Raw genomic sequence first — 57,671 nt, forward strand, 5'->3', positions numbered from 1 at the left:
AGACCACTCCCGCCCACGCAGCCACCTGCCCGGCGCGGAAGAACGCGGTCCCTGCGTTGAGGAACCTCATCCTTGCGCGCTGTTCATCATCGTCAGGGCTCACCACTTGCCTCCACGTCCCCTAGGGGCCGAATCGCCTGCTCAACCGATGTGTCAGAAGCCTGTTCGTGCCCGTTCATGCTCCCTCGCTTGCCCGGCCGCTGGGACTGAATGGCATACGCCAGCGTCCCCGTGCTTCCGCCATCCCGTCTGCCGTCGACCCATACACCGTGGAGCGGGCCTGCCTCAGGGCGGCAAGGTGGAGCGCCCTACGTCCGAACGACCTTGCCGCCCTGAGGCAGGTCTGCTCGGCTCCGCCTGGGTCGACGGTGGGCGGGGTGGCTCCACCATCCCAGAGCTCCGAGTGCCCCCGCCGGAGGCGTCTGACCATGGAACCCGAATCCTGCGCCGCCGCGCCGGCCGATGCCGACCGGAGGTCGCCAGCAGGCCGAGCGCAGCGGCGCTCGGCCAATCTCGTCGTCGCCCTGGTCCTCGATGCCGATCCGCAGCTGCCCGATGGTCAACCTCGGATCATCGTCCCCTGATGGTGCGGGCGCGGGTACCGGTGCCGGGGCTTGCCCGGCCGCCGTCGCCGAAGGCGTAAGGCGGACCGGGCCGCGCAGCGGCCCCGAGCGACCGGCCTGCGCGCCACGGTGCGCCGCGTCAGCGGCGCCTTGATACTGAAAGGGCGAAATCGGCAGTACTGGCATCAACCTTCTTGTCCTTCGCCGGGTGATGTGCGAAAGTCATGCGCCCAGTGAACCTGCGACTCGAAGGCATCAGTGCAGGCGCATAGTCCAGGTCTGTGCGCCGTGTTGTCTGATCGGATGCCTAGCATGAATCACTCAGCCGAGCCTGACTGTGACGCTCAGGAAGTGACGCTGGCACGCTGACGGAGGTGGCAATGAGAGCTCGTCACGCGCTATTCGGCATCCTGATGGTCGTTGTTGTGTAGGCAGCCGCGGCGGCAGCGACCACCTCCGCTGAGGCGAACGGCGAGAAGCACGGCGACCGTAAGGAAAACCCGATTCCTGAGAATCAGCGACGGACGTGGATCGGAGGCAACCTCCGGTCAGGTGGGGAACCGGAACCGTCTGCGCCTGAGTTCGGCGGCCCGATTTCGCAAGAGGAGATGGACGCCGCAATCGAAGAGACCCGACGCAACTCGAGCGTCTCTCATTACTACACCGGAACCGACGGCAGCTCAGCCCCCGAGAGCATCAAGCGACCCATCACTCCCAAGAGTTCCTAGCCGATCGTCGACCAATCCCTCGTGTTCCAGTGCTGCTCGCGTCCCACCAGTGCTTGGCGATCACCTGGCAGCCTTACGACGGTTCTTGGGGCCGATACCAACTTTGGCGCTCCATCCACGCCTGGTGGACAGCCTTTACCGACAAAGCTCCTCCGCCGCTTTCGCGCTCCGCGACGAACTGATTCAACAGCCTGAAAAGAGCCACGACCACGGCCTTGTCTTGAACCTCGTCGAGCGGCAAATACCCCGGTTCCCAGTCGGGCAGAGCGAGCCGATGGACGAGCCCCTGCCACCCCAGGTTGTTGCCGCCGTCGAGTTGGACGACCAACCACTCCCGCCATCCCTCTAACGCGCGGCCTTCAGCCGTCCCGTATCCCTCAAGGAACGCGGCGTATTGCCCGAACGAGCCGTCGAGCCCCCACATCCCCGGGCGCCGCTGAAGATGGTCAAGGAACTCCCAAAGTTCCACCGCCGTCCTCCGCCCTCCACTCGAGCTCGCGGCTTGTGGAGCCATGCCACAGATCAATCCTAGATCCACTGTCAGGCATCAGTCGGGAAGCATGGGAACAGGGAATACGGACGAGCCAGCGCAATCGGGCCTACCGGGTTGGTGGGGTGACTTCCTCAGCAAGGAGGTGCACTCCGTCATGGAGGCGGACGGCGACGTCGGTGGTGTCGAGGGCGTCGAGGACCCGGATGGCGAAGGTTTCGCCCATGCGTTCGGCGACGTCGTCGGCGCTCCACCAGTCGACGGCGGCGCTCTCCTCGGTGGGCCGGGGTTGGCCGCTGAGGATGCGGGCTCGGAAGACTAGGGCGACGACGCCCAGGCGGAGGTTCTTGTAGACGCCGGTGAGGCGTTCGGGTTCGGCGATGACGCCGGTTTCCTCTTCGACCTCGCGGCGCATCCCGGCGTGGATGGATTCGCCGAGTTCGAGGATGCCGCCCGGGATCTCCCACTTGCCGTTGTCACGGCGTTGGACGACCAGGACCCGGCCGCCCTCGTCGGTGATGACGGCGGCGACGCTGACGGAATGACGGGGGCGTTCCGGCGGGGTCATGCGGGTTTCCCTTCGTCGAAGAGGCAGAGGACGGCGGTGGCATCGTCGTGGCGTTTGTAGCGCGGCTGGGCACGTCCGTCGCGGTCGGCGTGCTCGGCGGTGCGGATCTGGCGGATCAGCTCGGCGGGACCTGCGGTGGTGAGGACGTCGAGCAGGCCGGTCCAGTCGTAAAGGGCGAATTGCTCGACGGCCGCGGAGGCACCGTCGGTCAGGAGGGCCGCGCGGCGCACCCGTCCAGGCCCGTGCAGCGGTGCCGTGCCGGTGACCGCCTCGTACGCCGCCCGGGGGTCCGCCGCGGCGATCCAGTAGCCGTGCGGCTGGTTGGTGTACTCCCATTTGCGAGTGGCCGCGGTCTTCATGCGTTCGGCGTGCTGGGCGGTACCGACCGCGCCGGGCACCAGGGCCGCCTGCCGCACGTCGGCGATGACCTGGTCGAAGCGCAGGTCGTTGACGACCTCGGTCCTGTCACCGAGGTCGAGAACCAACGGACTGTCACAGAGCACCAGGTATTCGACCTGATCGTCACCAGCGCGAAGGAGGCACGCGGTCGCCGCCGGCGTGCCGGGATGCCCCAGGTCGCAGGTGCCCCGGTGCTCCCCCGCGACCGCGTCGATGGCGCGGGCGAGCAGGTAGGGCAGAGCCGCGTCGGGTTCCTCGCCACACGCTGCGCCGAGCTTCCCGGCCAGGCACTGCACGTACCAGGCAGGGGTGTGCGCGCACCCGTTGCGGAGATCGGCGGGTTGCGTGACCCCGTCGAACACTGCGACCAGGTCACCGACCACCAGAGCGCCGTCCTCGTTGGCCGCCCGGCCGGGGGCGGCTTCGGTGCCGAGCCGGACTTCCATCATTTCCGCTTCCCCGCGCGGGCCGCATCGTCCCAGTCGTAGCGAAGCGACCATAGGTGACCGGGCATCACGTGAATGCACACCTCGACGGGCCGGTCCTTCGCGTCGTACGCCACGTGCCAGATTTCGAACACCGGCAGCGTCGCCTCGATGTCGAGCAGTCGCTGCTCGGCGTCGTCGGGTACCCGCACGGTCACGTCCTCGGTGAAGCGCACCGGGCCGTGGCCGAGGTCAGCGAGGCGGGAGTATGAACCGCCCTTGCCGACCTCGGCCTTCATCAGCGCGTCGTCGCCACCGACGATCGACCAGGGGTAGTACGAGTCGGCCATCTGCGTGGGCTCGTCGTTGGCGTAGAGCACCCGGCGCCGGACGAGCGTGTCTTCGCCGCTATCGAGTTGCAGGAGCTGCGCGACCGCCACCGGAGGTGGCACGCGGCGGATCTCCCGGTAGTCGGTACTCGACTGCAGGTCCAGCGAGGCGACCTCGACCTGCCCGGCGCCAGTGCCCTGCTCGCGTGCTGCATAGCGGCGTTTGGCGTCTCGGGTGATACGCGGCAAGCTGCGCACGTAGGTGCCTGAGCCGCGCCGGACCTTCACGTCACCGGACGATCGCAGCAGGGTGACTGCCTTGTTGACCGTGACGCGGGATACGCCGAGCTCGTCGGCGAGCCGCTGCTCGCTGGGCAGCAGACTCCCGGGCTGGTAGGTGCCGTCCTGGATACGGTCCCGCAGCTCGTCCGCGATCTGCGCGTACTGGGACCTCGGCGTTTCGATCGGCACTGGCGCTCCCCGGTAGGACGTCTTACGAGACACACGCTACGGGTCTGCCTGCAACTTTGCGATCCGAGGATAGACGTAATACGTCTTGTGTCTCATGCATCGCCGCGTTATCGTAGACGTACGACGTCTTACGTCTGCGGCCGGGAGGCCCGAGCCGCGCAACCCAGGGGGGTGTGAGCCTGATGGCAGTTCCCAACTCGGTGAAGGTGCCGGTCCCGTTCGACTTCGTGTTCCCGCACGGCTGCCTGTGCCTGGGCGTGGAACCCGCGACGGACTTCGACCGGCGTAACCAGCCCGACGACCAAGCGCGGGACAAGGACACCGGCGAAAGGGTTTGGCTCGCCACGGTGGTGGACCTGGACCCGGAGGCGGGCAAGTTCGGCCGGCCGAAGGAGGTCAAGGTCAAGGTCGTCGCGCCGGTGCAGCCCGTGCCGCCACCGTCGGCGATGCCCGGCTATCCGCCGCTGGTGGAGTTCACCGACGTGACGATCTCGCCCTGGTCGGACTCGCAGCGGTGCAAGGCACCGGAGCCGGGCAAGCCGCACAAGTGCAAGGCCCGCCTGGGCTGGACGATCCGCGCGACAGGCATCAGCGAGCCGCGCTCGGCCGCGAAACCGAAGGCCGCTTGAGTTCTACCCGCGCGTCGGGGGTGGGGCCACATCCGCCAAGAAGTTTCCCCGCCCCCGCGCACTCAACCTGATCCGCTCTGAACGGAAGGGGCTGTAATGCCCAAGGTAGTCGACGCTGCCCGCGTCACGACGTCACCGTCCGCTGTGTGGCGGACCTGCACCACCTGTGACCAGCTCGTGCCGCTGGCCCCGGACACCGACCGGTGCCCGCGCTGCCAGACCTCGTCCGCCGGTCCGGCATTCACCGATCGGGAGCTGGCCGAGGCCCGCGCGGACCTGGCCGAGGCGTGCGCGCACTGCCGCACCCGGCTGGACCGCATCGACGCGGTGAACGCGTTCCTGACCGGCTACCTCGGCACCGTCGTGACCGCCGTACTCGGCGGCAGGAACGACGGCGGAGCCTCGCTGCGCCGTGCGGCCGCGCGGTACGCGGTCCGCAAGCAGGTGATCGCGTGAAGACCCACCGCCGCACCGTCGCCCTGCTCGCCGCTCCCGGTGTCACCGCCGCCCGCCAGGTCTACACGTCGGTGCCCTCCGATGCGGTCCGGGTCGCTGCTTTGGTCGAGATCGCGGCCGCTGCCGCGTCCCTGGCTCGCACCGTGGTCAGGCTGCGGTGCCTGGACCCGGACCTGATCGCCCCGCACGTCTGCGACACCACCGACCTGCGGGCCGTGCTCGGCCGGGGCCGCTGGCTGCCGACCATGTGCCGGCACATCCCCGCTCCACCGACCGGTCCGGTCTCGGTCGCGGATCTGTTCCCCGCCGTTGTGCCGGTGCCGCGGTCGGTGCGGCGCCGGGCTACCCGCCGCCCTGCCACCGGGCAAGGCTCCCTGTTCGCCCTCGCTGGAAGGGAGGTGTGCTGACCATGCCCCTGGTCAACGTGATCCGCGGCGAGCAGGTCCCCACCTCCTCGCTCAACGTCCGTACCCCGGTCCTGCGAGTTCCGCTGTGGGCAGTCATCGCCTGGCAGCTCGTCAAAGCGCTCGCCTGGGCAGTCAGGGCGTACGTCCGGTTCTGGTACGTCACCCTGCCCACCACGTTCCTGACCTGGCTGTATGTGCGGTATGGGTGGCAGGGCCTCACCATCCTGTTCGGATCAGCCGCGGCCATTGGCACGGGGTGGTGGTTCGGGCACCAGACATCGTGTCTGCGGTTCGGGTGGTGGCCGATCCTCGCCCGCTGGCGCCGCCTCGTGTATCGGCGTCGCTGGCAGGCCGCCATGGTCACCGCGAAACTCGCCGTCTCGTACGACCGGCACACCGTCATCCCCGCCCTCAAGCGCGTCCGCTGCCGGGCCGGGTCGGACCTGGTGCTGGTGCGGATGGTGACCGGACAGATCCCCGACGACTTCGCCCGCGCCTCCGAACGCCTCGCGCACACCTTCGGCGTCCGCCAGGTCAAGGCCATCCCCGGCCCGGTGTTCGGGACCGTGGTCCTGGTCCTGCTGCGCGGCGACACCCTCTGCGCCACGGTCGCGCCGCTGTCGATCCCGGCCGTGCCGGACTTCACCGCCCTGCCCATGGGCCTGTGCGAGGACGGCACCCCCTACTGCCTGCGCCTGTTCGGCACCCAAGTCCTCGTGGTCGGGGCGACCGGCTCGGGCAAGGGCTCGGTGATCTGGTCGTTCATCCGCGCCCTCGCCGGCGGCGTGGCGTCGGGGCTGGTGGAGCTGTGGGGCATCGACCCCAAGGGCGGCATGGAACTCGGCATGGGACGACCCATGTTCACCCGCTTCGCCACCCGCGACTTCGCCGCCATGGCCGCACTCCTGGAAGAAGCCGCCAAAGTAGCGCAGGACCGGGCCGAACGCCTGGCATCGAAGACCCGCCAACACGAACCCAGCACCGCCGAGCCGCTGATCGTCCTCGTCATCGACGAACTGGCGAACCTGACCCACTACCTCACCGACCGCCAACTGAAAGACCGGATCAAAGCCGCCATGGGCATCGTCCTCTCCCAGGGCCGCGCCGTCGGCGTCCACGTCATCGCCGCGATCCAGGACCCCCGCAAAGAAGTCCTTCCCGCCCGCGGACTGTTCCCCACCCGGATCGCGCTGCGCCTCTCGGAACCGCCCGAGGTGGACCTCGTCCTCGGTGACGGGATGCGTGACCGCGGCGCCCTGTGCGACCGCATCCCGCAGTCGCAGCCCGGCGTCGGATACGTCGCGCTGGAAGGCGACCCGACCCCGATGCGGGTCCGGTTCTCCTACCTCACCGACCAGCAGATCAAAGAGATGGCCCGGACCTATGGCCGGTTCCGGGTCATCGAGGGCGAGGCCACCGAAGGCGGTGCAGCATGACCGCTCCCACCATCACCCGCCCCGCCCCGCTGATGTGCGAGCACTGCCACCACGAGATCACCACGCCCCTGGCCGACGACCTGGGATTCGGCTACTCCCGCGACACCGACACCGACACCGACACCACCACCGCCATCCCGGTGCCGGATGGCGTCGAACTGATCGCCCTTCCCGGCCGCACCCGACCGGAGGTCAACCGATGACCACCGCAACCGCGACCGGCATGGGTCGGGCGGATCGTGTCGAGACGTTCACCCTGGCCGCCATCCTCACCGTCGTGGCGGTGGCGGCCGGGTGGGCGTCGTTCACCCACGTCCACGACTGGACCATGCGCCACACCCCACCCGGAACCCCCGACGCGTTCGGCTGGGTCAATGCCGTCATCAGCGAACTCGTCCCCGTCGCCGCGTTCCTCACCATCAAACGACGCCGCCGCGCCGGCGCTTCGATCGGCTACCCGCTGGCCCTGCTCATCGCCGCCGCCGCGCTGTCTCTAGCCGCCCAGCTCGCCGTCGCCCAACCCAGCCCGTCCGGCTGGCTGCTGTCCGCCGTCCCCGCCCTCGCCTTCATGGCCCTGGTCAAGCTCGTCTTCACCACCCCGTCCGGGACCAACCCGGCCAGCGTGATCGAGCCCGCGCCACCAAAGGCGGCACCCGCCCCGGCCGAGCACCATGCCCCGGCCCCACTCGCACCGTCGCTGCCTGCGACCCCAGCCCGGGCCGCGGCCCCGGTGTCGGGTGTGGTCCCGGCACCCGCCGAGGCGTTCACCCGCCTCAACGGCACCCCCGTCATCGGGCCGGTGACCCGATGAAGATCCGCCTCGTCGGCACCCCCACCGAATGCGCCGCCGTGCTCCAGGCCCTCACCGAGTCGCGGCTTATCGACATCACCGCCGTCTCCCGCGCCTATCCGGCCGGTCAGGAAACCGCGCGGACCCGCCTGTACCTGAACGTCCGACCCGCCCCGCCCACCGGCCCCGCAGAGGAGGAACCACGCCCGTGACCGCACCCACCCTGCCCATCACCCCGGCCGAGGCGCCCGCCCCCCGACCGCAGGTCCGGCCGGGCTCGCGGGCCGCCCGGCTCGCCCTGCCCCGCGCCGTCGACGCGCTCAAGCAGCTCGCCGCCGAGCACGGCGTCTGCATTCGCCCGATCGCCTTGCGCCGCACCGACCTGACCACCGGACAGACCGAGCTAATCGACCTGCCCTGCGGGGCGACCCTGGAAGCCAAGTGCCCGCCCTGCGCCAAACGCGCCCGGCATTACCGGCAGGTCCAGATCCGTGAGGGCTGGCACCGCACCGATGAACCCCTACCCCCACCCGCGCCGGCCACCGACGACCAGAAGGCGCTCATCAGCCTGCGCGCGCACTTCGAGTTCTACCGCGTCCAGGCCGAACGCAACGCCGAGTGGGATCAGGTCACCGAGCTGGACGAGGCCATCGCCGAGGTAGAGGACGCCATCGCCGCCGAGGGGCTCCGTGGCCGGATCGCACCCCCGCACAGCAACCCCGACGACGACCAGGGCCACGACGGCGCGGACCGGCCCCGCCGGAAGCGATCCACGAAGCGGCGTCAGGACGTGCCCGACCTGCCCCGCCAGAAGGTCCAAGCCCGCACGGTCGGCAGGACCTACACCGGCACGGACGGGTCGGTGCACCAGCCGTCCATGTGGCTCACCCTCACCCTCGACACCTACGGCCCCGTCCACTCCATCCACCCAGGACGCCCCTGCGCCTGCCGCCGCCGGCACACCCAAGACGACCCACAGCTCGGCACGCCCGTCGACCCAGGCACCTACGACTACCGACGCGCGGCGTGGGACGCGGTGCACTTCCCCCGCCTGCTCGACCGCTTCATGCAGAACCTGCGCCGTGCGGTTGGCTGGAACGTCCAGTACGCCGGGTGCGTGGAACCGCAGCGGCGCCTGGCTCCGCACGCCCACTTCGCGATCCGGGGAACCATCCCTCGCGCCATGTTGGAACGGGTGGCCGCCGCGACCTACCACCAGGTGTGGTGGCCGGTCGCTGATCGACTGCAATATCCGCTCGACCGCCCGCCCGTGTGGGACGCCACCGCGTTCGCGTGGGTCGACCCGGACACCCGCACCCCGCTGCCCACCTGGGACCAGGCCCTCGACGCCATCGACGCCGACCCCGACAGCGTCCCGGCACACGTCGCCACGTTCGGGCCGCAGGTCAAAGCCAAAGGCGTCGAACCCGGCGCCAACGATGTGGAGAAGACCATCGGCTACATCACCAAGTACGTCACCAAAGCCGCCGCCGACTGCCACACCACCACCTCCGACCCGCAGCGCGACCACCTCGACCGGCTCTGGCACCAGCTGCGCGTCACGCCCTGCTCGGAGCGGTGCGCGAACTGGCTGCTTTATGGCGTCCAGCCGAAGAAGGCCCACGGCCGGCTGCGCCCCGGCAACTGCAAGGGCCGGGTCCACCAGAAGACCACCCTCGGCATCGGCGGCCGCCGCGTCCTGGTGTCACGGGACTGGTCCGGCAAGACCCTCGCCGACCACCGCGCCGACGCCCACGCCTGGGTCAAAGCCCTCCTCGGCGTCACCGACGACGCGGCCACCGCCCCGGCCGCCGACCCCAGCACGGCCGCGCCGGCACCCGTCGCGTGGGAGATGGCCCGGCCCGACGACCCGGACCTCCCACCGCTGGAACACCGCCTGCTGCGTGCGATCAGCCAACGCATCCAACGCCGCGCCCAGCTCAACTCCGCTCGGCAACACGCCAGCGGCGACCCACCCACTCCCGATGTCTCGGCAACCCGTCCCGCACCCATGTCCAAGGAGGAACCGCGATGAAGAGGAGGAGCGTCCGTCCCGCCGAGGCGGCGGAGCTGCTGGGCGTGTGCCGGGACACTGTGTACGTTCTGCTGCGCTCGGGTCAGCTTCGGTCGATCAAGGCTGGGCGTGCACGGTTGATCCCGCTAGCAGCGATCGACGAGCTTCTTTCGGCGACCGATGAGGTGTTGCGGTGACGGGGAAGGGACGTCGCGCTCACGGCGAGGGTTCGGTGTATGAGCAGCGGCCGGGAGTATGGGCAGCGGTGGTCGACCTGGGCTGGGTCGACGGCAAGCGGAAGCGGAAGTACGTCTACGCCAAGACCGAAGCCGCGGCGGTGCTCAAGCGGGACGACCTGCGGCGGCAACTCCAGCTCGGTGTGGACCTCGCCGCCCCGCCGCGCACCCTGGCGGCGTGGCTTGAGGAGTGGCTTCGTGACGTGAAGTCCCACGACGGCACCCGGCCGTCAACGCTTGCCCGCTACCGGCAGGTGGTCCGGACACATCTGGTGCCCGCGCTTGGGCGGGTGAAGCTGGACAAGCTGACGGCCCGAGACGTGCAGCGGTTCCTGACGGCGCTGCGCTCGGCAGTGGCCCCAGCCACGGTGGTCAAGGTGCATGGTGTCCTGCGGGTCGCGCTGAGTGATGCGGAACGGCTGGACCTGGTACCCCGCAACGTGGCGAAGGCGGCTAAGCCTCCGAGCCTCGGCCGGGCCGAGCGTCGAGCGCTCGATCCCGAGGAGGCTAGGCGGCTACTGAACGCGTTGGCGGGTGACCGGCTTGAGTCCCTGTTCGTGCTGGCCCTGGCGACCGGGCTGCGGCGTGGAGAGCTTCTCGGACTGCGCTGGTCGGACGTCGACCTTCCGGACCGCGTCCTGACCGTTCGGCAGACGTTGCAGCGGACCGACCAGGGCCTGCGGTTCGTCCCGCCCAAGACTCACCGGTCGGCCCGGCCGCTTCCGCTGTCGGAGCTGGCGGTGCGGGCGCTGGAGCGGCAGCGGGTACGGCAGGCGCGGGAGCGGTTGGCTGCCGGGGAGGTGTGGGAGGACCTCAACCTCGTGTTCGCCAGCTCCATCGGCACGGCGAGTGAGCCGCGCAACGTCAACAGAAGGTTCGAGCAGCTGCGCGACGCCGCTGGTCTGCCGTGGTTGCACCTGCACGACCTTAGGCACGCGTTTGCCACGTACCTGCTCGATCAGGGCGAGGAGCTACGGACGGTGATGGAGCTGCTGGGTCACTCCACGATTCGGCTGACGGCGGACACCTACGGGCATGTCCTGTCGGCGCGGGCACGGCAGGCCACCTCGGCCATTGATCGGGTCCTCGGCGAGGGGCTGGCGTGAGCCCTTGGCTGTACGGGTGGCTGTACTCGGGCCTGGGCGGAAACCCTGTTTGTACTGGTGGAGCCCACGAGACTCGAACTCGTAACCCCCGCCTTGCAAAGGCGGTGCTCTGCCAGTTGAGCTAGGGCCCCGGGACTGATGTCAGCGCAGGTCAGTGGCCGTGGTGGCCTCGTGCCAGAGGGCACGTTCGTCACTGGACGCCTTGACCCGCTTGACGATCAGCGCAGCCGCGCCAACCACGCCGACGATGATCAGGAGCTTCTTCAGCATGGCTGGACCTCTCGATCTGCGACTGCCGGGCACGATGGTGGGGCTAGCTGGAATCGAACCAGCGACCTCAGAGTTATCAGCTCTGCGCTCTAACCGACTGAGCTATAGCCCCGTAAGTGCGACACGAAGGTTACCGTACCCCGACTTGGACCCCCAAACCGGGACCCCCGCCGCGCGAACGGACCGGGAAGGGACCGCCGCACGGCAGGCGGCAGGCCCCTTCCGCACCGTTCAGTCGCGCTCTGCCAGGGTGAGCTCGATGCCACCCACCAGGTCCGCGCAGACGTTGTAGATGAACGCCCCGAGCGTGGCGAGAGCGGTGAAGAGCACCACGTTCACCGCGCCGATGAGCATCGACGTACCGATGACGCCCCACGCGGTGACCCGGAAGCCCGAGTTGGTCGAGCCGGCACCACCGCTGGCGCTCACCAGGTCGCCCAGGCCCTTGTTGATCTCCTTCCAGACGCCCATGGCGTCCAGCGCGAGATACAGGACCGAGGTCGCGACGACGACGACGATGAAGATCACCACGGAGACGGCGAACGCGAACTTCATCACGGACCACGGATCGATCCGCTTGAGGTTCAGGCGGGCGCGGCGCGGGCCACGCGCGGCGGCCGACGAGACCGTGGACCGGGCGGCGCGCACCGTCTCCGACACCCGGGCCGCGCCGACCGCTGCCGCACCGGTGGCGGTGGCGCCGGGGCGCTTGCCGTCCGGGGCCGCCACGCCGGGCCGCTGCGGCGCGGCGCCGGGCGAGACGGGAGGCAGGACACCGGTACGCGCAGCCGCCCCGTTGGGGGTCGCGCCCTTGGTGCCGCCCTTGGTGACGACCGGCACTGCTGCCGAACCCTTCGCGATCCCCGCGGCCTGCGCGCCTGCCGGCCGGTCCGCCTTCGCCGGGGCGTCCCCATCGGCGGGCGGCTCATTCGGCGGCGGGGCCATGCCCGGCGCACGCGTGAACTTCGGCGGGGACGGTGAGTCGGTGGCGGGGACTGTCGCGCGGCCGGCGGCCTCGCGTCCGGCCGGCGCGGAACCGTCCTTCTTCGGCTCCGCATCGACCGGGGTTGTCGAGGTCCCCGAACTCCCCGACTTCGCCGTGGTCTCCGTCATCAACTAGTCCTGTTCGTCAGGCTCGTCGGCATTGCGAGCAAGCGCCACGATGGTTACACCTTCTGGGAGGTCCATCAGCTTGACCCCCATTGTGTTCCGATCCCGCGTGCGCCGTACAGGCTTCACGGGAGTCCGGATGACTCCACCATTGCTGGTGATGGCAAATAGCTCGTCCTCCGGGCTGATTACCAACGCACCGACCAGGCCACCACGACGCTCCGTGATCTTCGCGGTCAGTACGCCCTTGCCACCCCGCCCCTGGACGGGGTACTCCTCGATCGGCGTCCGCTTGGCATACCCGCCGTTCGTGGCGACCAAAACGTCCAGCCCTTCGCGGACCACCTCCATCGCCAGCAGTTCGTCCTCGCCGGTGAACCGCATGCCGATGACACCTGAGGTCGCCCGGCCCATCGGCCGCAGCGCCTCGTCCGACGCGTTGAACCGGATGGCCTGGGCGTGCTTGGAGACCAGCAGCAGGTCCTCCTCCGCACTGGCCAGCGCCGCCCCCACCAACTCGTCGTCCTCCCGCAGGTTGATGGCGATGATGCCACCGCTCCGGTTGGAGTCAAATTCCTCCAGCCGGGTCTTCTTCACCAGGCCATTCTTCGTTGCCAGCACAAGATACGGTGCGACCTGGTAATTCGCGATCTGGATGACCTGGGCGATGTGCTCGTCGGGCTGGAACGCCAGCAGGTTCGCGACGTGTTGGCCCTTGGCGGTTCGGCCCGCTTCTGGTAGCTCGTACGCCTTGGCCCGGTACACCCGGCCCTTGTTCGTGAAGAACAGGATCCACGCGTGGGTCGAGATCACGAAGAAGTGGCTCACGATGTCGTCCTGGCGCAGCGACGCGCCGCTCACGCCCTTGCCACCGCGCTTCTGCGACCGGTACATGTCGATCTTGGTGCGCTTCGCGTACCCCGTACGTGTGATCGTCACCACGACGTCTTCGCGGGCGATGAGGTCCTCCATCGAGACCTCACCGTCGAACGGGATGATCTGGGTGAGCCGTTCGTCACCCCACCGGTCGACGATCTCCTTCAGTTCCTGGGAGATGATCGACCGCTGCCGCTCGGGCTTGTCCAGAATGTCCTTAAGGTCGGCGATCTCCACCTCGATCTTCGCCAACTCATCGATGATCTTCTGGCGCTCCAGAGCCGCCAGCCGCCGCAGCTGCATGTCCAGGATCGCGGTGGCCTGCACCTCGTCCACGTCCAGCAGCTGCATCAGGCCCTGGCGCGAGTCCTCGACCGTCGGCGAACGCCGGATCAGAGCGATCACCTCGTCCAGCATGTCCAGCGCCTTCACCAGGCCGCGCAGGATGTGCGCCCGCTCCTCGGCCTTGCGCAACCGGAACGCCGTCCGCCGGCGGATGACGTCGATCTGGTGCGCCACGTAGTTGCGCAGGAACTGCGCCAGGTTCAGCGTGCGCGGCACCCCGTCGACCAGCGCCAGCATGTTCGCGCCGAACGTGTCCTGCAACTGGGTGTGCTTGTACAGGTTGTTCAGCACGACCTTGGCGACCGCGTCGCGTTTCAGAACCAGGATCAGGCGCAGACCGGTACGCCCGGACGACTCGTCCCGGATATCCGCGATCCCGGTGAGCTTGCCCTCCTTGACCAGCTCCGCGATCCGCTCGGCGAGATTGTCCGGGTTGACCTGGTACGGCAGCTCGGTCACCACGAGGCTGGTACGCCCCCGGGCGTCCTCCTCCACCTCGACGACCGCGCGCATCCGGATCGAGCCGCGCCCGGTCCGGTACGCGTCCTGAATGGCCGACTTGCCCACGATCAGGCCCCTGGTCGGGAAGTCCGGACCCTGGACGATGTCGATGAGGGCGTCCAGTGTGGTCGCCTCGTCCGCCTCGAAGTTGTCCAGGCACCATTGCACCGCCGCGGCGATCTCGCGCAGGTTGTGGGGCGGAATCTTGGTGGCCATTCCGACCGCGATGCCCTCGGACCCGTTGACGAGCAGGTTCGGGAACCGCGCCGGCAGGATCGTGGGCTCCTTCGCCCGCCCGTCGTAGTTGTCCTGCATGTCGACGGTGTCTTCGTCGATGTCGCGCAGCATCTCCATCGCGAGCGGCGCGAGCCTCGACTCCGTGTTGTGGCTGACGAAACCGTTCGTCACGAACGCGTGGTCGTCGGTGTCGACCCGGATGCTGAAAACCGGGCGTACGCCGCCGTCCGTGACGCTGGCCACGTCGGCGTAGTAGAAGCGGCCGTCCACCAGCGGCTCGACGACGTCCAGGACACCGGGTTCGGTGATCCGCGCGGCGATCTCGGCGCCGTCACGCTCCCAGCGCTCGATGCGGTCGATGTTGTGCTTGACCAGCCAGTCACGCTCGGTCCACCGACGAGCACCGTACGTCCGGATGAAGTCGCCGACGAACGGCACGTGGTCGCCGGACATCGCCGTGCTGGTCGCCGGGATCGAGCCCAGTTCCGACTGCAGCTTGGCCTGCTTGCGGCCGAGGAAGCCGACGTGGAGCGCAAACTGGCGAGCGTCCCGCCGGTTCGTGATGACGACCTTGATCTCACCGTTGTCGTCACGGCACTGCCGGGCGACCACGCCGAACTCCAGCAGCAACTGCTGGACCTCCGCCGCTAGACGCGCGCTGCGGGTCGAGTACGAGATCTGGATGGTGTTGCGCGGCAGCAGCGACGAGGAGCCGTCACCCTCGAAGAGGGACTGCAGGAACGCCCGTTTCACCGTGGCCGGGCCCGCCCACACGAACGATGGGACGAACTTGGCCGCGCTACGCGTCCCGATCAGCTCACCGAGCACGCTGCGGCGCAGCGCTTCTAGGTTCTGGATGTCGAGTTCGTGCAGCAGGCTGCCCGACGCGATCGGGCGGCGCTGGAGGTAACGCGGCCCACCGACGGCGATGTCGTATGCGGACACCACGCGAGCGAAGAAGCTGGCGTCGATGTTGTTGAAGCCCGCACGGGTCTCCGACGCCCAGCCCTCGCTGACGAACGCACCGGCCAGCACCGCCGCCTCGACGTGCTCCAGCATCGGCACACCGATCTCGTCGGGCACGACCCGCTGCATGACGACGCGATCGCCTGGCTGGATCTCCTCCAGAAGTTTCCACAGCAGCGTCGGCACGCCGCCGACGCTGACCAGGCACAACACTGGGTGGTTGTGCGTACCCGTCAGCTCGAAGCCCTCGCGGGTGCGCAGCGTGAGGGTCGGGTGCTCGCCCGAGTGGAAGAACTTCGTGGCCCGGACCGGGTCTCCGTTGCGGTCGAAGACCTTGAGGTCGATGTCGGTCTCGGAGTTCGGCGCCGCGTCCGGGACGATGTCGCCGATCCGCACCGTGCCAAGCGATGTTCGTACCAAAGTGTCCGAAATAACACAATATCTCATCGCGGCCGGCGGGTCGTTGCCGGGCGAGCCGAAATTGCCGTTGCCGTCGATCAGCGGGTAGCGCAACGACCACGGCTGCGCCATGCGCACCAGCGCGTCGTAGATCGAGGAGTCACCATGCGGGTGGTAGTTGCCCATGACGTCGCCGACGACGCGGGCGCACTTGACATAGCCCCGGTCCGGGCGGAAACCGGAGTCGTACATCGCGTACAGAATCTTGCGGTGCACCGGCTTGAGGCCGTCGCGCACGTCGGGCAGGGCGCGGCCCACGATGACGCTCATGGCGTAGTCGAGGTACGAGCGCTGCATCTCGACCTCGAGGCCGACCGGCTCGATGCGCTGGGTCACGCCGCCGCCGACGTCGTCCTGGGGCTCGTCGCCCGGGGTCTCGGGAGTGTCCGTCACAGTTAACCCTTACTTGCAGTAGAACCCGACATCAAGGGCCGAGCTACGCATTTCGCTGTGGATAACGTTGTGGAAAGTAGTGGGGGACTGTGTATAACCACAGGTCGGCGGCGTTTCGATGACCGCCGAACTGCCGTCAGATGTCCAGGAAGCGCACGTCCTTGGCGTTGCGCTGGATGAACGTCCGGCGCGCCTCGACGTCCTCGCCCATGAGCACGCTGAACAACTCGTCGGCGACCGCGGCGTCATCCAGTGTCACTTGACGAAGCGTCCGGGTGGCCGGGTTCATCGTGGTGTCCCACAGCTCCTGGAAGTTCATCTCGCCGAGACCCTTGAACCGCTGGATGTCGTCCGGCTTGGCGTTCGGCTTCTTCTGCTGGCGCAACGCGATCAGACCGTCGCGCTCCCGGTCGGAGTACGCGTACTGGGCGTCATCGCCCTTCTTGTTCCATTTGAGCTTGTACAGCGGCGGGGCGGCCAGGTAGACGTGACCGACCTCGACCAGCGGGCGCATGAAGCGGAACAGCAGCGTCAGCAGCAGCGTCTGGATGTGCTGGCCGTCGACGTCCGCGTCCGCCATCAGCACGATCTTGTGATAGCGGAGCTTGGCGATGTCGAACTCGTCGTGGATGCCGGTGCCCAGCGCGGTGATCAGCGCCTGGACCTCGTTGTTCTTCAGCACCCGGTCGATCCGGGCCTTCTCCACGTTCAGGATCTTGCCCCGGATCGGCAGGATGGCCTGGGTGATGCTGTCGCGGCCGGACTTGGCCGAGCCACCGGCCGAGTCGCCCTCGACGATGAACAGTTCGGTCAGGCGCGGGTCGGTGGACTGGCAGTCGGCCAGCTTGCCCGGCATCGATCCGGACTCCAGCAGCGACTTGCGCCGGGCCAGCTTGCGCGCCTGCTGAGCGGCGATCCGGGCCCGGGCGGCCTGGGAGGCCTTGGTGACGATCATCTTGGCCTCGGCCGGGTTGCGCTCGAACCAGTCCGCGAGCTGGTCGTTGGCAACCTTCTGCACGAAGCCCTTCATGTCGGTGTTGCCCAGCTTTGTCTTGGTCTGACCCTCGAACTGCGGATTGGCCAGTTTGACCGAGATGATCGCGGCCAGCCCCTCGCGGATGTCCTCGCCGGACAGCTTCTCGTCGCTCTTGAGCAGCTTCTTCTCCGCGCCGTAGCGGTTGACCATGCTGGTCAGCGCGGCCCTGAAGCCCTCCTCGTGTGTGCCGCCCTCGTGCGTGTTGATCGTGTTGGCGAAGGTGTACACCGACTCGCCGTACGACTCGTTCCACTGCATGGCGACCTCGACCGCCATGCCCTCCTCGTTCGCTTCGGCGCCGAACTCGATCACCGACTTGTGGATGGCGGTCTTGGTGGCGTTGAGGTGGCGCACGAAGTCGGCGATGCCACCCGCGTACATGAAGGTGACCTCGCGGGCCTTGCCGTTCTCGTCTTCCTGGCCGGGACGCTGGTCGAGCAGGTTGATCGTCAGGCCGCGGTTGAGGAACGCCATCTCCTGGAGCCGGCGGTAGATGGTCTGGAAGTCGAAGTCGACCGTCTCGAAGACCGTCGGGTCGGGCCAGAACTGGACCGTGGAGCCGGTCGTCGTGGTGGCCTCACCCTTCTCCAGCGGGCCGGGCTTGGAGGCCGAGTACTGCTGGCGCCACACGAAACCGGACTTGTGGATCTCCACGGCCATCCGGGTCGACAGCGCGTTGACCACGGAGACACCGACACCGTGCAGGCCGCCGGAGACCTTGTACACCGTGCCCTCGAACTTGCCGCCCGCGTGCAGCACGGTCAGCGCCACCTCGACGCCCGGCTTCTTCAGCTTCGGGTGCAGGTCGACCGGGAAGCCGCGGCCGTTGTCGGTGACGGAGACGCCGCCATCGGCCAGCAGAACGACGTCGACGGTGTCACAGAAGCCCGCCATGGCCTCGTCGACGGCGTTGTCCACGACCTCCCAGACCAGGTGGTGCAGGCCGCGCTCGCCGGTGGAGCCGATGTACATGCCGGGACGCTTGCGCACCGCTTCGAGGCCCTCGAGCACGGTGATGGACTCGGCACCGTATTCGTGCTTCTTCTCTGCCACGTCGGCCACTTTCTCCTGCCCGGCCCGCGTGCGGGCCGGACCCGGGGTCGGCGGGCGGCTGCTGGCGGCCGACGCGCACGGTGCACCACAGATGACAACCCGCGGGAAGGGGCGGACCACCGGTGGAGCAGAGCCGCGCCGGTCGCCGCGGTCACCCGCGGATCGTGATCGGCTGGAAAAATCGCGCAGCGTGACGGATCATCGTCATGCTGGCGTTTTCCCGGTCTTCGGCGATTCTACTCCGCTGGAGCGAGTTCACGGGGGTCCGGCACCCTTTCCGGGCGGCTCAGATTGCCGTAGCGGCTCGCAGGCCGCCTCCCACGTCTCCCCCTACACGGAAGAGGTGCCCGACCGCAATGGCCGCGGAATCGGGCGCCGCCCGGTGGGGCGCGCCTGCCGCACCCGAGGGCCACGCGCTGCGACACTGCCTCACGGCCACCGGTGGCGGTGTCGTAACCTCCCCGCGCGGGCCGGTGTACGGCCGGACGGCCGCAAGGGTAGGTCGAGGAGGTGGCCCCCCATGGCGCACGACAAGGGCCTGGACAACGTCGCGGTGCGCTGGCCGCGGACGAACCAGTTCTATGACCCGGTGGCGCCCGCCGAGTTCGTCGACTTCGGGGGCATCGCGGAGGCGCCCGACATCGCGGCGCCGACCGGCGCGCTCGCGCTGCACATAGCCAAGACGGGTACGGTGCGCGCCACCGCGTACACCGAGCTGGTCGATCTGCTGCTGGGTCTGGACGGCGTGCTCTACGCGACGGACGCGGCCGCGGAGGACGAGGACCCGGTGATCGACCCCGACGGCTGCGCGTGGATCGCGGGCGGGCTGGAACGCTTCGTCGAGGGCCACCATGAGTACGGCGACCTGGTCACGTTCGACAGTGTGGCCGCAGTGATGCGCGCGGCGGTGGCCGGTGGACGGCTCGCGGAGCAGCAGTTGCGGTGGCTGGACCACCGGCTCGCGGCACTGCGCGACGACGCCGGGAACGCGCCGCACTGGAGTTTCGCCCGTACCGAGCTCGCGGTGCTGGCCGGCTTCTACCGCCGCTGCGCCGAACGCGGCTTCGCCGTCTTCGCCGACTACTGACCGCTCCCAGCCCATCGACGTGCCGGCCGCCCGCGCGGCGGGTGGCGCAGGCGCGGGCGGTGGCGACCGCCGCGTCCCGGCCGACCGCCTACGGGCGCGACAGCGAGTGTCAGCCGTAGGTGTCTCGAGGGCCGCGGCCCTGGACGCGGCGCGGGCCCCGGCTCCACGAGGGCGCGGCCGGGCCGTGGATGTTGAGCCGGGTGACCACGTTGTTGCCGACCTCGGCCGCGATCCGTTTGAGCAGGTTCCCGGCGAGCAGGCGCAGCTGGGTGGCCCAGGCTGTGGATTCGGCCTCGACCGTGAGCACCCCTGCGTCGAGCTTCACCGGGCGGCTGTGCGCCGCGATGTCCGACCCGACGACCTTCTCCCAGTCGCCGAACACCTTGGCCTCGGCGGCGGGTTTCTGCCACCCGCGCTGCTTCATCAGCCGCTCCAGGACGGCACCGAACAGTTGCGGGTCACGTGGATCGGGTCCGGGCCCGGAATAGCCGCGTAGCCGCCGACCGCCGCCCTCGCCCCCGGCGCCGGAGCGGCGGGGGGCTCGCTGCGCGGCGCGGCGCTTGGCCAGCGCCGCGTCCAGCACCGCCCGGGCGAGTTCGGGCCCGGCCGCCCCCGCCGTGCCCTGCCCGTCGCCGGAGCCACCCGCCCGGTCGGTGCTGGGCCCGCCGGCTTTCGGCCCGCCAGCTTCCGGCCCGCCGGTGGAGGGCCCGCCGGTAGAGGCGGGCGGGCGGCCGGGCTGGGTGGGCTCGTCCGGCCTCTCGGAGCCGAACGACCCCGCCGGGCCGCGGTCAGCCGGCACGGGTCACCGTCCCGGGGGCGACGTCGAAGCGCGCGCCGCGCAGGGTCGCGGGTACGTCCTGCGGCACCGCACAGGTCACCAGCAGCTGGCCGGCATCACCTACCAGCGAGGCCAGCCGGTCCCGGCGTCCGGTGTCCAGCTCGGCGAAGACGTCGTCGAGCACGAGCACCGGCTCGATGCCCTCGGCCCGCAGCAGGTCGTACGCGGCCAGCCGCAGCGCCAGCGCGAACGACCACGACTCGCCGTGGCTCGCGTACCCCTTCGCGGGCAGGTCGCCCAGGGTCAGCGCGACGTCGTCGCGGTGTGGGCCGACCAGGGTGACGCCCCGCTCGGTCTCGGCGGCCCGCTGCTCTACCAGCGCCTCCAGCAGGGCCTGTTCCAGTGCCGCGCGATCCGGCGCGAGGACGTCGCCCAGGCGGGAGGTGTACGCGATGGACGCCGCCGACCGTCCCGCCGCGACCGCGTCGTACGCCTTGGTCAGGTGCGGTGCCAGCGCGGTGACCAGCTCCAGCCGCCCGGCCAGCAGCTCCGCCCCGTGGTGGGCGAGATGCTGGTCCCAGACGGCCAGGGTGGACAGGTCCTGCCCGCGGGTGCCGCCGACCTTGCGGGTCAGGTACGCGGTGCGCAGCAGGGCGTTGCGCTGCTTGACCACCCGGTCGTAGTCGGCGCGCACCCCGGCGAACCGGGGCATCCGTGCCACCAGCAGGTCATCGAGGTAGCGGCGGCGCTCGGACGGGTCACCGCGGACGAGTTCCAGGTCCTCCGGGGCGAACAGGACCATGCGCAGTGCGCCGATGACCTCGCGGGACCGGCGCACCGGGGAGCGGTTGAGGCGGGCCCGGTTCGCCTTGCCGGGGACGATCTCCAGCTCGACGAGCAGTTCGCGTCCCTCGTGGACGATCGCGCAGCGGACGATCGCCGCGGCCGCTCCCGCGCGGACCAGCGGCGCGTCCGTGGCGACCCGGTGACTGTCCAGGGTGGCCACGTACCCGAGGGCTTCGATGAGGTTGGTCTTGCCGGTGCCGTTGGGGCCGACCAGCACGGTGACGCCGGGTTCGAGGTCGACCGACGCCCGCTCGTACGAGCGGAAGTCGGTCAGCTCGACCCGGCGCACGTACACGGCTGACTCAGCGCTTGACGGCGTGGCCGCCGAACTGGTTGCGCAGCGCGGCCACCGCCTTGATGGCCGGCGAGTCCTCCTGGCGGGAGGTGAACCGGGCGAACAGCGAGGCGGCGATCACGTTGGCCGGCACGCCGAGCCGGACGGCCTCGTCCACGGTCCACCGGCCCTCGCCGGTGTCCTCGGCGTAGCCGCGGATCCCGGCCAGCTGCGGGTCCTCGTCCAGGGCCCGGTCCAGCAGGTCGAGCAGCCAGGACTTGACCACGCTGCCCTCGCGCCAGCTCTTGATCACGGCGGGGACGTTCTGCACCAGCTCGGAGGCGTCGAGGATCTCGTACCCCTCGGCGTAGGCGTGCATGAGGCCGTACTCGATGCCGTTGTGGATCATCTTTGCGTAGTGGCCGGCGCCGTGCGGTCCGGCGTGCGCGAAGCCGAACTCACCGGCCGGCTTGAGGGCGTCGAAGATCGGGCGGCAGTGTGCGACGATCTCGGCGTCGCCGCCGACCATCAGCGCGTACCCGTTGGTCTTGCCCCAGATGCCGCCGGAGACGCCGCAGTCGAGGTAGTGGATGCCCTTGGCCTCGAGCCGCTCCGCGCGCGGGGCGTCGTCGGTGAACTTGGAGTTTCCGCCGTCGATCACGATGTCGCCGGGGAACAGCAGCTCGGCCAGCTTGTTGATGGTGCCCTCGGTGATCTCGCCGGACGGGACCATGGTCCACACCACGCGCGGCGCGGCGAGCTTCTGGACCAGCTCGGCGAGGCTGGCGACGTCGCTGGTCTCCTTGTGGTGGTCGTACCCGATGACCTCGAGACCGGCGGCGCGCATCCGGTCCCGCATGTTGCCGCCCATCCGGCCGAGACCGACAAGGCCGAGCTGCATGATGTCCCCCTACGGTGTGCGTACTTCAGCTCAGTATCAGCGCGTTACCCGGATCGGCATGATCAGATAGCGGTATCCGGGCACGATTTCGCCGTCCTCACCGGCGGGCGAGATCACCGCGGGCTTGAACGCGTCGACGAAGGACAGCACCGCGGTGGGGGCGTTCAGGTTCTGCAGGCCGTCGATCAGGTACTGCGGGTTGAAGCCGATGGTCAGGTCCTCACCGGTGAAGGTGGCCTCCATCGCCTCGCTGGCGCGCGCCTCCTCGGTGCCGCCCGCCTCGACCACCAGGCCGTCGGCGCTGAAGCTCAGCAGCACGGGGGTGGTGCGTTCGGCCACCAGGGCGACGCGGCGGACCACCTCGACCAGCGCCCCGACCGGCACCCGCGCCTCCGCGTTGTGGCTGGCGGGGAACAGCGAACGCACCGGCGGGTAGTTCGCGCCGTCGAGGAGCCGGCTGGTGGTTCGCCGGGTGCCACCGGCGAACCCGATCATGCCTTCACCCGCGGCGCCCTGGGCCAGTGCGATGGTGACCTCGCCGCCGACCGGGCCGAGCGCCTTGGCGGTGTCGTTGAGGGTCTTGGCGGGCACCAGCGCGTTGAGGCTGATCTCCGGGTCCCCGGGGTTCCACTCCATCTCCCGCATGGCGAGGCGGTAGCGGTCGGTGGCCAGCATGGCGAGGCTCGTACCGTTCAGCTCCACCCGGACGCCGGTCATCATCGGCAGGGTCTCGTCACGGCCCGCGGCGATCGCGACCTGGGCCACCGCGGCGGCGAACGCCTGCGCGTCGACCGTGCCGGTGGACGACGGCATCTCCGGCAGCGTCGGGTAGTCCTCCACCGGCATGGTGGGCAGGGTGAACCGGGCACTGCCGCAGACCAGTTCGAGATGCGCGCCGACCGCGGCGATGTCCACCGGCTTGGCGGGCAGCGCCTTGGTGATCTCGGCGAGAAGGCGGCCGGAGACCAGTGCTGCCCCGTCGGCGTCGGCCTGCACCTCCACGCTCACCTGGCTGGAGACCTCGTAGTCGAAACCGGAGACGTGCAGCCGCCCGTCCGCCGCCCGCAGCATGACGCCGGCGAGCACCGGCACCGAGGGACGGCTGGGCAGGCTCTTGGCCGTCCAAGCCACGGCGTCGGCGAGCGCGTCTCGCTCCACCCGGAACTTCATGCTGTCCTCCGCAACGCTTCCTCTATAGGGGCGGACCACCGAACTCTAGGGCGCGTACGGTCCCGCCCCGCGCCCGACCCCGGTGCTGAGAACTGAGCCTGACATGGGCGGGCCAGTTGCGACCCATCCACACCTTCCCCAACGCTGATGATTGGTTTTTGTTGTCTTAGAAGAGATAACTAGTCGTCTTCATCGGCCCTGTGCACAGTGTGGAGAACTGCCGTTCGCCCTGGTCAGGGGGTTATCCACCGGTGTTTCACATGTGGGTAACCCGGGTCGGAACCGTGGTCCGCGTCCACAGTCGCCGACCCGGCGGCGGTTGTCCACCGTTGTCCACCGGCTGTCCACCGGAAATCCACGGGGGTTGTCCCCGGCCCTGGGGATAACGCCGCGACGACACCGACTCGTCGTCCCCAGAACCTTCAACAGGCCATCCACACTCCTCCACAAGCAGTGGACAGAGTCGTCACTGTGAGTGTCTGTCCACATCGATTTCCCCATGGGTAATCCACATCTGTGGGGAACGCCCGCGGCGGTTGTCCACGGCTGGGGACAACCGTTGGGGACAGCCGGTGGATAACGTTGGCACGACACAGTCGGGTTGCGGCGCTGTGTGGACAAGGCGTTGTGGGGATAACCGCCCGGACGTGCGGCTGCCGGCCGCGGCCGTCCCCGGGCTGTGCACCCGTCCCCCAGGCGGTCGCCCGCCGGCAGGCGTCTGGGCGTACGAAATCGGGTCGGTGCCCTCAAGGGCTCCGACCCGTGCAGGCAGCGTGACGCCGTCAGGTGTTCTGCTTGATCCGGTTGGTCAGCTCGGCGATCTGGTTGTAGAGCGAGCGACGCTCCGCCATGTGCTGGCGGATCTTGCGGTCGGCGTGCATGACCGTGGTGTGATCACGGCCACCGAATGCCTGCCCGATCCGCGGCAGGGACAGCTCGGTCAGTTCCCGGCAGAGGTACATGGCGACCTGACGGGCGTTGACCAGGACCCGGGACCGCGAGTGGCCGCGCAGGTCCTCCAGGCTGACGCCGAAGTAGTCCGCAGTGGAGACCATGATCTGGTCGGCGGTGATCTCGGGCCCGGCCCCGTCCGGCATGAAGTCCCGCAGGACCTCCTCGGCCAGCGACAGCTGCACCGGCGAGCGGGTCAGGCTGGCGAACGCGGTCACCCGGATCAGGGCGCCCTCCAGCTCCCGGATCGAGTTCGACACCCGGGACGCGATGAACTCGAGTACGTCGTCCGGGGCGTACATCCGCTCCTGGGTCGCCTTCTTCTGCAGAATGGCGATACGGGTCTCCAGATCCGGCGGCTGGATGTCGGCCAGCAGGCCCCACTCGAACCGGGTCCGCATCCGGTCCTCCAGCGTGGCCAGCTGCCGTGGCGAACGGTCGGAGCTGATCACGATCTGCTTGTTCGCGTTGTGCAGCGTGTTGAAGGTGTGGAAGAACTCCTCCTGCGTGCGCTCCCGGTTCTCCAGGAACTGGATGTCGTCGATCAGCAGGATGTCGACGTCGCGGTAGCGCCGCTGGAACGCCTGGGTCTTGTCGTCGCGCAGGCTGTTGATGAAGTCGTTGGTGAATTCCTCGGTGGAGACGTAGCGCACACTGCGGGCGTGCCCGAGCGTGGTGGCGTAGTGCCCGATCGCATGCAGCAGGTGGGTCTTGCCCAGCCCGGAGCTGCCATAGATGAACAGCGGGTTGTACGCCTTCGCGGGTGACTCGGCCACGGCCACCGACGCGGCATGCGCGAAGCGGTTGGAGGACCCGATGACGAACGTCTCGAACATGTACTTCGGGTTGAGCCGGTTGCCGCCGTCCCCGCCCGGGCGCGGATTGCCGCCCGCCCGCATGTCCACCGGGCTGCGGCCGGGACCGTTGTCGCCCGCATGGCCCATCCGCGGCGCCTCGTCGCGCCCCGGCGGGCGCTCGTCGCGCCGCTGGCTGTCGTGCCGGTGCCCCGGGTCGGCGACCATCCGGCGCCCGGCGGACTCGCGCGGCGGCTCGGCGTACTGCGGCTCGGCGTAGGTGGGCTCCGGGTAGTGCGGCGACTGCCGGGGCGGGGCCTCCGGCTCGGAGTGGCCCGGTCCCGGGTGGGGCGCGGCGGGGTGGGCGGGCAGCGGGGCCGGCATCTGGGCCTGCTGCGGCACGGGCGCGGCGAACAGTGCGTCCTGGGCGTCGCGGGCGTCGCGGGCGGCCGGCACGGCCCGCGGCGGCGGCGACGAGTGCTGCGCGGACCCGGTCGGGGCCGCGGCGTAGCGCTGCGGGTCGTACTCCTCTGATGGGTACGGGAGGTGCTCTGCGCCGTACCCGGGTGGGGGGGTGCCGGGGTCGCGGTCGTCGGTGTAGTGGTCGGGTCGGTCCCCGGGTTCGGACGCGGCGGCGCCGTAGCCCTCGGGCGGGGGCGTGCCGTACACCGTGCCGGGGCGGCCGGAGCCGTCCTCCGGTGGGCGCACCGTGACCGCGACCTGGATCGGACGGCCCAGCCGGCGCGACAGTGCGTCCGTGATCGCCGGACGCAGCCGCGACTCGATCACGTCGCGGGTGAAGGCGTCCGGGACGGACAGCAGGGCCGTGTCCTCGACGATGGCGCGCAGGTGGGTGAGTCGCAGGTACGCCCGCTGCTGGCCCGACACGATCTCGTCGGCCAGCTCGTTCGTCGCCGCAGTCCAGACCTTGCTCAGGTCGACCGAATCGGCCACCGCCGCGCCACCCCCATCGCCACCGGACGTCCCGGTGCCTTGTCCGGCTATCCGCCTCTGCCCGTCGTCACCCACACGGGCGGCCGACCGGCTCCCCCAACCCAGCACATTCATACGTGCTGTACGTGCACGGCGCCGCCGGCTGTCCACAGGTTATCCACAACCTGTGCACACCTTGGCGGTCGCTCCCCGGCCGGATGGTCGGCAGATTCCCCGGAGCCTGTGCTGGCGCGGGAAAACAGGCTCACCGTGCCGAACGATTCACCGCCTTGTCCGGTTTTGGTCCCCTCTATGCGGTATGCGATCAGCGCTCGGAGACCAGCAAACGGGCACGCTAACAGCGCGGCGGCACCGGGTTCAACCGGTGTCCGCCCGTGCGAGGTGCCAACGTTCATCGACCGTACGGAATGAACGGCAGGTGGGACGCCTGGCCTGCGCTCCCTGGCACGTCGCTCCCGCAGTCGATTGACCAGCGGATCCAGCTTGCGTAGGGTCGAACGGTTGCTCCGCCGCGCTCTGCTAAAGTGGCGTCTTGCAGCCGATCCCCTTTGCACGTAGCACGAAGACGGAGTTCTGACGTGAGCAAGCGCACCTACCAGCCGAACAACCGCCGGCGCGCGAAGACCCACGGCTTCCGGCTGCGCATGCGCACCCGGGCCGGCCGTGCGATCCTCGCCGCCCGCCGCACCAAGGGCCGCGACAAGCTGTCGGCCTGAGCCGACGCCTGTCGGGCCGGAATGCCCAGGTAATCGTGCTGGCCGCGGCGCAACGACTGCGGCGTAGCACCGACTTCGCCGCAGCGGTTCGCGGTGGCCGCCGAGCCGGACGAGGCACCTTGGTCGTCCACCTGAGTGTTCCACCGATCTCTGACGAGCCGGCGCCTGCCGGGAGTTCCGACTTCCCGGCGCGCGCCGGCTTCGTCGTGTCCAAGGCGGTCGGCAATGCGGTGGTTCGCAACCGGGTCCGGCGCCGACTGCGCCACCTCGTCCGGCCCCGGCTCGACGCCCTGCCGCCAGGCACCCTGATGGTGGTTCGCGCGCTGCCGTCAGCCGCCGCGGCGTCCAGTCAAACGCTCGATGCCGATCTCGCCGGGGCGCTGGCCGCCGCGCGGGCACCGCGCCGAGGGCGGGGCCGATGAGCACGGACTCGCCAGATCCCACGCCGGGCGGGTGCCCGCCGGAAGTGGGGCCGGGCACGACGCGGCGCGCCTCGCTGGTCGCCCGGCTGATGATCGGTGCAGTCGTCGCGTACCGTCGGTATTTGAGCCCGGCACTGCCGGCCCGCTGTCGGTTCTACCCCTCGTGCAGTGCCTACGCCCAGGAGGCGTTGGCGCGGCACGGTGCTTTGCACGGGACCGGACTGGCGATCTGGCGGCTGTTGCGCTGCCAACCCTTCCACCCCGGCGGGTACGACCCGGTGCCTGATCCGCAGCGTCGCCGTCCTGCCGATGTGACTGGAGCATGAATTGAGTCTCGACTGGATCTACTACGCGATCTCGTGGATCCTCCTGCGCTGGCACGACCTGTGGGCAGCCATCGGCATCCCCGAGTCCCGGGTCCTGGGGACCAACTGGACCTGGGTCCTGGCCATCGTGTTCCTGGTGGTGACAGTCCGGGTCATCCTGTTCCCGGTCTTCGTCAAGCAGATCAAGTCCCAGCGGGCCATGCAGGCCCTGCAGCCCAAGGTCAAGGAGCTGCAGGAGAAGCACAAGGGTGACCGGGAGACGCTCCAGAAGGAAATGATGGAGCTGTACCGGACGGAGAAGGCCAACCCGCTGATGGGCTGCCTTCCGATGTTCCTGCAAATCCCGGTCTTCCTGGGCCTGTTCCACGTGCTGCGCCGCCTGAGCCCGACCAACACCCAGCCGGAACTGTACGGCTGGACGAAGGACGAGTTCTACGCTGCGGCCAAGGCGGCGCTGTTCAACGCGCCCCTGCCGTCGAAGTTCGGCTCCACCGCCGAGGAGCTGGCCGCCCTCGGTGCGCACAGCGCCACGGTCAAGGTCGTGGCGGGCATCCTGGTCCTGGTCATGATGACCACCACGTATCTGACCAGCCGCCAGATGATCCTCAAGACCGGCTGGGCCGAGGACCCGCAGCAGAAGATGATCCAGCGCCTGATGCTGTACGGCATCCCGCTGTCCCTGCTGGTTTCGGGCTCGCTGTTCCCGATCGGTGTCATCATCTACTGGGTCACGAACAACATGTTCACCCTCGCCCAGCAGCAGTGGGTGCTGCGGAAGTTCCCGCCGCCGCAGATGGCCGGCACACGTGGCTCGGGCGCCCGTCCCGCCGGTGGCTCCGGCGCCGGCAAGGGCGGCTCCCCGAAGAGCCCGGTCCAGCCGGCTCGCACGGGTGGACTGTTCGGTCGCGGCAAGGCGAACGCGGAGACCGAGGCCACCAACCCCGTGGCGGACACCAAGGCCCTCGCCCCCAAGCCGGGTGCCAAGCCGACGAACCCCAAGAAGGGCGCCAGACCGGCGAACAAGCCCCAGGGGTAAGCCAGCGCGCGGGCCCACGTTCCGCAGCGCGGCCCCTGCCCGGACAGACCTGCCCGTGCCGGCGTACGGACACCGCCGACCCGGGAAACAGCGGACCGGCAGGTCCGGCACGAGAGTACGGAGATGACACCGTGACCGACACCAGCACGCCCAGCGCCGCCGAGTCGAGCGAGGCAGTCGATTCGGAGGCGGGCGGCGTTACTGCCGAGAACGGCAGCGCACCGGAGGCCGGGGACCAGCCGGACCAGAAGTCGGAGGGTGGCTCCTCCGACAGCGACCTGTTCCGGCAGAGCGAGATCGCCGCCGACTACGTCGAGGGTTTGCTCGACATCCTCGACTACGACGGCGACATCGACGAACTGGTCTCCAGCGGACGCCCGATGGTCGAGGTCGTCGGCGGCCGTCTGCAGCCGCTCGTCGGCCAGCGCGGCGCGACCCTGGAGGCGCTTCAGGAACTGACCCGACTGGCGATCTTCCGGGCGACCGGTTCACCGAGCCGCCTGCTGCTCGACATCGGCGGCTACCGGGCGACGCGGCGCAAGGAACTTGCGGCGGTCGCGCGTAACGCGGTCGAGAAGGTCAAGGAGCACGGCGACGCGGTACGGCTCGATCCGATGTCGGCGTTCGAACGCAAGTGCGTGCACGACGTCGTCAACGCGATCGCGGGCGTGCAGAGCGAGTCGGAAGGTGTCGAGCCGAACCGGCGCATCGTGGTCCGGCCGGCTGACTGACGCGATGACCACACCACGCTCCGGCGTGGGCGACGGCGGCCCGGGTGCTGAACGGCCCGGGCCGCCGTCGTCTGCGCACTCGCCCGCCACCTCGGTGGGAACGCCATTCCCGTCCGCCGCCGCCGAGCCTCCCGCGGAACTCGCCGAGGCCGCGCAGCGGGTGTTCGGGGATCGTCTTCCGTTAGCCACCGCCTATGCGCGCCTGCTCGTCACGGACGGCGTGATCCGCGGCCTGATCGGCCCGCGCGAGGCTCCGCGGATCTGGGAACGGCACCTGATCAACTGCGCGGTCTTGGCTGATCTGATCCCTAAAGGCGCTTATGTGGTGGATGTCGGATCCGGTGCTGGTTTGCCCGGTATCGTGCTGGCTGTGGCCCGGCCGGACCTCACCATCACCCTGGTCGAGCCACTGGCACGGCGTACCGCCTTCCTGTCCGAGGCGGTGACAGCGCTCGGCCTCGATGCGACCGTCACGGTCGTCCGCGGCCGGGCGGAAGAGGTTGCCGGCGGGCCCCCCGTCGCCGCTGACGTCGTCACCGCCCGAGCGGTCGCTCCATTGGACCGACTGGCCGGCTGGTGCCTACCGCTTGCCGCGGTGGGCGGCAGGCTGCTGGCGCTCAAGGGAGCCTCGGCCTCGGAGGAGGTGGCGGAGCACCGCGAGGCGATCAACCGCCTCGGTGGCTCCGACCCGGTCGTCCGGTCCTGCGGGACCGGGGTGATCGATCCCCCCAGCACGGTCGTCGAGGTCGTGCGGGAACGGGACGTCGTGCCGCCACGGTCAAGGTCGTCCGCGCGGGCGGCCGGTACGGGGCGGCGCCCGCGCGGCGGCGAAGGACGTGGCTCTGGACGAGGGAGAACGCGGAGGGGATAGATGGGCAGACGGGGCGCACGCAAGCGAGCCGGACGAGTCCCACGTGCTGTCGCTGAGCCGGCGCATCCGGCAGCGTCGCGCGCCCCAGCGGCCGACCCTTCCACGGTTCCGTCGCCTGGCGGTCCGGCCGTGGCGGTCTCGTCGCCTGGCGGTTCGTCCGTGGCGGTCTCGTCGCCTGGTGGTTCGTCTGCGGCGGTCTCGTCCCCTGGTGGTTCGTCTGCGGCGGTCTCGTCGCTCAGTGGGGCTGCCACTGCCAAGTCTGCCGTCGTGGCGCTGGAGGCGCCCCCGACGTCTGCGGCTCCCGCCATTCAACCTATGACAATGGGCGGTGCGCCGGACGTCGCCGAGAGGCCCGTTCCGGTCGCTGGTGTCCGCCATCCCCAGATAGCCACGACCCGGGAAGGTTCGGATGGCGTCCGGGAGAAGGGCGTTCGGGACCCGTGGCCGCCGCAAGCCGGACCGCCGCCGGGGGCGGTCGCGTTGCGATTCGTGGCGGGATTCATGGTTTTCGAAGCCGAGCCGGGGTCGCCCTCAGGGGCCTATCAGGCGGAGAATCGTGGCGAGCCTCGCCCCGCGGCCGTAGGCTGGCCGCGCGTCGATAGTGTGGAGCAGTCGGTGGGCGGAAGCGTCACTCCACCGCCTTCTGCCGGACCGCACGCATCGCCACACGGTGCCACGGTGAGTGCTCGCGGTGCCGACCCATTCCGACCAGGCAGGGATACGACGGTGCAGGAGCACGGCAGAGGTGTCGACGGTGGCCGCAGGACGTGGAACGGTGTTTCACGTGAAACCGATCCATCCACTGTCTCCGATCAGCCCGGGTTGGGGTTCGACAAGGGGGAACACGGCGTGCCGCAGCCACGCGTAGCAAACGGACACGGAGGCCAGGCATCGGGTCAGGTGTACGGCACGCCGACCACGGTCCCGGATGACTCGGCCGAGAGCGGTGCCTCGGAAGCGAGGCGGCCCGCGCCCGCACCACGTACGGGGCCGCCGACAGGCTCTGCCGCGGTACAGGTGTCGCCAGCTGGCTCAGCCGGTTCGGCGTCGTCGGACGAGGATGTTTCACGTGAAACAGCGGGTGGCGACGAGGCTGATCCCCCCCTGGCCATGGAGGCGCTGCGCGCCGTGCAGATCCTCAACCCGAGCGGTGAGATCACCATGCCGCGCCCGGACCACCCCCGCATCCTGTGCGTGGCGAACCAGAAGGGCGGCGTCGGAAAAACCACGACGACCGTGAACCTCGCGGTGGCGCTCGCATTGCACGGCAACCGCGTCCTCGTGGTTGACCTGGACCCGCAGGGCAACGCGTCGACCGGGCTCAACGTGCCACATCACGCCGGCGTCCCGGACGTGTACGACTGCCTGATCGACAATGTTCCGCTGGCTGAGGTGGCCCAATCGGTCGAGGGCATCCCGAACCTGTGGTGCGTGCCCGCGACCATAGACCTCGCTGGTGCTGAGATCGAGCTGGTCTCCGTGGTTGCCCGCGAGTCGCGCCTCGCCCGTGCCATCGCCGCGCACCCCGAGACGTTCGACTACGTCTTCATCGACTGCCCGCCGTCGCTGGGCCTTCTGACGGTCAACGCGCTCGTGGCGGCGCAGGAAGTGCTGATCCCGATCCAGTGCGAGTACTACGCACTGGAAGGTCTGAATCAGCTCATCAACAACATCAACCTCGTGCGTCAGCACCTGAACCCGGCGCTGGACGTCTCGACCATCTTGCTGACCATGTACGACCGCCGTACCCGGTTGGCGGACGCGGTCGAGCAAGACGTACGTAACCACTTCGGCGCCAAAGTGCTCGAGGCGGTGATCCCGCGCAACGTGCGGGTGTCGGAGGCACCGAGCTACGGCCAGTCTGTGATGACCTACGATCCGGGTTCGCGGGGCGCGACCAGCTACTTCGAGGCAGCGCTGGAGCTTGCGATGCGCGGGGTCAACACGGGAGGCACGGCATGAAGAACCGTCCACGGGGAGGTCTCGGGCGGGGCCTGGGCGCGCTGATCCCCACGGCGCCGCCGTCGGGTGCGGCCGTTGCCACCGAAGAGGCGCCTCCGGAGGTGGCGGCGGCACCCCCGGCGCCGCCGGTCGACCCTCCCGCTGCCGCTCCTCCGGTTTCCGCTCCTCCGGTCTCCGCTCCTCCGGCGCAGTTCACTCCGCCCAGCGAGCCCGACCGTGCGGTCGAATCGCTCGACGAGTCACCAGTCGTCGACGAGGAGCTGGCACCCGTGCCGGGTGCGCACTTCGCGGACCTTCCGGTATCCGCGATCGAGCCGAACCCGAGACAGCCCCGGCATGTCTTCGAGGAAGAGGCGCTTGAGGAACTCAAGTTCTCCATCCAAGAGGTCGGCTTCCTGCAGCCGATCGTGGTGCGGGAGATTGGCGAAGGCAAGTACGAGCTGGTCATGGGCGAACGGCGGTGGCGTGCTGCGCAGGCCATCGGCCGGGAGACCATTCCCGCAATCATCAGGGACACCCGCGACGACGCCATGCTCCGTGACGCCCTGTTGGAGAACATCCACCGGGCGAACCTGAACCCCCTCGAAGAAGCGGCCGCGTACCAGCAACTGCTCGACGAGTTCGGCGCCACTCACGAGGAGCTCGCACGTCGGATCGGCCGGAGCCGTCCGCAGATCTCCAACACGATTCGTCTGCTCAACCTGCCAGCCCCGGTGCAGCGCCGGGTGGCGGTCGGTGTGCTGTCCGCCGGGCATGCTCGCGCGCTGCTTAGCCTCGAGGACGGCGAGGCTCAGGAGAAGCTGGCGTTGCGGATCGTTGCCGAGGGTCTCTCCGTGCGCGCCACCGAGGAACTCGTGTCGCTCGCCCTCGCTGACGGTCCGGCGAAGAAGGCCGCGCCGACTCGCCGGGCGAAGGTGCATGCGCCAGCCCTCAACGACTTGGCAGAGCGGCTGTCGGATCGCTTCGACACCCGCGTCAAGGTCGACATCGGCCGCAACAAGGGGAAGATCACCATCGAGTTCGCCACGGTCGATGACCTGGAGCGCATCGTCGGCATGATCGGCGTCGACCAGGAGGGTGGCGAAGGCGAGTAGTGCTCTCGCCATCGAGGTAGGCGGGTAATCCCACCCAGAACGGAAGACCGGCACGCGATCCTGAGGTCGCGTGCCGCCTTTTCATCTGGTCTCGGATCAGCGTGCCGGCCTGGCGACCACACCCTGGCGCTCTTCTCCAGGGTGTGGTGCACGATCTACCCAGCAGCTCCACCGCGCCTGCGAAGAACCCTGTTTCGAAGGTGGCTGAAAGCTACTCCGCACGCCTTCAGCCTTGGCTGAGGCTTGTCTCCGGTCTGTGGATGCGGTTCTCCCAGAACGATTCTCCTGAGATTTGGATGACCTGGCTTTTGTGGCCGCATTCAATCCGACCTCGCGGAAATGTGCATTTGGCGGCCGCGTTTGAACTATTGCGAGCCGGGCTCGCCTATCCGCTCTGGCCGTGGCCGCCATTCATGTGAGTCGGTGCTGCGAATCGGACATGCCCTGCCTGCCAACCATGGGCCGGCTGGGAACGCGCGCTGCTGTGTGCCGAATGTGCTTCTCGTAGAACTTGCCGCCTTCATTGACTTCCCCACCCCTGCATTCCTGCCGCAGGCGAAGGATGCCACGGTCAGCGAGATGCTGGCCGGTGAGCTTGGCGCGACCGGCGACGACGAGAGTCTCCTCCGGTCAGCGGATGGGGCCGGGCTTTCCTCGCTCGCGCGGTTGAGAGCCGATAGCCTGCGCCCTCATGCGACGACTGGAGGATCATCACCCCGCGCAACTACGAGGCAGCTCTGGCGCTGTCCGTTCGCTCCGATCAGGAGGATCTGGTTGAGCCGGTGGTCAAGTCGCTGGCCGAAGCCTATGTCTTCGCGGACTACGCCTGGCCGAGGCTGATCTACGACGGCGATCAGCTCGTGGGCTTCCTGATGGGATTCCTCGACATTCCATGGGCGCCCGAGCGTGATCCCGGCGACCGGCGCTCGGGACTGTGGCGCCTGAACATCGCGGCTGATTTCAAGGGCGTGGTCACGGGCGCTTCGTCGTTGATGCGGTGTGCCAAGAGATCCGTGAACGTGGGGGCACCCGTGCATACGTCACTTGGGAGCCTGGTCTTGGTGGGCCCGAACAGTTCTATCTGAAGCTGGGATTCCGACCGACCGGCGAGCAGAGCGGGAGGTCAGACTGTCGGCATGCTTGAACTCTGAGCGTCCCTGGATCGAGGCAGGAGATAGCGCAACGCCCTACGGCCCTACCAAGCCGACGCTTCGCATCTCGGTGCCTAGGTCGCGCGCACTGGTGCTGACGTAGCGAACCTCATCCGGCGTTCTTGTTTCACGTGAAACGAGGACCTCCCCCGAGGCCTTGTGCATCGGGCTCTCTGTGACTGACAGGATCGGTGATTCAGGTGGTGGCCGTTCTGATCGGTGGTTCTTTCCAGCGTCAACGGCCGACCCGGCGAGTCGAATGCCCTGACGAATCATCGACTTGCTGGGCATCTCCGTAGCCGAGGGAGCCGATGTGGTTGGGGGTTCGGTGCCGTGCCATACAGCCCCGTGGGCGGGCAGTGTGTGAGGCCCTCGGGTGGCCATGAGGCGCTCGCGCGGGTCCACATTCCGTAGACCTCGTTGGCCATTGGAACTGGGGAATCGATTCCGGCGCCTGCCCGTCGCTGCCCCTGCTGTGACGCGGATGTCCCCATGGTGTTCGGGCCCCGGATGCAGTGTGGGCCGAGCTGGCTCTCCGGGCTGCCCCTTGTTGCCTTGGGTCAAACCCGCGACCCCGTTCCCTTCCATCGGGCCCGTGTGGGACCCCGGCTGGTCTCACGCTGCTGAGTGGCACGCCCCGCAGCGCGTCAAAGTGGCTTGGCCATCTGGCGAGTTGCCGGGGTCCCAACCCACCCGGAGGCGGTCGGCTGAAGGCTGCGTGCTGGTTTCACGTGAAACACCGGGAAGTGCGGTTCGCCTGGGCAGCATGGCGATTGCCAACTCGGCAGGGCTGACCATGTTCGGGAGGTGCGAGATCACTTGGCCAAAGACGCCAGGTTTGAACCGACGCCTCAAGATGCCGGGCTGGCTCGACGCCAGGCATCGGGTCACGCCCTCCGGTGCAGCGGATGGCTTGGGCTCATGTCATGGGTACGGACCAACCTCAGGGGCGAGGGACCTCGATGGAGGGGGCTTGCGCAACGCAATGCGCACACGGACGCCTTGCCTTGAGCCTGACGACGCGGATGCGGCGCCACGCTGGCATAGAAGGGGTGTGCGGGAAGCAGGCGACGGTCACGGCGGATTCACATCCTGCGGCGAACCCCGCGGTCTAATGGCACCCCGGAATCGCTCGAGTCTTCCACCAGAAGGTCGGGTAGCGACGCCAGTTCCCGACGGCGCTGCCCGCGACCGTTCACCGGTGAATGGGAAGCCCTTGGGGCTTCGCGGGGACCGTGGGGGCGTTGTTTCACGTGAAACGCCCGGACACAATCTGCCCGGTGCCCGGTGCCCGGTGCCCGGTGCCCGGTGCCCGGTGCCCGGTGCCCGGTGCCCGGTGCCCGGTGCCCGGTGCCCGGTGCCCGGTGCCCGGTGCCCGGTGCCCGGTGCCCGGTGCCCGGTGCCCGGTGCCCGGTGCCCGGTGCCCGGTGCCCGGTGCCCGGTGCCCGGTGCCCGGTGCCCGGTGCCCGGTGCCCGGTGCCCGGTGCCCGGTGCCCGGTGCCCGGTGCCCGGTGCCCGGTGCCCGGTTTCACGTGAAACAGAACGCGCGACGTTGGCCGTCCTGGCGAGGCCGCGGGTCGGCGTCGTCCCCCACCGAGGGCGCCGCAGAGATCTCACTGCCGGGCAGTTCAGTTGGTGCCAGCCGAGCGGGTGACGAGGTCCATGCCTCGCGAGTGCGGTCGACGATCTCGGATCGGCCGACCTCCGAGTCCGGAGTTCACTCAACTTTTCGACTCTGACGACTTGGCGAAGCCACGCGCCTGATGAATATCCACAGCCTGTGCGTAAGTCTTGTTGAGACCCCCAAGGCCCACCGTTTCACGTGAAACGTGGCCGATGCCTCGCCGCGGATGCACGGGTGTATCCACAGGCGCGCCCTGGCTTCTACGTGGTGTTTCACGGGAAACCATCGGGCCTGTGGATAACTCCTGTGGACAACTGGGCCGACGGGTCGACCGTCCACACATGGTGATCCCGATCGAAGTCCTGGGCGCCCCCTGAACGGCTGACCCGGGGAAGGGAGTTCACTCAAATTGAGCCGGGACAGTGCTCGCCAGCTCGACTAGGGTCAGCCACGTGCCCGACAAGAATCCCCCGCTCCCCGACTTCACGCGCTGGCCCTCGTTCCCCTTCGAGGGGGACATGAGGGTCAAGGCTCTCGCCGATCCGGTCGCCGTCGAACCACCGCGCAGCGGCGAGGACGCCACGGACTGCGTGGCCTGCAACACGCCGGATGATGCGTACATCTGGGTCAGTGACCGGTGGCGTGTCCGCGCGATGGACCGACCTACCGGACTACCGGTGGTTCTCATCCTCGAATGCCGATCTCACCTCGACCTCGGTGACCTGCCGAATCTGCTGGCTGCCGAGCTGGGCGTCATGACGGTACGGCTGGAACGCGCGATCCGCTCGCTCGACGGCGTTGCTCGTGTCCACGTGAACCGCTGGGGCGACGGCTCCGCACACCTGCACATGTGGTTCCTCGCCCGCCCTTACGGCCGACTCCAGCTCCGCGGCACGTTCCTCTCTCTCTGGGACGACATCCTTCCGGTCGTGCCGGAGCAGCAATGGCGCGAAAGTCTGGCACTGGTGGCCGCGTGGCTCGGTGAGTTCGGGGGACGCGCGATCGCTGAACCGCCCCACATCGCCTGGCAGGCCCCTTCGACGATCAGCGACTCACCCACCGCGTCGTCGGGGAGTCTCGGCGCGATGCCCACCCGCGCAGCATCGGACCCGCAGACGGTCCGCGCCGACACCGCCGACACCGCGGCAGCCGACACCGAAACCGGCGCGCAGCCGGCCAACATGCAGCCGGACATCACGCAGGCCGCCGACGCGCTGGCGACTGACACGGAAAACGCCGACCGGCAGGCGGTCCAGACAGAGACCGGCGGCACTCAAACGAGCACGACGGAAGGCAGCACTTCGCCGGCGGTCAACGCGAAGACCGGCGCCGGACGAACTGCCAACGCGGAACCCACCAACGGACGGACCGCGCCCTCCACGGACGGCGGGCCCACGGACGGCGGGCCCACGGTCGGCGGGCCCACGGACGGCGGGCCCACGGACGGCGCGTCCGCATACGCCGGTGATGCGGAGGCGGCTGAGCGCCAGCCGAGCGATGCACGAACGGACGGCGCCAAGCCCGCCTCCGTGCAGGCGACGGGCACGGGAACCAACGAAGCCGATCGCGACGACGGGAAACCACGCGCCGGCTCAGGTGCGGATCGCGCCGACGCGCTTCGCACCGACGAACACAAGGCCGAACCCACCATCGGTGCGAGCGCCGCCGCCAAGGGCGCGGGCGACCCGGAACCGCCGAGGCCCGACTCTGGAGAAGACGCCGGAGACGCCGACGTGACCGAGGCACCGGCCTAACTTTGCTGTCCCGGGACACCTGACTGAGGCACCCGGCCCGAGCGGTACGCCGGGCCGGGTGCGGTTAGCGGTAGCGGCTAGCCACGCGCGACTGCGCGGCCGACCAGCGCGGCCATCACCTTCCCGAAATCCAGACCGGCGGCCTGCACGGCAAGCGGCAGCAGCGACGTCTCCGTCATACCCGGCGAGACATTGACTTCGAGCACGTGCGGCTCACCCTCGGCGTCGACGATCAGATCCACCCGGGATAGGTCCCGTAGACCCAGGGCCTCGTGCGCGGCGAGCGCGGTCGACGCCACCCGGGCGGCGACGGCCGGGTCCAGGCGCGCCGGGGTGTGCCACGTGGTCAGCCCGGCGGTATAGCGGGCGGCGTAGTCGTACACGCCGTTGCGCGGGACGATCTCGACGACGGGCAGCGGCTGTGGGCCGTCGCCGAGGTCGACCACGGAGACCGCCACGTCCATGCCGGGCACGTACCGCTCGACCAGCGCCGTGGAGTCGTACGCGAAGCAGCCGACCATCGCCGCAGGCAGGTCGGCTTCGTCGCGGACGACCGCGGCGCCGAGGCCGGACCCGCCCTGCGCGGGCTTGACCATCAGCGGCAGGCCGAGCCGGTCGGTGATGCGGTCGAGCACCGCGACCGCGCCCAGTTCGGAGAAGCGGTCGTGCGGCAGCGCCACCCAGTCCGGCGTGGGGATGCCGGCCTCGCGGAGCATGGCCTTCGCGGACGGCTTGTCCCACGCCAGGCGGGAGGCGCGGGCGTCACATCCGAGGTACGGCACGCCGCACAGGTCCAGCACCCCGCGCAGCGAACCGTCCTCCCCGGTGGCGCCGTGCAGCGCGATGACCACGGCGTCCGGCGGATCCTCCTGCAGCAGGGGCAGCAGCGCCACGTCGGCGTCGGCCATCTCCGCCTGCAGACCGGCGGCCCGAAGCGCGTCCAGCACCCGCCGGCCCGAACGCAGCGACACGTCCCGCTCGTACGACAGGCCGCCGGCCAGGACCAGAACACGCACATCTTCCTCCGTACCCATGAACTTGATCATGCCAAGTCGGGGCCGGGCGTGTCCGCGCCGGCGTGCCCACGACGGCGGTGCCGGGTCGGGGCGCCGAAGACCGCGCGCATCGCCAGCTCCTGTTCCATGACCCCGGCCAGCCGGCGGACCCCTTCGCGGATGCGCTCGGGCGCGGGGAAGGAGAAGTTGAGCCGCATGTGGCCGGCGCCGGAGCCGTCGGCGAAGAATCCCGTGCCGGGAACGTAGGCGACGCGGGCGGCGATGGCCCGCGGCATCATCGCCTTGGAATCCAGGCCCTCGGGCAGGGTCGCCCACACGAACAGGCCACCCTCGGGTCGGGTCCAGGTCGTGCCGGCGGGCATCAGGTCCTCGAGTGCGTCCAGCAGGGCGTCGCGGCGTTCCCGGTAGATCTCCCGATACGACTTGATCTGCTCGCGCCACGGCATGGTGGCGAGGTACCGGGCGACCGCGGCCTGCGCGAACGCGCTCGGGCAGAGGATCTGCGCCTCGCTGGCCATGACCAGCTTCTCCCGGACGGCATGCGGCGCGAGGATCCAGCCGACCCGCAGGCCCGGCGCGAAGGTCTTGGAGAACGTGCTGAGGTAGAACACCCCGTCGCGGCGCCGCGCCCGCAGCGGTCGCGGCGCGTCGCCCGCGAAGCTCAGGGTCCCGTACGGGTCGTCCTCGACCACCAGCAGCCCGGCCCGTTCGCAGATGTCCAGCACCTGTTCGCGCCGCTCGTCGGTCAGCGTGACGCCGGCCGGGTTCTGGTACGTCGGGATGGTGTACAGGAACTTGGCACGCCCGGCGGTCTCGGCGATGGCTGCCTCCAACGCTGCCGGGATCAGCCCGTCGGCGTCCATGGCGACGTGGCGTACCTGTGCCTGGGCGGTCTGGAATGCGCCGAGTGCGCCGACGTACGTCGGCCCCTCGGCGAGCACCACATCGCCCGGGTCCAGGAACAGTCGTGCCACCAGGTCGAGCGCCTGCTGCCCGCCGACCGTGACCACCACGTCGTCCGGCGACGCTCCGGTCGAGGCGTCGATGCCGGACAGCGACATGACCTCGCAGATGCCCTCGCGCAGCTCGGCGGTGCCCTGGCCGATGCCGTACTGCAGCGTGGTCGTGCCCTCCTCGGCGGCAAGCCGGCCGAGCATCTCCCCCACCGCGTCCAGCGGCAGCGCCGCGATGTACGGCGATCCGCCCGCCAGCGACACCACCTCGGGGCGGCTGGCGACGGCGAACAACGCGCGGATCTCCGACGCGGTCATCCCGCGCACCCGCCGCGCATATCGGTCCGTGTAGTCGTCCTGGGTCGTACCGGTCATGCCGTTCACCCCTTCTGAAACTGGCGACAATGGCATTCATGCTAGTCGTCGCCGAGCGGAGGGCCGCCTGCCAACCGGCCGGTGGTGGCCTGTCACCGAGGTCCGATCGGTGCCGTTCAAGGCCGTTACGGCGTAGTATCCGACGGGGGCGCGGACGGGCACGTGAACAGGACCGTGCTTCGTCAACCGGACATTCCGTGATGCTGAGGGGTCCGCCGATGTCGCGACGCCTGGTCAACCTGACTCTCGACACCCTCGAGGATCTGCCCCGGCCCTGCCGTCAGTGCGTCTACTGGGAACTCGACCCCGTCTCCGCGGAGCGCGCGTGCGCCTCCGGCGACCCCGGTCTGGAGAAGGAAGCGTGGGTGTCGCAGACCCTGCTGGAGTGGGGTTCGTGCGGCAAGCTCGCGTACGTGGACGGGATGCCGGCCGGCTACGTCATGTACGCCCCGCCGGCCTACGTGCCGCGATCGATGGCGTTCCCGACCTCCCCGGTGTCCGCCGACGCGGTGCTGTTGACCACCGCGCATGTGGTTGCGGCGTTCGCCGGAGGCGGGCTGGGCCGGATGCTTGTGCAGGGTGTGGCCCGCGATCTCACCAAGCGCGGGATCAAGGCGATCGAGGCGTTCGGCGACGCGAAGTTCGGCGAGACCGGCGAGGAAGGTGCGGGCAGCTGCGTCGCCCCGGTCGACTTCTTCCTGTCGGTGGGGTTCAAGACGGTACGCCCGCACCCCCGCTACCCGCGGCTGCGGCTGGAACTGCGCACCGCGCTGTCCTGGAAGTCCGACGTCGAGTACGCCCTGGAGAAGCTGCTCGGCTCGATGAGCCCGGACACCCTGCTGCGCCCGGTACGCCCGGCCGCGGCGACCCGCTCCTCGCAGTCCTGAGTCAGGCCAGTCCTGAGTCAGGCCTGCTGGGCGAGGACCATGCGCAGCTTCCGCACGTCGATCGAGCCGGTCGGCACGTCCTGCTCGACGGGGTAGTACATCCGCTGCACCGCGGCGAGGATCGCCTCGACGAGCTGCTCGCGGAACAGCGGGTCGACGATTCGCTCGCGCTCGACCGGCGAGGTGAGGTAGCCGAAGTCGACGCGGACCGCCGGCATCCGGGTCAGCCGGAGCAGCTCCCAGGTCTTGGCGTGGATGCGGCAGTCGCGCATCCCGGTGCGCACGACGATCTCCCGCTGCACCAGGTTCGCCAGCCGTTCGCCGACCGTGGAGGTCAGGCCGTTGCCGGTGCCGAAGTGGTAGGTGGCGACACCGTCCGCGGCCGGGTTGTCGTGCCCGTCCAGGTGCAGGGAGATGAGCAGGTCGGCGCCGAGGCTGTTGGCCAGCTCGGCGCGCTGGGCGCCGGTCATGGCCTCGGCGGGCGACGGCCCGCGGGTGAGGTGTACCCGCATGCCGGCGGCGGCCATCCGGCCCTCCAGACGGGCGGCCAGGTCGAAGGCCAGATCGGCCTCGGTCCAGCGCAGCGGGCCGTCGGGCACCACCACGCCGCGGTCGCCGCCGCCGCCGTGGCCCGGGTCGATGACGATCGTCTTGCCCATCAGGTTGGGGCCGGACTGGCGGAACGCCTCGGCCTCGCGCAGCCACTGGGGGCGGCCGCCGACGACCTTGCGGCCGAGCCGCCGCAGCGCGTGCATCGTCTGCGGACCGCATGAGCCGTCGGACGTCAGGCCGACCTCACGCTGGAACTGGGCCACCGCCCGGGCGGTGCGCGCGCCGTAGATCGCGTCGGCGCGGCCGGTGTCGTAGCCCATCTCCATGAGCCGTTCCTGCAGGGCGCGGACGTCCTCGCCGGTCAGCGCGGCCGGAATGGATTGGAACAGGGTGCGGTCGCCGAGGGTCCAGCGGGCGCCGTCCAGCGCCTGCCAGGTTTCCGCGTCGACGACCCCGTCGACGCCGATGCCGCGGCTCTGCTGGAACGCCCGCACGGCGGTCTCGGTCGCGTCGTCGTAGACGTCGGACCGAAGCTCGAGCAGGTCGAGCCCTACGAGGATGGACCGGATCTCCTCGACGGCCGGTCCGGAATCTCCACGTCGGATCGCACGCACGCGCGGCTCCCTTGGGCTCGGGGGTAGGCGGAAGGGCAACCTCCGGAGCGTACCGCGCACAATCCGGCGGGGCCGGGCATCGATCGACGATCCGTGCGGGGGATCACGATATGGTGACGCCCCCGCGTCCCACCGGACGCGGGGGCGTTGTGGTCGGGCGTCAGAGCGCCGATTCGATCAGGTTGATCAGGGCGCCCTTCGGCTTCGCGCCGGCCACCGAGCTGACCGGCTCGCCGCCCTTGAACATGGTCAGGGTCGGCACGGACATCACCCGGTAGGCGCGGGCGGTCTCGGGGTTCTCGTCGATGTTGACCTTGACGATCTCCACCTTGTCGCCCATCTCGGTGGCGATCTCGGCCAGCAGCGGCTCGACCTTGCGGCAGGGCGCACACCACTCGGCCCAGAAGTCCACCAGCACCGGCTTCTGGGACTGCAGCACGTCGCTGGCGAACGTGGCGTCGGTGACCGCCTTGGTAGCTCCCACCAGGTACCTCCGGGATTTCTGTCGGTTGCTCAGAGTTCGATGAACGAGGCGATGAAGCGCTCGGCGTCCAGGGCCGCGGCGCAGCCCGTTCCGGAGGCGGTGATGGCCTGCCGGTACGTGTGGTCGACCAGGTCACCGGCCGCGAACACGCCGGGGATGTTCGTCCTGGTGCTCGGGCTCTCCACCGTGACGTAGCCGTCGGCGTCGAGCTCGACCTGGCCCTTGAACAGCTCGCTGCGCGGGTCGTGCCCGATGGCCACGAAGACGCCGGTGACATCGAGGACCTTCGTCGCCCCGGTCTGCGTGTCGCGCAGCCGTACGCCGACGACCTTGCCCTCGGCGCCGAGGATCTCCTCGATCTCGCTGTTCCACTCGATCTTGATCTTGGGGTTGTTCAGCGCCCGGACCTGCATCACCTTGCTGGCTCGGAAGGTGTCGCGCCGGTGCACGATGGTCACGGTCTCCGCGAACTTGGTCAGGAACGTGGCCTCCTCCATGGCGGAGTCGCCGCCGCCGACCACGACGATGTGCTGCCCGCGGAAGAAGAAGCCGTCACAGGTGGCGCACGACGAGACGCCGTGACCCAGCAGCTCCTGCTCCCCAGGCACCCCGAGGGGGCGCCACGCGGAGCCGGTGGCGAGGATGACCGCGCGGGCGAAGTAGGTGGTGTCGCCCACCCACACCGTCTTGAGGCCCTCGCTGCCCGCTTCGGTCGGGCGGTCGCACAGCTCGACGCGGGTCACGTCGTCGGTGATGAACTCGGCGCCGAAACGCTCCGCCTGCTTACGCATGTTGTCCATCAGTTCGGGACCCATGACGGCCTCGGGGAAGCCCGGGAAGTTCTCCACCTCGGTGGTGGTCATCAGCGAGCCGCCGGACTGCACGCCCTCGATGACCAGCGGATTCAGGTTGGCCCGGGCCGCGTACAGCGCCGCCGTGTAGCCGGCTGGTCCCGAGCCGATGATGATCAGGTTTCGGACCTCGTCCACTGCCGACTCCTCCGATCGATGTCACCGGGCGTCCGGCGACTCCGCACGCTAGAACCTCATGGTAAGGACGCGTCATTCCCGCGCGGCAGAGGCCCGTGGTCGAGCTCACCCGACGGGATTCGCGGTGCGGGTCAGCCTACCTTCACCCGGAATCGGGTGGCCGCCCCGGCACCGGGCACCCCGCAGTCCGGGCCGCTCACCCAGACCCACGTGCCGTCCGGCCCGGTGAACCGCACGATCAGCGACGGAGCCTGCTCGAAGCGGGCGTAGTCGATGCTCTGCGCCGTGACCGGCCGGGCACCGTACTCCTGGACGATCGCGTCGAGGCATGCCTGCAGCGCGTCGCGCGCGCGGAGCCGCTGCAGCGGCGCGGCGACGTCACCCGCGAAGGCCTCGACGCTGGGCGCGGCGCCCTTCGTGGCAGGCTCGGCGCGGTCCTCTGCGGGGTTGGGTGCGAAGGGCGCCCGGGCATCGTCGGGGCGCAAGGTGTCCGGGGCGTAGTTGGTGCCGGTGGTGGCGATGTGGTCGGCGTCCGGCAGAGTGGCCACGTCGGCCTCGCCCTGCGCCAGCATGGCGGGGGCGCCGGCGGTGTCGGCCTTCTCGGAAGCGGGGCCGACGAGATGGTTGACGCCGAAGCCCGCGAACGCGAGCACACCGGCCGCGACCCCGATCGGCGCGGCCCAGCGCCACCGCCGCCGGGCCGTGCCCACCCGGGCACCCCCGGAGGGTACGGCCACCAGATGCCGCCCGCGTCCCGGCGCGGGCGCCGGATCCGTGCCGGTGCCCTTCGCCTTCCCGGCGAGGGCGGCGTCGCCGGTGTCCTCTGCCTGCTCGGCGAGGGCGGCGTCGCCGGTGTCCCTTGCCTGCTCGGCGAGGGCGGCGTCGATCCGGGCGGCCACGTCCGCGGGCATCGGCGCCGGGGCGGCGCCCATCGCGCGCAGCTCGGTGCCGACCGCGGCCATGCCCGCCAGCATCGCCTCGTGCGCGTCGCGCCACTGCGGGTCGGCGTCGATGCGGGCGGCCACCTCCACCGCCTCCGGGGTGCCGTCCAGGAGCCCGCCGACATAGTCGGCCAGCAGGTCGATGTCGACGTCGCTGAAGTCGGCCCCGGTCACTGGTCGCGCCTCCCCTCGGGTGCGGGTGGGAGTGGCCCTGTCACTCCCGACCCCGATGGGACGCGGTGGGCGCCCGTACGGTTCCCGCCGGTGTCGTGACCGTCGTCTCGGTCGCCGCGGCGCAGGTGGGCCAGGGCCAGCGCCATCCGGGCCCGGCCCCGCGCGCACCGGCTCTTGACCGTGCCCTCGGCGACCCCGAGGATCGTGGCGGCCTCCGCCACCGCGTACCCCTGGACGTCGACCAGGACGATCGCGGCGCGCTGATCGACGGGAAGATCGGCCAGGGCCGCGCGGACGATCAGGGCGGTGTCGTGGTCCGGGGCGGGTGCGGCGGGCTCGGGTGCGGAGGGGGTGTCGTCGGCGCGGTTGCCGTCCGGCAGCGGCACGGTCGGGTGGGACTGGCGGCGGCGCAACCGGTCCAGGCTGGCGTTCACCACGATCCGGTGCAGCCAGGTGGTGACCGCCGACTCGCCGCGGAACCGCGCGGCGGCGCGGTGCGCCGACAGCAGCGCGTCCTGCACCGCGTCGGCGGCCTCCTCGCGGTCGCCGACCGTGCGCAGCGCGACCGCCCACAACCGGTCGCGGTGGCGGCGGACCAGCTCACCGAACGCGTCCGGGTCGCCGTCGACGTGCGCGCGCAGCAGTTCGGCGTCGCTCGGGGTGAGCGGCTCCGTCCCGGGGTGCGCGTCACGCTGCTGGGTCACGCCAGCAATGTAGCGGAGACGGGCGGCCGGGTCAGTTGCCGTACACCTCGATCTTGTTGACGTTGACCCGGTAGTTGCCGTCGTCGCCGCGCGGCAGCTCGGTGAGGAAGACGAGGATGTACTGGTACTTCTGGTTCTCGTCGAAGCCGGTGAAGACCTTGTCCGTACCCGTCGTCTTCTCGATGTCGTCGTCGCTGATCCGCTTGTAGCCCTTGACGATCTTGTCGTCACCCGCGGAGTTGTCGCCGGGGTCGCTGTCACCCGTGCGGATGTCCATGGCCACACCGGGCGCCGAGGTCTCGACGCGGACGTCGCTGACCGACCGCGCCTGGCCCAGGTTGATCAAGACGCCCATGCCGGCCTTGCGGTTGCCGAACTTGGGCGAGAAGTAGCCCTGCGTCTCCCAGGCGGTGGAGTCGTCCCCGTCGACCGTCTTCGCGGCCTCCCCGGCGTCGTCGCGGGTGCCGGGCGGCGGGTCGACGATCCGGACCATGTCTGCGGTCAGCGGGATCTTCTGCGGCGGCGCCGCGGGGGTGTTGGCGCCGTCGCCGTTGGCGCCGCCGGCGGGACCGGTCTGGTTCGTGCCCGCCTGGGGCGTGCCGGCCGGCTTGCCCTTGTCGGAGTTCGAAATGGCGTTGATGCCGAAGATCAGGCCGAGCAGGGCGATGACCACCAGCGCCGCGATCCCCAGCGCGATCTTGCGGGTGCTGCGGACCGGCTCGACCGAGGTGCCCTGGGTGAACCGCAGCGGGCCCGCGTCCTCGTAGTCCTCGTCGGCGGCGTCGAGGCGGGCCAGCTCGGCCGCCAGCGCCTGCGCGTCGGGGGCGGTGACCCGCCTGTCCAGCAGGTCCATCGTGAGGTCGTCCAGGTACGCCGGGACGCCCGCGCGGACCTGGCGCGGCGCGGCGATGGTGCCGGCGGCGTCGCGGTGCGCGTCGGGCAGCGCGGAGCGGCCCACCTCGGCGTGCGGCCAGCGCCCGGTCAGCGCGTAGTAGAGGACCCCGCCGACCGCGCGGACGTCCGCCTCGATGCTGTCCGCCGCGTCGGCACGGGCGTCGGCCAGCACCACCCGGCCGTCGTCGGCGATCAGGGTGGTGCCGGGGTGCACGTTGCCGTGCACCATGCCGGTGGCGTGCACCGCGGTGAGCGCGTCGGCGATGGAGCGGGCGATCGCGGTGGCCCGCGCCGGATCCATCGGTCCGTTCGTGCTGACCAGCTCGCGCAGCGCGGCGCCGTCCACCCATTCGCGGACCACGTACGCCCGCTCGCCCTCGTCGATGGCGTCGTAGACGCCGACCAGATTGGGGTGGATCACCCGGCTCGCGTCGACCGCGGCCTGCAGCATCTCCGTGGCCGACTCCCCGCCGGGGTGCCGCAGCACCACCGCGACCGGGCGGCGGAGGATGACGTCGATGCCGCGCCACACCTGGCGTCCGGCGCTGTCGTTGTTGACGTGGTCCTCGAGCTGATAGCGCTCGGCCAGGACCTCGCCGACGGTGGAGGTTCCGAAGGTCATGACCGGACCGGCCCCATCGGCCGCGGTCTCGTGGCCTTCGCCGACCTGGGTCACCGGTCCTCCTCCGTGGTACACACGTGTCCGACACGACCTTACCCGGCCGGAGCCAGCCTCCCACAGGTCAACCCCGGGCGCGGCACCCGTCCGAGGCCGGCGGCCGATCGGGTACCGGCCATCCGGTGACAACAACAGGGCTGTTCAGCGGCTTGTCCACAAGGTTGTCCACAGCCTCTAAGTCCGAGTTTGCGGTGGACTCAGACTCCGAGCTTGCGGCGGACCATGCCGATCACCTGGCTGACCTCGCGCACGCGCAGCAGCGCGGCCGCCACGATGTACGTCACGACGATGACCGACCCGCCGACCGCCACCTGGAGGATGGCCGCGCCACGCTCCGGGCGTGCACCGCCGGGCAGCAGCCGGACCACGAGCAGACCGAGGGCGGCGGCCACCACGGCGGCCAGCAGCACCCGGGCCAGCGCACCGGCGACCGAGCCGAGATTGAGCCGGCCGATCCGGCGGCGCAGCACGACCAGCGAGATGAGCGCGGAGGCCACATACGACAAGGCGTTTGCGGCGGTCATGCCGGCGGCCGTCAGCGAGCTGGACAGCACCGCGAACAGCAGCACGTACGCGAGGATGCGGAGCACCACCACCGGGATGTTGATCAGCGCCGCGGTCTTGTTGCCCTGCAAAGAATAAAAGGTGTACGTGCACAGGTAGCTGATCGACAGCGGCAGCACCGCGAACCCGGCCACCCGCAGCACCCCGGCGGTCGCGAAGGTCAGCTCGGGGGTGTACTTGCCACCCTGGAACAGGGTCACGCACAGGGGCGCGGCGAGCACCGTGTACACCACCGCGATCGGGGCCAGGGCGGAGACGGTGAGCCGGATGCCCCGGCTCAGGTCCCCGCTGACGTCGGCGTACCGGCCCTCGGCGGCCGCCGTGCTCATACGCGGCAGCAGGGCGGTCATGACCGAGACCCCGATGATGCCGTGCGCCATCATCGTCAGCAGGAACACGTTGTTGAAGGCCATGACGCTTGCCTCGTTCCCGCCAGACGAGCCGTTGAGCAGGCTCACCACGACGAAGACCGCGGCCTGGTTGGCCCCGACATAGCAGAGCATCCAGCCACCCAGCCGGCCGACCTCGCGCAGGCCCAGCCCACGCGGGTCCCACCGCCACTTCCACGCGAAACCGACCTTGCGTAGCGCGGGGAGCAACCCGGCCGTCTGCGCGACCATGCCGAGCAGGGTGCCCAGCCCGATCACCGCGATCTGTGCGGGCGTGATGTTTTCCGGCGACAGCCCCTTGTCGGTGCCGAAGAACAGGATGAAGGCGCCGCAGGCGGCGATCACCACCAGGTTGTTCAGGATCGGCGCCCACATCGGCGCGGCGAAGTGCCCGCGGACGTTGAGTACGGCGCCGATCAGCGCGGACAACCCGGTGAAGAAGATGATCGGCAGGATCAGGTACGCGAACGACGTGACCAGGTCCTGGTACGCCGGGGTGCCGCGGCGAGACTGGATCGCGGTCACCACCGGCGCCGCGATCACCACCAGCATGGTCGCGATCCCCAGGCAGGTCGCCGCGAACGTCAGCAGCTTCTGCGTGTACTCCTGACCCTTGTCCGGGTCGGTCTTGCGCCGCCGGACCAGCAGCGGCACCAGGACGCTGGACAGGATGCCACCGAGCAGCAGCTCGTAGATCTGCCCCGGCAGGAACTGCGCGGTGGTGTACGCGTTGCCGACGACACCGCCCAGCGTCATGCCGATCAGCGAGTTCCGGGCGAACCCGATCACCCGGCTGACCAGGCTGCCGGCCGCCATGATCGCGCTGTTTCCGGCCGTACTCGTCTCGTCCGGCAGGTCTTCCGGGGGCAGGGCCTGCTCCCCCGTGACGGCCGCCCCGGGGTTGGGGGTGTCCACCGAGATCAGGGTCACGCCGTCCGCGGCGGGCACGGCGTCGCCACCCGCCGCGTGGGCGCTGCGGTACAGGCCGCCGCTGGGCCGGGCTTCGTCAGGTACGGACACCCCGCCAATCTAGCCAGGTCACGCTCACACGTGTCGGCGCAGGAGGGTGCCGGGCGCCGCGCCCGCCAGGGTCTCCACCATCCAGCACGCCTCGAGGGTCACCAGGGGTTCGCTGAGGGCGTCCAGGACGGTGGGGTGGTCGCAGCCGTCCTCGGTCAGCGTCGCCAGCAGGCGGGGCACGGGCCGCAGGTCCCCGGTGCCCGCGATGTGCCGGGCCAGCGGGCGGGCGGCGGCGTAGCAGTCGTCCCGCGCATGCCCGGACAGCCGCTCGGCCGCCCGGCGTACCAGGTCGGCGAGCTCGTCGCGGGGAAACCGGTGGCCGCCGCGGACCTCCAGGTGGACCTCGGCCGGGGCGGCCAGGGCTCGCACCGTGGCGTCGTCGAGCACCCGTGGCGACGGCTGCTGCGCGCGGGGCCACCAGCGGTCGTCGGCGAAGATGGGCAGTGGCTCCTGTTCCGGCCCCGCGGTCTCCGGTCCCGAGCCGGACGGCACGTCGCGGCGCAGCGCGCGGTACGCGGCCGCGCGCACCGCGGCGATCTCCGCCGGGTCGTCGTCCGGGGTGGCCGGGGCGAACGGCGACAGCAGGGCGACGACCAGTCCCGGATGCGGCAGGGTGGGATCCTCCAGGGCGATCACCCGGGCGCACAGATCCAGCTCCCACCAGCGCAGCGCGGCCGGGTACGCCCGGCCCGGCCCGGTCCAGCCCAGCTGGATCGGCTCGCTGCCGGCCGGGACACGCAGCCCGAGTGTGCGCTCGCCCGCGACCAGGTCGATCTCCAGCACCAGGCCGTACCCGGCGGTCACCGGCAGCGGCACGCGCAGTTCGGCGGGCGCCGGACCGGAGGCGCCGCCGGGGTGCGGCACACCGGGCGTGCCGGGTGCGGCAGGCGGGTCGGGCGGCAGGCCGGTCGCGCCCGTCCAGAACGCGGGGTCCTCACTCAGGCGGCGCAGCGCCTCGGAAACGGGCACGGCGCCCATCCTGCCCGCTGCCGCCGGTCACCGCCACGACCGATACGCTGGTCGTCCCATGTCAACGCCTGCCTCCTCCCTCTCCGCCGCCCAGCGCAACGCTGTCGCCGAGCTGCTGCGCGTCTCCCCTGTCGCCGACGAGCTGGGCCGCCGCTTCGCCGCCGCGGGTCACGAACTGCACCTCGTCGGCGGGTCCGTGCGCGACGCGTTGCTCGGCCGTCTCGGCGACGACCTCGACTTCTGCACCGACGCCCACCCCGAGGACACCCTGCGGATGGTCGACGGCTGGGCCGACGCCATCTGGGAGACCGGACGCGAGTTCGGCACGATCGGGGTGCAGAAGAACGGCCTGCGGCTGGAGATCACGACCTTCCGGGCCGAGGCGTACGACGGGGTCACGCGCAACCCCGTGGTGGCGTACGGCACGAACCTGCTCGACGACCTGCGGCGGCGCGACTTCACCATCAACGCGATGGCGGTGAGCCTGCCCGGGCACGTCTTCACCGACCCGTACGGCGGGCTGGGCGACCTCGCGGAGCAGGTCATCCGTACCCCGGACACGCCGGAGTCGTCGTTCTCCGACGATCCGCTGCGGATGCTGCGGGCCGCCCGGTTCGCCGCGAAGCTGCGCTTCGCGGTAGAGCCCGCCGTGGTCGCCGCGATGACCGCGATGGCCGCCGACCTGGACCGGATCACCGCGGAACGGATCCGCGACGAGTTCACCAAGCTGCTCTGTGGCACCGATCCGGTGCGCGGGCTGCGGCTGCTGGTCGACACCGGCCTGGCGGACCGTTTCCTGCCGGAGCTGTCCGGGCTCAAGCTGGAGATCGACGAACACGCTCAGCACAAGGACGTGTACGAGCACACCCTGATCGTGGTCAGCAACGCCGTGCGGCTGGAGGGCGACGAGGGACCGGACTTCGTCCTGCGGATGGCGGCGCTCATGCACGACGTCGGCAAGCCCGCGACCAAGGCGGTCGGGCGCGACGGGCGGGTCAGCTTCCACCACCACGAGGTGGTCGGGGCGCGGTACACCAAGCAACGGATGCGGGCGCTGAAGTATCCGAAGGACGTCATCTCCGACGTGGTCGAGCTGGTGGCGCTCCACCTGCGCTTCTACGGGTACGGCCGGGGCGAGTGGACCGATTCGGCGGTGCGCCGTTACGTCGCGGACGCCGGTCCGCTGCTGCCCCGCCTGCACAAGCTGACCCGGTCGGACTGCACGACCCGCAACCGGCGCAAGGCGGCGGCCCTGGCCGCGGACTACGACGCTCTGGAGGAGCGGATCGCCCGGCTGGCGGCCGAGGAGGATCTGGCCCGGGTCCGTCCGGACCTGGACGGCAACGCGATCATGGAGATCCTGGGTGTCCCGCCCGGACCGATCGTGGGGCAGGCGTGGAAGTACCTGAAGGAACTGCGGCTGGACCGGGGCCCGCTGCCGCCCGAGGAGGCCGAGGCGGAGCTGCTGCGCTGGGCGCGCGAGCACGGCCATAGGTAGAAGGTGTCGTACCCCGGGGGAAGACTGGCGGCATGCGACTGGTCATCGATTCGCCGATCGGTCCGCTCGGGGTGGCCGTCCGGGACGACGTCGTGGTCGGGGTGCGGTTCGGCGCCTCCCCCGGGCCCGCCGGTGCGCATCCCGCACTCGACCAGCTGTCGGCGTATTTCGCCGGCGAGCTGACGGATTTCACGGTGCCGTATGAGCTGATGGGTGGCTCGGCGTTCGAGCGGGCCGTGTGGGCCGAGATCGCCCGCATCCCCTACGGGGAGACGATCACGTACGGGGCGATCGCGACCGCGTTGGGCGATCCCGGCGCGGCCCGGGCGGTCGGGACGGCATGCAATCACAACCCGGTGCCGCTGATCGTGCCGTGTCACCGGGTGGTCGGGGCGGGCGGCAAGATGGTCGGCTTCGGCGGCGGCCTGGATCGCAAACGCAAACTGCTGGAGCTGGAGGCCCGGGTGACGTTCGAGGCGGCGTGGGTGCCGCCCAATCGGTGAGCGGGCGGACCAGACCAACACCTGTCAAGGATCGAGGGGCGATTTCATCGCATCGGCCGACCGTCCACATCGGATGGGTGCGGCGGCCTGCGGGGAGAATCACGATTGTGCATGGCTGCCCCGGCCTCGTGTACGATCCTCCCGACTTCATGATCGACATGAGTCAAACGGGGGATTGTCGATGATCGTCAAATCAGTGCGCCAGAGGAATCTGGCACCGTTCGGAACATTGGCAGCCGCCCCGGTTGAGGCCGGTGAACCGGTTGCGGCCACTGTGCCGAGTGTGCGCGCAAATCAGTGCCGTGGTGCCTGGGCGCGCAGCAGGACGTCGCGATTCGGGGCGGAGCGCTTCGCCCGTTCGACACTGCACAAGGACTGATAGCTCAAGCATTTCTGCTGGCGGCGGCGTGCCCGACGGTTGGTCATTACTGCCGCACAGGACCGACCGTCCAGATTGGCCGAGCCGCCCATCATCGAGGCGATCGGCAGCACCCCGTGGAAGCTGTCACCAGCGGAGTCGCGCTGACGAGAGCCGGTCACGCCGGCAGGCGGTCAGCTCATCCGTGAACGGTGACGGGTGAACCCCTGGAATGGAGAAGAACACAGCATGCGCCTTGCCAACAGCCGCACACGTACCTCGCGTTTCAGCGCCATCCTCGCCACGGCTCTCGTCACGACGACCGCTGCGGTCGGCGTGGCCGGTCCGGCGAGCGCCGAAGACCGGTGTGGTGAGTACTACGAGAACTCCGGCATTCGCAACACCAGGTTTCTGCACCCGTCGTCGAGCCGTGAGGGTAAGGCGATCCTGAAGGCTGCGGAAGGCGATTCGTGCGGCGGAAGTGACTTCGTCGTGCACGACCGCGGCACCCTCAACGGCCACAAGGTCGTCCAGATTCAGCAGAAGCGCGGCGCACACCGGTGCCTGGACGAGCACGCCGCGTCTGCCGGGGGCGACGCCTGGTTCCACGACTGCAACGACGGCGACTACCAAAAGTGGGAAGTCTTCCACACCCACGGTGAGATCGCCTTCAAGAGCCTCGGCGCATGGACCAAGAAGTCGAAGCACCTGTGCCTCGCCGGGGCGGGTACCCACGACGTGGTCATGAAGACCTGCAACGTCGACAGCGCCTACCAGCGCTGGGTCTGACGCCTTACCTGACGAACCGGGCTGTGCGAAGCACAGCCCGGTTCGCCGTCGAGATCCCATTTTCCCATCACCTCACCCGGCAGGGGATTCAATTGCCAACCAATGGGACACGGCTGCTGCACGTCGGTGCCGCTCTGACAGTTCTCCTTGGAGCCGCGCCCGTGGCCGCGAACGCAGCCCCCACGACACCTCCCGGCGCGGCGGCGAGCACGACCGGCGAGCTGCCGATGATCACCACCGTTCAGGCCGATGGCACCGTGGTGCGGGAGGCGGAGCCGCGCGCGCTCGCGGCTGTGGTCGATTGGTTGGCCGGGAAGCCGCATCCGCGTAACGGCAAGGAGGAGTCCGCCTCCTTCAAACGATTCGACGTCAGGTTCTTGGCGTATCCCAACATCATGCGGATCAGCGTCGTCGGACGGCCGTAACCAGGGTGGCGGGCAGCTGGCTCTATCTGCCGACACTGCCCAGCTATTCGCCGAGTTTGTCGCAGGCGTCGAAGCTGTCGACTATGTCGGATGCGAACAGCATCTTCCGGCGGGTCTGGGGACCGTACACGCCGTCCGCAGTAACGTGAAGTCGTCCTTGCACCCGCCTCAGTGCGCGTTTGGTCCCATCGCCGAAGTCGCCGTCGACAGCGATGTTCTCGTGGTAGCAGTAGTGCAGCGCTCGCTGCAGCGCCCGGGCGCCGTCGTTACGGGCACCGCTCTGGAGCGTGCAGTTCGTGTGGTTGTTGCGATCCCACGGAACCTGGATCTGCATCCGGTGCTCGGCGCCGATGGCCCATCCGGTGTCGACACAACCGGGCAGTGCGGCGGCAGCAGGCGCCGCTGGTGAGATGCCGGTAAGTAGGCCCGTGGTGAGTGCGGCGGAAGCCGCCACCGTCAGAATTCTGCGAAGCATCATGTCTAACTCTCTAAACTGTGGACCGAAGCTCGGCCGAACGTAGGTGAAAGCAGGCAAATATGTCAATTGACATATTTGCGACCGTGCAAACGCTAAAGGTTCATCGACAAGGCGCGGGCGACGTCTCCACTTGATGGGCTGCGCAGGCCCGATAGGCTTGCATCCATGAAGGCAGCGGAATCACGTCTGGCCCGCCTCGATCGCTGGGCGGTCACGAAATCCAATGTGGGCCTCGTGGGTCGCGGTCTCGGGTTGGGAGCGCTGGGATTGATAGCGGTCCTGTTCAATTTTTGGGGGGCATACCCGCAACGTAACGCCGGCCCGCCGTGGTCGGCCGCCTATCCCGTGGTGACCTACCTGCCGTTCGCGTGCGCTGTCACCGGAGTGTTGATCGGTTGGACTCGCGGGCGGGGCGTGGGCCGCGGTGGCGGTCTGCCGATATTCCTCGCTGGTGCGATGCTCGCGGCGGGTGCGTTGATCGCCACGTTGCTCTGGTACGGGGTGCTGCTCGTCGTGGCCATGTTGTGGGCGGCCTCCGACTTGTGACGGGAGGTGGCCGACCTGACCGCGGCGGCCACCTCCCGTCCGATCAACTGCCCATCGTCCGCAGTGTGGTGTTAAGCGCGTCGCGGTAGAGCCTGCCGCCGCGTTGCGTCGGGTGGAATGTGTCCGACGATGGGCCGTTTGGCTTCTCACCGGGACCCTTGGTGAATTTCACTCCATGGATTCCCCAGTCCAGATCGGGCAAGGCGCACACGCCCTTACCTTCGAAGGCAGGAATCGGGTTGGCGTACCACACCTTCATCCCGGTCTGCCGCGCTGTGGTAGCGATTTCATTCTCCAGCGCGGCCATCTCCACGGCTGATTGGTTCAGCCACGCGGTCTCCGTAGGGCTAATTCCGATTCCGATCGGGCCGGTGACGTTGAGACATGTTCCGGGCGCCTCGAGCAACTTCGGATAGCCCATCAGGACGACCTTCGCATTCGGCGCCATCGTGGTGATCGCGCGAAGCATGGTCACCAGCGTCGGCCGAAGCTTCTGCTCCATGACCTCCGGCACGTAATCGCGGAGCCGATGTCCTTCGTCGTCGTCCTGCTCCATGCAGTCGGGAATCGACAGCGACATGTAGCACTGCTGCACGACGCCGCTCCAGCCCACGTCGTTTCCGCCGACGGTGATCGTCACCAACGTGGTGTTCTCGTCGAGGAACCCGGAGTCCATCTGGGTCACCTCGCGCATCGACCCCCCGGCCCGTCCTGCCGCCTCTCCCCACCCGTTGGTGAACGGCCGGCCCGTGTCCGGGTCGTTGATGACACGCCCCGTGATGGGATTTTCCGCGCTGGGGAGCATGTGTTCGCTCTGGGTGCCGGAACAGGCGACCATGTGGTAGTCCATCGACTTGTCCTGGTCGTTATCGCGTTGCCCGATGGTCCGCGAGTCATCCGCCAGCGTGCCCTGCCGGGACCACGCGTTGGGCGAGCGATGGCAGCCGTTGCGGAACGCATTGTCACCCGAGGAACTGCTGTTGTGATTGGAATCGGGGTAGTAGCCGGTGACCTGGTCGTCGACGATCCCCTCGCCGGACGAGTACGAGTCACCCATCGCGACGACGAAGTCCGTCGGCTTCTTCGGCAGTGGCTGGAAAGCGACGGCGTCCCAGACGATGTTGTCCACACCGGCCGTCGAGTCCTCGGTCCGAGTGACATTGCTCAGCGAGACGGACGGCTTGCCCTGCATCTGGAAGGCGCCGAGTGACACCCACTCGCTGCCTCCGCGGTGCTGGCCGATGACCCGCCACTTGTAGCGAGCGGCGGCGGGCGCGTTCTCCCCGCGGTCGATCTTGTAGTGGGCCTGCTGGGATTCACCGATCGTGTGCGGAAGGTGAACCCACACCTTTGCCCACTGGTTCATGGGCTGCTCCAAGGCCCACCGCCCGGTCACACCGACCTTGCTCAGGTTGTCGAGGGTGACGCTCTCTTCGTGCGAGAACCAGACGTGACCGTTGAGTCCGGTGCCCAGCTGGTGGAAGTCGATCTTCGACGGGTAGTCCACCGCGGTGCCGTTGAACGTCAAGGAGAACTTGCCCTGGGTCGACACACGGCCCGGGGAGCACTCGTCCGATCGCACGAGCGGGCTGTCGGATTCCACGTCGTCGACGATCAGCGACCCGTCGGGTAGCCCCTGTCGGGTACAGATCGGCGGGTAGTGGTTTCCGCGGGCCGGTTCCGGCGACCCGGCCGTGTAGTTCGGATTGGGGTTCTCGAACCCACAGGTGTCGTCGCAGTTGGGTTCCCAGCTCGCGGGCCAGTGCCACCAGCAGTGATAGTCCGTGTACTTGCAGAGACCCGCGCCGTTCGGCTGGCCGTTCGCCGTCGTGCAGTTGTTCTGCGCGCTGCAGAACGTGGTCAGCGGCGGCTTCATGCCCAAGGTACGCAACGGCCCGGTCTTCCAGAACGCCTGACGGTATGCGGCCGTGTAGAAGCCCGGCCGCCGGTAGTCCGACTTGACGATCGGGTAAGCCGCCCATCCCATGATCTTCTCGGGGTACGGCCACCGCTGGGGATTCGCCGCATCGGCCTGGCCGTTGTTGCCGTCACCGTCGCCGTCGAGGAACGGCTTGCGGTTGAACGGATAGTCGGGGTTCGCCGGGTTGTTTCCCCAACCCAGTCCCCAGTTTCCGCGGCTGTCGGTACACGACGGGCCGGGGCTGCATCCGGTGGTGTTCCCCGTGGAGGCTTGCGGGTTCAGCCCGCTGTTGTACGCCCAGACCGCGGCGAACCAGTTCTCCGGTCGGGCCGCATTGCCGTCGTTGATGGTGATACCGGCGTTGCGGGTGGTGTTCCACTTCTCCTGCAGGATGCGCAGACCTGCGGCGATGTTCGTCGCGTAGTCGACCGCGATCGCCTTCTGCTCGTCCGCGGGCCGTGCCTTCTCGCCGGGCTTGGTGCGCCCGGCCTTGCGCATGCCGTCGGTCACCTGAGACACGCCGTACCCACAGTCGGCCTTCTCGAAGTTGATCGACCAGCCGGTCCGGTTGCCGTAGTAGGCGCCGACCAGCGGGTTGCCGGGCACGCCCTCGAGTGCGTGATACGACGCCTGCCACAGGTTCGACTCCTGGGCCAGAATGCCCAGCAGGATCTGAGCCGGAACATGGCCGCCGCCCGCCAGGTCGATCGGCTTCTCAAGTGCCTGCGGAGACCAGGCGGGCAGACCCGAACCATGCCAGTTCTGCGGGCGCGTCAAGGTGAGGTTGCCCTGAACCGCAAGGTTCGCGGCCCATTCCACCTGGGTCCACATCGGCTGTTCGACCTGCGCGGTGAGATCGTTCCGGGAGACCGCACAGTATCGGTCGGACTCGGTCGGATCGGTGGCGGACCCGGCGGTGGCTGCGGCGGCCACCCTCTCCGGGGCTCCCAGCGCCTTGAGTTGCGGAGCCGGGCGCTGACCCTGGTCCTGCCGCGCGCTGACGCGCTCGGTGGGATCGACCGCGAAGTCCGCGCTACGTCCGGTAGCGCGGAAGGTCGCGTGGAGTCCGACCGTTTCGCTGCCGTCCTCGTCCGCGGGCGCGTCGGCGGCGCGGTCGGCGGGCGTGAGGATCGCCGCACCGGTGGTCGAGATCTCCGCGTCGGTCGGCGAGGTGATCGGAGAGACTCCTTGCGGCAGCGTGCCCACCTGCTGCG

At 69.6% G+C, this 57,671-nt stretch carries 52 protein-coding genes, 2 tRNA genes and 3 pseudogenes (1 of these 57 running past the window's edge); 30 read left to right on the forward strand and 27 right to left on the reverse strand.

Translation table 11 applies throughout. From position 1 onward, the window contains the following. The first annotated feature begins 428 nt into the window (after positions 1-428). A complete protein-coding gene (locus ACMCNO_RS00820) occupies positions 429-584 on the forward strand; it encodes a hypothetical protein (protein WP_412747511.1) in 156 nt (51 codons plus the stop codon). 780 nt (positions 585-1,364) lie between these two features. Here ACMCNO_RS00820 and ACMCNO_RS00825 read toward each other — a convergent pair. From ACMCNO_RS00825 to ACMCNO_RS00840, 4 genes are all read right to left on the reverse strand, one after another. Beyond that, a complete protein-coding gene (locus ACMCNO_RS00825) occupies positions 1,365-1,760 on the reverse strand; it encodes a hypothetical protein (protein ID WP_412747512.1) in 396 nt (131 codons plus the stop codon). 130 nt (positions 1,761-1,890) lie between these two features. Next, complete coding sequence (locus tag ACMCNO_RS00830) at positions 1,891-2,349, reverse strand: NUDIX hydrolase (RefSeq protein ID WP_412747513.1); 459 nt, start codon at positions 2,347-2,349, stop codon at positions 1,891-1,893. Next, on the reverse strand, positions 2,346-3,197 hold the full coding sequence (locus tag ACMCNO_RS00835) for a hypothetical protein (RefSeq protein ID WP_412747514.1): 852 nt from the start codon (positions 3,195-3,197) through the stop codon (positions 2,346-2,348). Before ACMCNO_RS00835 ends, ACMCNO_RS00830 begins: the two co-directional genes overlap by 4 nt. Beyond that, positions 3,194-3,973 (reverse strand): GntR family transcriptional regulator, encoded by a 780-nt coding sequence (locus ACMCNO_RS00840; protein WP_412747515.1) that lies wholly within the window; start codon positions 3,971-3,973, stop codon positions 3,194-3,196. The genes ACMCNO_RS00835 and ACMCNO_RS00840 overlap by 4 nt, the downstream gene beginning before the upstream one ends. Before the next feature lie 182 nt (positions 3,974-4,155). On the opposite strand from ACMCNO_RS00840, the gene ACMCNO_RS00845 reads away from it, so the two are divergent. The 10 genes from ACMCNO_RS00845 to ACMCNO_RS00890 all read left to right on the forward strand — a co-directional run bounded on the left by ACMCNO_RS00845 (position 4,156) and on the right by ACMCNO_RS00890 (position 11,047). Further along, positions 4,156-4,602 (forward strand): hypothetical protein, encoded by a 447-nt coding sequence (locus ACMCNO_RS00845; protein WP_412747516.1) that lies wholly within the window; start codon positions 4,156-4,158, stop codon positions 4,600-4,602. Positions 4,603-4,698: 96 nt separating this feature from the next. After that, positions 4,699-5,058: a hypothetical protein gene (locus tag ACMCNO_RS00850; protein WP_412747517.1), complete on the forward strand. Its 360-nt coding sequence runs from the start codon at positions 4,699-4,701 to the stop codon at positions 5,056-5,058. Beyond that, complete coding sequence (locus tag ACMCNO_RS00855; protein ID WP_412747518.1) at positions 5,055-5,465, forward strand: hypothetical protein; 411 nt, start codon at positions 5,055-5,057, stop codon at positions 5,463-5,465. Before ACMCNO_RS00850 ends, ACMCNO_RS00855 begins: the two co-directional genes overlap by 4 nt. A gap of 2 nt (positions 5,466-5,467) precedes the next feature. Continuing rightward, positions 5,468-6,901, forward strand: a complete 1,434-nt coding sequence (locus ACMCNO_RS00860; RefSeq protein WP_412747519.1) for an FtsK/SpoIIIE domain-containing protein — start codon at positions 5,468-5,470, stop codon at positions 6,899-6,901. After that, complete coding sequence (locus ACMCNO_RS00865) at positions 6,898-7,104, forward strand: hypothetical protein (protein ID WP_412747520.1); 207 nt, start codon at positions 6,898-6,900, stop codon at positions 7,102-7,104. The genes ACMCNO_RS00860 and ACMCNO_RS00865 overlap by 4 nt, the downstream gene beginning before the upstream one ends. After that, on the forward strand, positions 7,101-7,712 hold the full coding sequence (locus tag ACMCNO_RS00870; RefSeq protein ID WP_412747521.1) for a hypothetical protein: 612 nt from the start codon (positions 7,101-7,103) through the stop codon (positions 7,710-7,712). Before ACMCNO_RS00865 ends, ACMCNO_RS00870 begins: the two co-directional genes overlap by 4 nt. Continuing rightward, entirely contained in the window at positions 7,709-7,903 is a 195-nt protein-coding gene (locus ACMCNO_RS00875) for a hypothetical protein (RefSeq protein WP_412747522.1), read from the forward strand. Before ACMCNO_RS00870 ends, ACMCNO_RS00875 begins: the two co-directional genes overlap by 4 nt. Next, positions 7,900-9,726, forward strand: coding sequence for a replication initiator (locus ACMCNO_RS00880; RefSeq protein ID WP_412747523.1), 1,827 nt, complete (start codon positions 7,900-7,902; stop codon positions 9,724-9,726). The genes ACMCNO_RS00875 and ACMCNO_RS00880 overlap by 4 nt, the downstream gene beginning before the upstream one ends. Further along, positions 9,723-9,902 (forward strand): helix-turn-helix domain-containing protein, encoded by a 180-nt coding sequence (locus ACMCNO_RS00885; RefSeq protein WP_412747524.1) that lies wholly within the window; start codon positions 9,723-9,725, stop codon positions 9,900-9,902. The genes ACMCNO_RS00880 and ACMCNO_RS00885 overlap by 4 nt, the downstream gene beginning before the upstream one ends. Then, positions 9,899-11,047: a tyrosine-type recombinase/integrase gene (locus tag ACMCNO_RS00890; protein ID WP_412747525.1), complete on the forward strand. Its 1,149-nt coding sequence runs from the start codon at positions 9,899-9,901 to the stop codon at positions 11,045-11,047. The genes ACMCNO_RS00885 and ACMCNO_RS00890 overlap by 4 nt, the downstream gene beginning before the upstream one ends. 55 nt (positions 11,048-11,102) lie before the next feature. Here the strand turns inward: ACMCNO_RS00890 and ACMCNO_RS00895 are convergent. From ACMCNO_RS00895 to gyrB, 6 genes are all read right to left on the reverse strand, one after another. After that, positions 11,103-11,178, reverse strand: a tRNA-Ala gene (locus tag ACMCNO_RS00895). A 10-nt stretch (positions 11,179-11,188) separates the two neighbouring features. Beyond that, on the reverse strand, positions 11,189-11,317 hold the full coding sequence (locus tag ACMCNO_RS00900) for a DLW-39 family protein (RefSeq protein WP_412747526.1): 129 nt from the start codon (positions 11,315-11,317) through the stop codon (positions 11,189-11,191). Between the two features lie 35 nt (positions 11,318-11,352). Next, a tRNA-Ile gene (locus ACMCNO_RS00905) sits at positions 11,353-11,429 on the reverse strand. Between the two features lie 119 nt (positions 11,430-11,548). Continuing rightward, positions 11,549-12,430 carry a DUF3566 domain-containing protein gene (locus ACMCNO_RS00910; protein ID WP_412747527.1) on the reverse strand — a complete coding sequence of 294 codons (882 nt, stop codon included), beginning with the start codon at positions 12,428-12,430 and terminating at the stop codon, positions 11,549-11,551. Positions 12,431-12,433: 3 nt separating this feature from the next. Continuing rightward, entirely contained in the window at positions 12,434-16,204 is a 3,771-nt protein-coding gene (gyrA, locus tag ACMCNO_RS00915) for an intein-containing DNA gyrase subunit A (RefSeq protein WP_412747528.1), read from the reverse strand. A 136-nt stretch (positions 16,205-16,340) separates the two neighbouring features. Then, positions 16,341-18,293 (reverse strand): DNA topoisomerase (ATP-hydrolyzing) subunit B, encoded by a 1,953-nt coding sequence (gene gyrB, locus ACMCNO_RS00920; protein WP_412747529.1) that lies wholly within the window; start codon positions 18,291-18,293, stop codon positions 16,341-16,343. 520 nt (positions 18,294-18,813) lie between these two features. On the opposite strand from gyrB, the gene ACMCNO_RS00925 reads away from it, so the two are divergent. Then, positions 18,814-19,380 (forward strand): hypothetical protein, encoded by a 567-nt coding sequence (locus tag ACMCNO_RS00925; protein ID WP_412747530.1) that lies wholly within the window; start codon positions 18,814-18,816, stop codon positions 19,378-19,380. Positions 19,381-19,489: 109 nt separating this feature from the next. Here the strand turns inward: ACMCNO_RS00925 and ACMCNO_RS00930 are convergent, their stop codons facing one another. The 5 genes from ACMCNO_RS00930 to dnaA form a co-directional block, all read right to left on the reverse strand. Beyond that, positions 19,490-20,179: a DUF721 domain-containing protein gene (locus ACMCNO_RS00930; RefSeq protein ID WP_412747531.1), complete on the reverse strand. Its 690-nt coding sequence runs from the start codon at positions 20,177-20,179 to the stop codon at positions 19,490-19,492. Then, positions 20,169-21,299 (reverse strand): DNA replication/repair protein RecF, encoded by a 1,131-nt coding sequence (gene recF / locus ACMCNO_RS00935; RefSeq protein WP_412747532.1) that lies wholly within the window; start codon positions 21,297-21,299, stop codon positions 20,169-20,171. The genes ACMCNO_RS00930 and recF overlap by 11 nt, the downstream gene beginning before the upstream one ends. 7 nt (positions 21,300-21,306) lie before the next feature. Then, complete coding sequence (gene gnd, locus ACMCNO_RS00940; protein WP_412747533.1) at positions 21,307-22,179, reverse strand: phosphogluconate dehydrogenase (NAD(+)-dependent, decarboxylating); 873 nt, start codon at positions 22,177-22,179, stop codon at positions 21,307-21,309. 36 nt (positions 22,180-22,215) lie between these two features. After that, positions 22,216-23,349 carry a DNA polymerase III subunit beta gene (gene dnaN, locus ACMCNO_RS00945; RefSeq protein WP_412747534.1) on the reverse strand — a complete coding sequence of 378 codons (1,134 nt, stop codon included), beginning with the start codon at positions 23,347-23,349 and terminating at the stop codon, positions 22,216-22,218. Between the two features lie 782 nt (positions 23,350-24,131). Then, complete coding sequence (gene dnaA, locus ACMCNO_RS00950) at positions 24,132-26,048, reverse strand: chromosomal replication initiator protein DnaA (RefSeq protein ID WP_412747535.1); 1,917 nt, start codon at positions 26,046-26,048, stop codon at positions 24,132-24,134. 578 nt (positions 26,049-26,626) lie between these two features. Between dnaA and rpmH the strand changes: the two genes are divergently transcribed. From rpmH to ACMCNO_RS01010, 12 genes and pseudogenes are all read left to right on the forward strand, one after another. After that, entirely contained in the window at positions 26,627-26,764 is a 138-nt protein-coding gene (gene rpmH / locus ACMCNO_RS00955) for a 50S ribosomal protein L34 (protein WP_412747536.1), read from the forward strand. A 35-nt stretch (positions 26,765-26,799) separates the two neighbouring features. Continuing rightward, positions 26,800-27,186, forward strand: a complete 387-nt coding sequence (rnpA, locus tag ACMCNO_RS00960) for a ribonuclease P protein component (protein WP_412747537.1) — start codon at positions 26,800-26,802, stop codon at positions 27,184-27,186. An 89-nt stretch (positions 27,187-27,275) separates the two neighbouring features. Next, the gene (gene yidD / locus ACMCNO_RS00965) at positions 27,276-27,512 is read left to right on the forward strand and encodes a membrane protein insertion efficiency factor YidD (protein ID WP_412753570.1); all 237 of its coding nucleotides are present in this window, start codon (positions 27,276-27,278) and stop codon (positions 27,510-27,512) included. A 1-nt stretch (position 27,513) separates the two neighbouring features. Continuing rightward, positions 27,514-28,548 (forward strand): membrane protein insertase YidC, encoded by a 1,035-nt coding sequence (gene yidC / locus ACMCNO_RS00970; RefSeq protein WP_412747538.1) that lies wholly within the window; start codon positions 27,514-27,516, stop codon positions 28,546-28,548. 131 nt (positions 28,549-28,679) lie between these two features. Next, positions 28,680-29,279 (forward strand): protein jag, encoded by a 600-nt coding sequence (locus ACMCNO_RS00975; protein ID WP_412747539.1) that lies wholly within the window; start codon positions 28,680-28,682, stop codon positions 29,277-29,279. A 4-nt stretch (positions 29,280-29,283) separates the two neighbouring features. Continuing rightward, positions 29,284-30,150, forward strand: a complete 867-nt coding sequence (gene rsmG, locus ACMCNO_RS00980) for a 16S rRNA (guanine(527)-N(7))-methyltransferase RsmG (protein ID WP_412747540.1) — start codon at positions 29,284-29,286, stop codon at positions 30,148-30,150. A 1,017-nt stretch (positions 30,151-31,167) separates the two neighbouring features. Continuing rightward, positions 31,168-32,112: a ParA family protein gene (locus tag ACMCNO_RS00985; protein ID WP_412753571.1), complete on the forward strand. Its 945-nt coding sequence runs from the start codon at positions 31,168-31,170 to the stop codon at positions 32,110-32,112. After that, on the forward strand, positions 32,109-33,206 hold the full coding sequence (locus ACMCNO_RS00990) for a ParB/RepB/Spo0J family partition protein (RefSeq protein WP_412747541.1): 1,098 nt from the start codon (positions 32,109-32,111) through the stop codon (positions 33,204-33,206). The genes ACMCNO_RS00985 and ACMCNO_RS00990 overlap by 4 nt, the downstream gene beginning before the upstream one ends. Before the next feature lie 707 nt (positions 33,207-33,913). After that, positions 33,914-34,357: pseudogene (locus ACMCNO_RS00995) on the forward strand (GNAT family N-acetyltransferase). A gap of 1,114 nt (positions 34,358-35,471) precedes the next feature. Next, positions 35,472-35,594 (forward strand): annotated as a pseudogene (locus tag ACMCNO_RS01000) (hypothetical protein); the annotation flags it as partial. Beyond that, positions 35,563-36,096: a hypothetical protein gene (locus ACMCNO_RS01005; RefSeq protein ID WP_412747542.1), complete on the forward strand. Its 534-nt coding sequence runs from the start codon at positions 35,563-35,565 to the stop codon at positions 36,094-36,096. The pseudogene ACMCNO_RS01000 and the gene ACMCNO_RS01005, both read left to right, overlap by 32 nt. Before the next feature lie 403 nt (positions 36,097-36,499). Continuing rightward, positions 36,500-37,022 (forward strand): annotated as a pseudogene (locus ACMCNO_RS01010) (hypothetical protein); the annotation flags it as partial. A 790-nt stretch (positions 37,023-37,812) separates the two neighbouring features. Here ACMCNO_RS01010 and ACMCNO_RS01015 read toward each other — a convergent pair. After that, positions 37,813-38,781, reverse strand: a complete 969-nt coding sequence (locus ACMCNO_RS01015) for a D-alanine--D-alanine ligase (protein ID WP_412747543.1) — start codon at positions 38,779-38,781, stop codon at positions 37,813-37,815. After that, positions 38,778-40,079: a PLP-dependent aminotransferase family protein gene (locus ACMCNO_RS01020; protein ID WP_412747544.1), complete on the reverse strand. Its 1,302-nt coding sequence runs from the start codon at positions 40,077-40,079 to the stop codon at positions 38,778-38,780. Before ACMCNO_RS01020 ends, ACMCNO_RS01015 begins: the two co-directional genes overlap by 4 nt. A 218-nt stretch (positions 40,080-40,297) precedes the next feature. On the opposite strand from ACMCNO_RS01020, the gene ACMCNO_RS01025 reads away from it, so the two are divergent. Continuing rightward, complete coding sequence (locus ACMCNO_RS01025; RefSeq protein ID WP_412747545.1) at positions 40,298-40,966, forward strand: GNAT family N-acetyltransferase; 669 nt, start codon at positions 40,298-40,300, stop codon at positions 40,964-40,966. A 17-nt stretch (positions 40,967-40,983) separates the two neighbouring features. Here the strand turns inward: ACMCNO_RS01025 and ACMCNO_RS01030 are convergent, their stop codons facing one another. The 8 genes from ACMCNO_RS01030 to ACMCNO_RS01065 all read right to left on the reverse strand — a co-directional run bounded on the left by ACMCNO_RS01030 (position 40,984) and on the right by ACMCNO_RS01065 (position 49,948). Continuing rightward, on the reverse strand, positions 40,984-42,132 hold the full coding sequence (locus ACMCNO_RS01030) for an N-acetylmuramoyl-L-alanine amidase (protein WP_412747546.1): 1,149 nt from the start codon (positions 42,130-42,132) through the stop codon (positions 40,984-40,986). Positions 42,133-42,292: 160 nt separating this feature from the next. Further along, entirely contained in the window at positions 42,293-42,616 is a 324-nt protein-coding gene (gene trxA / locus ACMCNO_RS01035; RefSeq protein ID WP_412747547.1) for a thioredoxin, read from the reverse strand. Between the two features lie 29 nt (positions 42,617-42,645). Next, positions 42,646-43,605, reverse strand: coding sequence for a thioredoxin-disulfide reductase (gene trxB / locus ACMCNO_RS01040; RefSeq protein ID WP_412747548.1), 960 nt, complete (start codon positions 43,603-43,605; stop codon positions 42,646-42,648). A 131-nt stretch (positions 43,606-43,736) separates the two neighbouring features. Next, entirely contained in the window at positions 43,737-44,720 is a 984-nt protein-coding gene (locus tag ACMCNO_RS01045; RefSeq protein ID WP_412747549.1) for a hypothetical protein, read from the reverse strand. Then, positions 44,717-45,424: an RNA polymerase sigma factor SigM gene (gene sigM / locus ACMCNO_RS01050; RefSeq protein ID WP_412747550.1), complete on the reverse strand. Its 708-nt coding sequence runs from the start codon at positions 45,422-45,424 to the stop codon at positions 44,717-44,719. Before sigM ends, ACMCNO_RS01045 begins: the two co-directional genes overlap by 4 nt. Before the next feature lie 31 nt (positions 45,425-45,455). Then, complete coding sequence (locus ACMCNO_RS01055) at positions 45,456-46,994, reverse strand: protein kinase family protein (protein WP_412747551.1); 1,539 nt, start codon at positions 46,992-46,994, stop codon at positions 45,456-45,458. A 200-nt stretch (positions 46,995-47,194) separates the two neighbouring features. Next, positions 47,195-48,970, reverse strand: a complete 1,776-nt coding sequence (gene murJ / locus ACMCNO_RS01060; protein WP_412747552.1) for a murein biosynthesis integral membrane protein MurJ — start codon at positions 48,968-48,970, stop codon at positions 47,195-47,197. A gap of 24 nt (positions 48,971-48,994) precedes the next feature. Next, positions 48,995-49,948 carry a hypothetical protein gene (locus ACMCNO_RS01065; protein WP_412747553.1) on the reverse strand — a complete coding sequence of 318 codons (954 nt, stop codon included), beginning with the start codon at positions 49,946-49,948 and terminating at the stop codon, positions 48,995-48,997. Between the two features lie 49 nt (positions 49,949-49,997). On the opposite strand from ACMCNO_RS01065, the gene ACMCNO_RS01070 reads away from it, so the two are divergent. The 4 genes from ACMCNO_RS01070 to ACMCNO_RS01085 all read left to right on the forward strand — a co-directional run bounded on the left by ACMCNO_RS01070 (position 49,998) and on the right by ACMCNO_RS01085 (position 53,512). Further along, positions 49,998-51,437, forward strand: coding sequence for a CCA tRNA nucleotidyltransferase (locus tag ACMCNO_RS01070; protein ID WP_412747554.1), 1,440 nt, complete (start codon positions 49,998-50,000; stop codon positions 51,435-51,437). Positions 51,438-51,469: 32 nt separating this feature from the next. Beyond that, complete coding sequence (locus tag ACMCNO_RS01075) at positions 51,470-51,940, forward strand: methylated-DNA--[protein]-cysteine S-methyltransferase (protein WP_412747555.1); 471 nt, start codon at positions 51,470-51,472, stop codon at positions 51,938-51,940. 607 nt (positions 51,941-52,547) lie between these two features. Next, a complete protein-coding gene (locus ACMCNO_RS01080; protein WP_412747556.1) occupies positions 52,548-53,087 on the forward strand; it encodes a ricin-type beta-trefoil lectin domain protein in 540 nt (179 codons plus the stop codon). A gap of 161 nt (positions 53,088-53,248) precedes the next feature. Continuing rightward, positions 53,249-53,512 (forward strand): hypothetical protein, encoded by a 264-nt coding sequence (locus ACMCNO_RS01085; RefSeq protein WP_412747557.1) that lies wholly within the window; start codon positions 53,249-53,251, stop codon positions 53,510-53,512. A 43-nt stretch (positions 53,513-53,555) separates the two neighbouring features. On the opposite strand, the gene ACMCNO_RS01090 is transcribed toward ACMCNO_RS01085, so the two are convergent. Then, positions 53,556-53,966, reverse strand: a complete 411-nt coding sequence (locus ACMCNO_RS01090; RefSeq protein ID WP_412747558.1) for a peptidoglycan-binding domain-containing protein — start codon at positions 53,964-53,966, stop codon at positions 53,556-53,558. Positions 53,967-54,155: 189 nt separating this feature from the next. On the opposite strand from ACMCNO_RS01090, the gene ACMCNO_RS01095 reads away from it, so the two are divergent. Next, entirely contained in the window at positions 54,156-54,536 is a 381-nt protein-coding gene (locus ACMCNO_RS01095; RefSeq protein ID WP_412747559.1) for a hypothetical protein, read from the forward strand. A gap of 43 nt (positions 54,537-54,579) precedes the next feature. Here the strand turns inward: ACMCNO_RS01095 and ACMCNO_RS01100 are convergent, their stop codons facing one another. Then, positions 54,580-57,671, reverse strand: partial view of an SGNH/GDSL hydrolase family protein gene (locus tag ACMCNO_RS01100; protein WP_412747560.1) — the 3' portion only. The gene runs 919 nt beyond the window's last position; 3,092 of the gene's 4,011 nt are visible here — the last part of the coding sequence; the start codon falls outside the window, past its right edge; the stop codon is at positions 54,580-54,582.

It is taken from the genome of Krasilnikovia sp. M28-CT-15 (assembly GCF_047159595.1).
Classification (GTDB): Bacteria; Actinomycetota; Actinomycetes; order Mycobacteriales; family Micromonosporaceae; genus Actinoplanes.

Coding starts and splice junctions, on each gene's coding strand:
- ACMCNO_RS01095 (WP_412747559.1), top strand. CDS start 54,156: ATGAAGGCAGCGGAATCACGTCTGGCCCGCCTCGATCGCTGGGCGGTC.
- ACMCNO_RS00820 (WP_412747511.1), top strand. CDS start 429: ATGGAACCCGAATCCTGCGCCGCCGCGCCGGCCGATGCCGACCGGAGG.
- ACMCNO_RS01015 (WP_412747543.1), bottom strand. CDS start 38,781: ATGATCAAGTTCATGGGTACGGAGGAAGATGTGCGTGTTCTGGTCCTG.
- ACMCNO_RS00910 (WP_412747527.1), bottom strand. CDS start 12,430: ATGACGGAGACCACGGCGAAGTCGGGGAGTTCGGGGACCTCGACAACC.
- ACMCNO_RS00850 (WP_412747517.1), top strand. CDS start 4,699: ATGCCCAAGGTAGTCGACGCTGCCCGCGTCACGACGTCACCGTCCGCT.
- ACMCNO_RS00865 (WP_412747520.1), top strand. CDS start 6,898: ATGACCGCTCCCACCATCACCCGCCCCGCCCCGCTGATGTGCGAGCAC.
- dnaN (WP_412747534.1), bottom strand. CDS start 23,349: ATGAAGTTCCGGGTGGAGCGAGACGCGCTCGCCGACGCCGTGGCTTGG.
- ACMCNO_RS01080 (WP_412747556.1), top strand. CDS start 52,548: ATGCGCCTTGCCAACAGCCGCACACGTACCTCGCGTTTCAGCGCCATC.
- ACMCNO_RS00835 (WP_412747514.1), bottom strand. CDS start 3,197: ATGATGGAAGTCCGGCTCGGCACCGAAGCCGCCCCCGGCCGGGCGGCC.
- ACMCNO_RS00875 (WP_412747522.1), top strand. CDS start 7,709: ATGAAGATCCGCCTCGTCGGCACCCCCACCGAATGCGCCGCCGTGCTC.
- ACMCNO_RS01065 (WP_412747553.1), bottom strand. CDS start 49,948: ATGGGCGCCGTGCCCGTTTCCGAGGCGCTGCGCCGCCTGAGTGAGGAC.
- rsmG (WP_412747540.1), top strand. CDS start 29,284: ATGACCACACCACGCTCCGGCGTGGGCGACGGCGGCCCGGGTGCTGAA.
- ACMCNO_RS01025 (WP_412747545.1), top strand. CDS start 40,298: ATGTCGCGACGCCTGGTCAACCTGACTCTCGACACCCTCGAGGATCTG.
- ACMCNO_RS01005 (WP_412747542.1), top strand. CDS start 35,563: ATGGGAAGCCCTTGGGGCTTCGCGGGGACCGTGGGGGCGTTGTTTCAC.
- ACMCNO_RS00900 (WP_412747526.1), bottom strand. CDS start 11,317: ATGCTGAAGAAGCTCCTGATCATCGTCGGCGTGGTTGGCGCGGCTGCG.
- ACMCNO_RS00870 (WP_412747521.1), top strand. CDS start 7,101: ATGACCACCGCAACCGCGACCGGCATGGGTCGGGCGGATCGTGTCGAG.
- yidD (WP_412753570.1), top strand. CDS start 27,276: ATGATCGGTGCAGTCGTCGCGTACCGTCGGTATTTGAGCCCGGCACTG.
- ACMCNO_RS01075 (WP_412747555.1), top strand. CDS start 51,470: ATGCGACTGGTCATCGATTCGCCGATCGGTCCGCTCGGGGTGGCCGTC.
- ACMCNO_RS00830 (WP_412747513.1), bottom strand. CDS start 2,349: ATGACCCCGCCGGAACGCCCCCGTCATTCCGTCAGCGTCGCCGCCGTC.
- ACMCNO_RS00990 (WP_412747541.1), top strand. CDS start 32,109: ATGAAGAACCGTCCACGGGGAGGTCTCGGGCGGGGCCTGGGCGCGCTG.
- ACMCNO_RS00845 (WP_412747516.1), top strand. CDS start 4,156: ATGGCAGTTCCCAACTCGGTGAAGGTGCCGGTCCCGTTCGACTTCGTG.
- ACMCNO_RS00925 (WP_412747530.1), top strand. CDS start 18,814: ATGGCGCACGACAAGGGCCTGGACAACGTCGCGGTGCGCTGGCCGCGG.
- ACMCNO_RS00860 (WP_412747519.1), top strand. CDS start 5,468: ATGCCCCTGGTCAACGTGATCCGCGGCGAGCAGGTCCCCACCTCCTCG.
- ACMCNO_RS01020 (WP_412747544.1), bottom strand. CDS start 40,079: ATGACCGGTACGACCCAGGACGACTACACGGACCGATATGCGCGGCGG.
- ACMCNO_RS01070 (WP_412747554.1), top strand. CDS start 49,998: ATGTCAACGCCTGCCTCCTCCCTCTCCGCCGCCCAGCGCAACGCTGTC.
- ACMCNO_RS00885 (WP_412747524.1), top strand. CDS start 9,723: ATGAAGAGGAGGAGCGTCCGTCCCGCCGAGGCGGCGGAGCTGCTGGGC.
- gnd (WP_412747533.1), bottom strand. CDS start 22,179: ATGCAGCTCGGCCTTGTCGGTCTCGGCCGGATGGGCGGCAACATGCGG.